The organism is Deltaproteobacteria bacterium (genome assembly GCA_022340465.1).
GTDB lineage: Bacteria > Desulfobacterota > Desulfobacteria > Desulfobacterales > B30-G6 > JAJDNW01.
In genome coordinates this window covers 1-57,671 of the sequence record JAJDNW010000130.1, presented here as the reverse complement: position 1 = coordinate 57,671, position 57,671 = coordinate 1, and the positions used below count along the sequence as shown (strand labels likewise).

Below are 57,671 nucleotides of genomic sequence, written 5' to 3'. Positions count from 1 at the left end.
AAAAAATCGCACGGGCGGCGCGGCATTACGAGACAGCCTCGCTGCTTGCCGACATCGACCTGCTGGAAGCGGCCAAAAAAAACATCCAGGCCAATGTCAACACGCGCTTGACGCTGGATGTCATGATGATGAATTTATCTCCAATCCGGTCTGCCGTTCGTTGAGTTTTCCGGCGGATCGGTTGTTAACTTTTTCAACGCATGCAGGATCCAATCCAATGAAGAAAATTGTTGGGATACGGTTCAAACCGGCGGGCAAAATCTATCATTTCGACAGCGGTGCTTTTGTGCTCAAACCGGGTGATTATGTCATCGTGGAAACCGAAAAGGGGCTCGGATTCGGCACTGTGGCCATTCCGCCGGAACCCATGGAAAATACGCCACGTGGCAAAACGTTCAAAAAGGTCCACCGCGTCGCCAGCGAAAACGATCACCACCGCCGGGAAAAAAATATCGCCCTGGAAGCACGCGCCTATAAGTTCTGCCAGAAGTGCATCAAAAAAAACGATCTGAAAATGAATCTCTTTTCGGTTGAAAGCACCTTCGATGCCAGCAGGCTTACTTTCTTTTTTACTGCCGACGGCCGGGTCGACTTTCGTGAACTCGTCAAGAAGCTGGTCAAAGAGTTCCGGGTCAGGATCGAAATGCGGCAGGTCGGAATTCGCAACCAGGCGAAAATGTGTGGCGGCATCGGCAGGTGCGGCCGTGAGATCTGCTGTTCGTCCTTCATTGAAAAATTCGATCCTGTATCCATCAAAATGGCCAAGCAGCAGGGTCTTTCCCTCAACCCTACAAAAATTTCCGGCCAGTGCGGCCGTCTGATGTGCTGCCTGACCTATGAAAACAAAACCTATGCCAAATTAAAGGAAGGCTTTCCTAAAATTGGTAAAAATATTCGCGTTCGAGACGGAAACGGCAAGGTAATCCGCCACAACATTCTCGGACGCCGTGTTTCGGTGCGACTGGAAAACGGTTCCGAGGTCGAACTGGACGTAAATGATATTAACGCACCGGATAAATAGGAGAACAGATGTCTACGCCATTTTACATTACCACCCCCATCTATTATGTTAACGCCAAACCCCATCTCGGGCATGCGTACACCACCCTTGTTGCCGACGTCGCCACCCGGTTCCATGACATGCTGGGGAGCGAAACCTTTTTTTTAACGGGCACCGACGAACACGGCGACAAAATCGTACAGGCAGCGGAAAAGGAGGGCCTGAAGCCAAGGGAGTATGTCGACAAAATCAGCAATTTGTTCAGGGCGCTCTGGCCGGAGCTCGACATCGAAAACAGCGATTTTATCCGCACCACGGACAGCGGTCACATAGCTGTCGTCAAACGCATTCTCCAGCAAATTTATGATGCCGGCGATATATATTTCAGCGAATACGAAGGCCTGTACTGTTTCGGCTGTGAACGTTTCTACACCGAAAGGGAACTGGTCGATGGCAAATGCCCGGATCACGAAACCGAACCGGAAGTGATCAAGGAATCCAATTATTTTTTCAAGATGAGCCGTTACCAGGATTGGTTGATAGATCACATTAAAAACAACCCCGGGTTCATCCGCCCGGAACGTTACCGGAACGAAGTGCTGGCGTTTCTCAGTGAACCCCTCGAAGATTTGTGTATTTCACGGCCGAAATCCCGCATCACCTGGGGCATTACCCTGCCCTTCGACGAACAGTACGTCACGTACGTGTGGTTCGACGCTTTGCTGAACTACATCTCGGCTCTGGGATATCCGGAGGGGGAGCGGTTCGAAAAATTCTGGCCCGTGGCCCAGCACATTGTCGCCAAAGACATTCTCAAACCCCACGGCATCTACTGGCCAATTATGCTCAAAGCCGCAGGGATTCCCATCTACCGGCACTTGAACGTTCACGGGTATTGGAATGTGGATCAGAGCAAGATGTCCAAATCCATCGGCAATGTGGTGGAACCCCTGCAGTTGAAGAATGTATACGGCCTGGATGCCTTCCGCTATTTCCTCATGCGCGAAATGGCATTCGGACTGGATTCGAACTTCAACGAAGAAGCCCTGGTCCAACGTATCAACGCAGACCTGGCCAACGATCTGGGAAACCTGGTCAGCCGTGTGACCTCCATGACCCTGCGCTATTTCAAAGGTGCTGTTCCGGGCTCTCACCCGGAAACAGAGGATAATGATGATGCCGATGTCAGGCGGCAGGCGGAAAAGGCGGTGGAAGCCTTCGAAACCCATATGTACGACTTCGCCTTTCACAAGGCCATCATGGCCGTGTGGGTTTTTGTCGGCTGCTTGAACAAATATATCGACCTGAAAGCGCCCTGGGTACTTGCCAAGGACGCCCAAAAAACAGCCGCACTGGAGACGGTAATCTACAACCTCCTGGAAGGGATCAGAATCGTCTCCGGACTGATCTACCCGATTATGCCCCAAACCGCGAAAGCCATTCAAACCCAGCTCGGCCTGGATCCGAATGACGGTCCTTTTTTCCGTTTGACGCATCTCGGGTCCTGGGGTAAAACGACTGCGGGAAATCAAGTCAAGAAAAGCCCCCCCCTGTTTCCAAGGGTTGAAATGGCGCCGGCTGCAAAACCGGAAAAAGGAACCGCCGGAATCGGCGACCTCAAACCACGCATTCCCTTTGAAGCGTTTGGAAAACTCGATCTGAGGGTGGGTACCGTCCTGAAGGCGAAACCCATCCCGAAGTCAAAAAAATTACTCGAGCTCGAAGTCGATCTCGGCGAGCTGCGCACCATCGTTGCGGGAATTTCCCAGAATTACGCCCCCCAAGACATCGTGGGCCGACAGGTGATCGTCGTGGCCAATCTCCAGCCGGCCAAATTGATGGGGATCGAATCAAACGGAATGGTGCTGGCGGCTGTGGACGAACAGGGGGCGAGCCTCGCAGCGCCGGGCAGAACGGTCGCTCCGGGAACAAAGGTCAGCTGAGGCTTAGGTCCTGTTTACTATAAGCCCATCATGTTTGCGAAAGATTTTGGTTTTCGATATTGGAATTTCCCGTTTACCCGGGTTGGGATCTTATAACCTGTAAAGAGTTGAAACGATCAGTTTAGGCAGGAAGTCTTGCATGTCTTATCCATTCACCAACCGGAACGGCGACGCAACCACTAGCTGTTGGAGAGAGTATCAGGCAAGGATACAAGCCGAGAAAAGGCGCCGGAAGAGAGCCAGGGCCGTCGCCAGGCTGATGATGCTCCTGGCTGCCGCCGGCCTGACTGCCGGTGGCCTGTTCCTGGCCATCAACGTCTTTGCCCTCTATGATTCTGATTCGGCTCCGTACACCACGCTGGCGGGAGGCAAGGAGAAAAGGGAAGCGACCCAATTAGACCCGTTGAAGGACAAGGAAAGGGCCCGCAGCATGATAGACCCGCGGCTGCTTGTCAATCTCCGGGAAGAGGGGTTTGCCATCGATGCCGACGGAAAGCACCTGTGGGTGCAAACCACCTTGGACGCCGGCCTGCAGCGCTACATGCTGAAAAAAATGGATCGCGTCAACTCGCGGTTCATCGGTATCGTCGCCGCCGATCCCGCCACCGGAAAAATCATACTGCTGAGCGGGTTCAACAAACAAGACCCCGGCCATGACCCCTGCCTGGACAATCAGTATCCGGCGGCGAGTATTTTCAAGATCGTCACCGCGGCGGCCGCCATTGAACAATGCGGCCTGACACCCGGTTCAAAAATGCGCTTCAACGGCAATGCCCACACCCTCTACAAACGGCAGCTCAAGGATACCGACAACAAGTACACCAATCACATTTCCCTGAAAGATTCATTCGCCCGGTCGGTCAATCCGGTATTCGGAAAAATCGGCTCCCTGTATCTCAACAAATCGCTGCTGGAGCAATACGCCGAGAGCTTCGGCTTCAACCAGGAGATCGACTTTGAGCTCGAACTGCCGCCCAGCCATTTGAGCATTGCTGATACGACCTACAACTGGGCGGAAATCGCCAGCGGCTTCAATCGCAGCACGACGCTTTCACCGCTGCACGGCGTACTCATGGCTTCAGCCGTCGTAAACAAGGGCGAAATGGTCGAACCCACTGTTATCGAAAGCATCCAGGACGCTACCGGCAAAAACGTATACAGGTGTGCGCCCCGAACCATGAAGAAGGCGATTTTACCTGACACATCACAGGTGCTTTATGATCTGATGAAAGCCACTGTCCGTTCCGGCACAGCCAGAAAAACATTCAGGGGATATAAACGGGACCGGGTGCTGTCAAAGCTCACCATCGGCGGAAAAACAGGCTCCATATTCAATCGTAAGCACGACCTCAGGTTCGACTGGTTCGTGGGCTTTGCGGAAGAACCCGACAGTGGGAAAAAGATGGCCGTAGCCGTGGTTGTGGCGCATGAAGAGTATATCGGAATCAGAGCCGGTCAGTATGCGCGTATGGCCATCAAAAAATATTTCCAGAACTACTTCAGTCAAAACGATGAAAAATCATCCCGCCATCAGCCCGGTTGAAAAAGCGACCTTTTCGTTTTACGATGTTCTCTGGCGCGCGGTGCTACCCTTCCTTCGCAAAAACCGGCGTCTCGCCGAAGGCTTCGAGAGCCGCGTTCTCGAAAAACCCTTGAAAGGCAATGCCGATCTCTGGATACAGGCGGCATCGGCGGGCGAAGCCTATCTTGCCGGGGAGATTATTAATACCCTCCCGCATCACCGCCGTCTCGATGCTGTTCTGACCACCAACACACGTCAAGGGAAAGAGATCCTGGATCGAGCCGTCACCGACCTTAAAAATCGCTTTGACCGTGTCGACGTCCAGGTCGCCTATTGCCCCTTTGACATGCCGTCCATAATGACCCGAACGGTTGGCAGAGTAAACCCGCGCCTCATGGTGCTCCTGGAGACGGAAATCTGGCCCGGGCTTCTGTTGGCTCTCAAACAGCAGGGGTGCCCGGCGGTCATCGTCAACGGCAGGCTGACGGAAAAAAGCCTGACGCGTTACATGATCTGGCCCTCTCTCTGGCGCACCCTACGGCCGGAAAGAATTTTAGCCATATCGAGACCGGACGCAGACCGCTTTGGCGCGCTGTTCGGCAAAAAGGGTGTGGCCACCATGCCCAATATAAAGTTCGACCGCCTCCAGGAGGTGCGGACCGACGACGATCCCGTGGAAAACATCAACGCCGTCATCGCTCCCGAAGCGGCGTTCGCCGTCCTCGGATCGGTGCGCAGAGAAGAAGAGAATGAGGTCGGCCATTTAATGCGCGATTTGCATACGCGCAGACCTCGGGCGGTTGTCGGCCTTTTCCCACGGCATCTGCACCGGGTCGATCATTGGCGCAAAACCCTCGACCGGCTCCGGCTCCCCTGGGAACTGCGCTCCGCCGTCACCGGGCCTGTTCAACCGGGAAGGGTTGTTTTGTGGGATGTCTTCGGTGAATTGGGCAGTGCCTACCGGAGGGCCTCCGCGGCCTTCGTGGGCGGCAGCCTCGCCCCCCTTGGCGGACAGAACTTCCTCGAACCGCTGGTTACCGGATTGACCCCGGTCATCGGGCCCCACTGGAAAAACTTTGCCTGGGTCGGGTCGCAAATTGTCGAACTGGGCCTTGTGCATCAGGCAGAATCATGGCAGGATGTATCGACATTTCTGGCCGCCTGCCTGGACCATCCACCGGAAAAACGGGTCGTAAAAAAACAGGCCGCCGACTACATCGGCAAACGGCAGGGAGGCACCAGGGCGGCATGCGAGCTGATCCTCGAGTACTTGTGAAAACCTAAACGCTGAGGTAACTTGAGTGATTTATGAATACACTGCCCAAATGCTACGGCATCATCCCCGCCCGCTATCGATCGGAGCGGTTTCCCGGAAAACCTCTGGCGGAAATCCAGGGCAAACCCATGTTCTGGCATGTCTACAAGCAGGCCGAAAAATGCCCCCATTTTTTCCACATCGTGCTGGCCACTGACGACGAACGCATTTTTTCCAAAGCGGAAGCACTGCAGATACCGGTCCTGATGACTGATGAAAACCATCCGAGCGGCACCGATCGCGTCCTGGAAGCGGCTCTGTGCCTGGGGGTTCCCGACGACGCCGTCGTCGCCAACATTCAAGGGGACGAACCCTTGCTCTCTCCCGACATGCTCAACCGCCTCATCGCTCCCTTTGCCTCCGCGGATACCGAGATTACGACCCTTGCCTATCCAATAGACACGGGGGAGGCCGACAACCCGAACCGTGTCAAGGTCGTCATCGCAAAAGATGGCCGTGCGCTATACTTCTCACGTGCCAAAATCCCTTTTCCCAGGCATAAGGCGTCGGCCGGATATCTCGGGCACATCGGCCTCTATGCCTTCAGGATGCGTGCATTGCGCACCTTCCATAAGCTCAAGCCGGGACGGCTGGAAGTGGCTGAATCACTGGAACAGCTGAGGCTTCTGGAAAACGGCATGGCCATCCACGTGGTGATCACGGATCACGGCAGCATCGGGGTAGACAGTCCCGACGATCTGAAAAAAGTGACTCAGATCCTGGAAGGGGAAAAAACAAACGAGACCTAAAAGGAGTACATCCTATGAAGCGTGTCAGCAAGTTGTGGGAAAAAATAGTACGCGCACTTGGAATGCCGGTCTTTATAGGCCGCAGCATGCATACCGTACCCGAAAATTCGATCGTCTTTTTCCCCTGCCGGCGGGCGACGTTCTATTGCGGACTGGCAGGCATCGTGGCCTTTAAATCGACCACCGTCTGTGCGGCTGGAACCACTCTCGACCACCTGGAAAAACAATTCGATCAACTGGTGGAAGGCAGCTTTGAACGCTGTGACAGGCAGGACCTGAACCTTGCTGACAATTACCTGAACGGCGTACAGAACCTGGACCGGTTTCTTCAGGGCATCAGGGCGCTGAAGCGCTCGCAGGCCTTTGTAGACCTCTTCATGGACGTGTCTCAACGCGGGCGGGTCACCGGCCTCTCCGAGCGTGTTGCAGCGCTGGTCGAAAAAGAAGAGCGTGTGCTTTCCGAGCGCATCGGCCATCTCGAGAGCGGGCCGGTAGAGATCGTCTCTTCGGCGATTGAAAAGATGAAGGATGCCCTCTGGTGCCTGACCCAGGAGATTCTGGCCAATCTCGACAGGACAGAGGCGCTAGTCTCCCATCCTCCAGCGGCGGCCAACCGGGAAACCGTTAAAATCTTCAAGGAAGTGAACACGGTGCTCAACAGCCTCGACCGCCTGGAAGTGAGGGGCCGTGATTCGGCCGGAATATCGCTGTTGTTCATTTTGGAGAATAATGTTTTCCAGGCCTACCGCCATGACCTTGAGGAAAACGACCTCCTGCCCGTTTTCGAGAAAAGGACATCGGGAAAGGTCCTGCTCAACAACGGCATTCGCCTGATTCCGCCATCACCTGCAGAACAGTCAGGGCCCGTCTCGATCGCTTTTACCTATAAAATAGCGGCCGAAATCGGCAGCCTGGGCGACAACATCGCCTTTATTCGCGATCAGATCAGGAATGACCTGCTCTTCCAGCGCCTGGTCACCCGGGACGTGATCCACTACACCATCTCATCCCACACCCGTTGGGCTTCCGTGGGTGAAATCAGCGAAGCGAACTGCCACCCGGTGGACAATATGCTGGATGGTGAAAACGTTTCAGTGACCGATACCATCCATGCCTGCCTCAACGGGGACATCGACAACTACCTCGACCTGAGGGCGGGGTTGGAAGATCGAGGTCTGCAACTTCCTCCGGAAATTTCCACGGACACCAAGGTGATCCCCCCCGTGATAGAACAGTATGTACGTGAAGGCTGCGACCTGCCGGAGGCTTTTCGCCGCGCGGTAAACAGTTTTCAGGGTTCCCACGCTATCAGCATGCACTGCGACCTTGCACCAGGTAAATTTTTCCTGGCCCAGAAAGGCAGCGGCCAGGCCATTTTCGTGGGACTTTCAGAAGACATGTACATGCCGGCGTCCGAGGTTTACGGGTTCGTGGAAGAAACATCCGCCTACCTGAAACTGGACGGCGAAAAAATCGTGCAGGGCGACCAGGGGGAGACCCAGGGTCAGATATTCATCCTGGACCAGTCCTCCGCAGGAGGACTCGACGGCATCACCGCCATGTATTACGACGGCACGCCTTTGCATCTGACGGAGAGTGACATCAAGCACACCGACATCACCTCACGCGACATCGACCGCCAGCACTTCCCCCACTATTTTCTGAAGGAAATTTCCGAATCGCCCCTGTCAGTCGAAAAAACGCTTTACAACCGCTGGAAGCTGGTTGACGGCCCTCCGGAACGCCTGACAACCACCCTCGACGAAAAAACACTGCCCGCATCGCTGGCACAAGCCATCGCCGACAAGACCATCCGGCGCATTTTCTTCGTCGGACAGGGGACCGCCGGCGTTGCGGCCAAGGCCTGCGCAGACATCCTGGACTACTACCTGAACGACCCCCTGCTGTATATCAACGCCCTGAAGGCCTCCGAGTTGAGCGGCTCCAAACTCAGCGAGACAGACGCCCCGGACAGCATGGCCGATGCACTCGTCGTCGCCATCAGCCAGTCGGGAACCACCACGGACACCAATCGCACTGTCGACATGGTGAAGGAGCGCGGCGCCGCGACGCTCGCCATCGTCAACCGCAGGGATTCCGACCTCACTTTCAAGGTCGACGGGGTCATGTACACCAGCACCGGCCGCGACCTCGAGATGTCGGTGGCTTCAACCAAGGCCTTTTATTCACAGATCGTCGCCGGGGCCCTTTTGGGGCTTCACATCGCCTATCTATCCGGCAAAAGAAGCGGGGAGTTCGTATCCCGGGAACTAGAGGAACTGCGCGGCCTTCCATCCCGGATGAACACCATTCTGGGAATGCAGGAAGCCATCGCGGCATCCGCCCGCAAGCTGGCCGGCACCAAAACCTACTGGGCGGCTGTGGGCAGCGGCCCGAACAAGGCTTCGGCCGACGAAATCCGCATCAAACTGAGCGAACTGTGCTACAAGACCATCTCTTCGGATTTCGTCGAGGACAAAAAGCACATCGACCTTTCCTCAGAACCCCTCATCATCGTCTGCGCTGCGGGCTCGAAAGGCACTGTCATCGGCGATATCATCAAGGACACGGCCATTTTCAAGGCCCACAAAGCCACACCGGTTGTCATTGCTGACGAGGGCGAGCAACGCTTCGATCCGTATGCTGAAGACGTTTTTCATGTGCCGGCAGTCAGCGAGCACCTGGCGCCGATCGTCAACACGCTGGTAGGCCATATCTGGGGATACTACGCGGCCCTGGCCATTAACGAAGGCTCTAAATTCCTCGACCAATTCCGGGCGGCAACCCAGGCAAGCATCGAAGAGCAGTCTCAAAAGGGATTGGACGTGTATGAAGTCATTCTGGAAAGATCATTCCAGGAACGGGTCGCCGTTTTTTACAAAACCTTCAGGGAGCGAAGGCAGCAGAAGCAGCACCCGCTTTCCATCGCCCGGGCCTCCGATCTGACCCTTCTGCTGAAGTACCTTTCCGGTCGACTGCCCGTTTCCGACTTCGAAATCGATTTCGGTGTCAAGGGAACCGCTTTAAACATGCTGAACACCCTGTTCGCCTGTCTGGGCGAATCCATCAACAGTATGTCCCGGCCCATCGATGCCATCAAGCACCAGGCGAAAACGGTGACGGTGGGAACCAGCCGCATCAGTGAAAAAATCAAGGGGCTTCTCTTCGATACGCTGGTGGAAAACGGCTTGAAAGCCTCCCAACTGACAAACAAAAACGTGCTCGTCATGAAAAACGTGCAGCGCATTATTTCCCACATCCAGGGCGCCATCCTTTACCGCATCGACAAATTGAACCTGCTGGGGGAACCCACTCAGGAAACGACCATAGAAATCGTGGAGAAAAAAGGCGTGCTCAAACCGATTCCTTCCCGGGTGGAAACGGACACGGCCCTGAAGGGAACCAAACGGATTATTGTCAGGGAGGGCAACGTCTACATCGGCAAGGGCAGAAAAGACGGCCGCAGCATCGTCGTGATCCCCGTTATGGCCTTTGGGGGAAGCATTATCGAAAACCTGCTGCTGCTCAATATCGTTTTCAAAGAAGATGTCTCTCTGGGCAGCAAAGTCAAGGCGCTGGGCGGCAAGTATGAACGCATAAAAAACATCGTTCAGGAAAACAGCGTGGAGTGGCAGGACGGCTTTCTCGACCTCATTGCCATCGACGATCTGTTCGGCATATCGGCCGAAAAAATCGGCGAGCGAATCGTCCAGAAGGTTGCGGCCTGAAACGCGGGCCGGAAAGGTCGTCCCAAAACTGTATACCTCACTAAATTGAGGTGCCGCAATGTTGCAACCTTGAAGCATTTGCAAATCGGCAAGCTGCAGGAGGCCGCAAAGTCTTGCTGGTATTCATTTTGCGGGCGGTTTTTCCACAAACCCCCTATATATGCACATTTTCCTATTGACTTTCACTTTTTATTGCTATACACCGCGATAAACTGATGCCCGTTCGTTCACCAATCAACACCAAACAAGGGGGGGAGAAGATGACAAAGGCAGAATTGATTGAACAAATGGCAAAGGATGCAAACATTTCAAAGGCCGCTGCCGGGGCCGCGCTGAATTCATTCTCCGCAAGCATTACCAAAGCCTTGAAGAAACGCAACGGCAAAGTCACCCTCGTCGGTTTCGGCACCTTCAAGAAGGTCTACCGCAAAACCCGCAAGGGTAGAAATCCTCAGACTGGTGAAGTCATCAAGATCAAAGGCAAAAACGTGGTTAAATTCTCCGCCGGCAAAAAGTTGCAGGACGCCATTTAGTCTTTATCAGTTTGCTCAATCATCCCAAAGGCCCTTTCCGCACAGGATAAAACGGACAGACAGGCAACAGCGGAAATCACCTGGGGGTAGTACCACAAGGATCTTCAATCACTTCGATGCAGCCCGGTCGATGCAACCATCGACCGGGCTGTTTCTTTAGCGCGTTTGTCAGAATAACGTTCCGTATGCCCTGAGCGGGTGGCGGGTTTATTTTTCAAATCGCCATATCAAACCAAGGCATACCCTGTGCCCGCCGGATTGTTGATGAAAAAATGCAGATTTTTAATAAAATCAGATAGTGGAACCATCATCAATCCGGCAGGGCACGACGACAACCGTGCAGAATATTGATGATGTGGTGCTTTGAAAAATAAGCCCGCCACCTGCCAATCCAATGTTGAAACGGAACCTATATATGGCAATTGCTCTATCTCTATATACCTCAACTTTGGGGTATAATAGCGGTTGTTTTTCACGTTCGCAGTCGCTATAAACGGCTTTATGGCCAAACATTCCCTCATGCAGAAAATCCTCAGGCACCCCCTGAGTATCAGGGTGCTCGCATCCCTGGGCAGCCTGCTTGCCTGGCTTTTAATGCATCTGCTGTTCTGCACCTGCCGTAAACGCATCTTCGGGCTCGAATCGCTGGATGCCATTCTCGAGGAAAATGGCAACAGGGTTCTGGGCCCCAATTGGCATCGCTGCATTTTTTTCAGCGTCTACTTTCATCGCAATCGCGGGGGCGCCATCATGTCCAGCCGCAGCCGCGACGGGGAAATGATCACCGCGCTCCTCAGGCGCTTCGGATATTATACCCCACGGGGAAGCAGCGGCAGAAAAAAGGGCGGCCATCTCGGTTTGAAAGCCCTCGTCGACCATGTCAATCGGGGCAATCCCGGCGGCATAGCCGTGGATGCCCCCAAAGGCCCTCCGCACGTCTCCAAACGCGGCATCGTCCTGGCCGCCGCCAAAACAGGGGCGCCGCTTTTGCCCCAGGTGTGGTATGCCCGCCCAAACTTTCGTTTCAAGAGTTGGGACGGCACCATCGTCCCCAAGCCCTTTTCCGAGATCGTCATGATCATCGACAATCAACCGATGCGCGTGCCGCCGGACACCACCCCCGAATCGATAGAACTGCACAGGAAAAAGCTCGATGCGCGCATGCTGTACCTGACCTATCAGGTGGACAACTGGTTCGAACTGCGCGATACCTATCCCGACCCCCGCGACATTCCCGTTCCAACCCCCATCCCAATGCCTTCGCTTGTAGAGTAGCGTGGTTTGCCAGAAAAAGGTTCCGAATAGCTTCAATGGCCGTTCCTGATATAGTGAATTTAGATTCATTTATTATCGGTAGAAGAGAACCCCCGTATTTATCTGCTGCGATTTTCATTCAATCTATCAAATAAATCTTTACATACTGTATTAATTGATTTTTTATGCGTAGAAATAATTTTTCCAGCCCCTCTATTTCCCTTGACAACCGGCGCATTAACCGCTAAAAGATGAATGAATGCTCATTCATTTATGTGCTATTTTACCAAACAGGAGGAACGCATGGATAGAAAAATTAGAAAGGCGGCCGTCATCGGATCGGGCGTCATGGGCGGCGGTATCGCTGCTTTACTGGCCAGCGCCGGTGTAAAAACCCTGTTGTTGGATATCGTTCCCTTCGACCTGAAGGCGGAAGAGAAGGATGACCGGCAGGCCAGAAGCAGAATAGCCAAAGCCGGTCTGGATGCGGTCATGTTGTCAAAACCGTCTTTGCTTATGCAGCCAAAGGACGCCGACCGGATCACCATCGGCAACCTGGAAGATGATTTCGAAAAATTGGCGGACTGCGACTGGATCGTGGAAGTGGTCGTAGAGAATCTGAAGATCAAACATGATCTGTTTCAACGCATCGAAAAAGTCAGATCGCCGGGCACCGTCGTTTCTTCCAACACGTCCGGCATCCCCCTTTCCGCCATGTCGAAAGGCCTGAGTTCTGAATTCAGGCAATACTTTTTGGGAACGCACTTTTTCAACCCGGTGCGCTACATGAAATTGCTTGAAATCATTCCCGGAGAGGAAACCCTTCCGGAGATACTCGATTTCATGGCCGACTTCGGCGAACGCATCCTCGGAAAAGGGATTGTGTGGGCCAAAGACACACCGAACTTTGTCGGCAACCGCATCGGGATTCACGGCATGGTCAAAGCCATGCAGATCATGCTCGAAGACGGTCTCACCATTCCGGAAGTCGACGCCCTTTTCGGACCTGTCATGGGGCGCCCCAAAACAGCGATGTTCAAAACCGCCGACCTGGTAGGGATAGATGTCCTCGGCCACGTTGCCGGGAACACCTATGATCTGGTCACCGACGACGAGGCAAGAGACAGCTTCGTCGTTCCCGAATACGTGTCGCAGATGATCGCCGACAATCTGCTCGGCAAAAAAACAAAGGCCGGTTTCTACAAAACCGATCTGACGCCAGACTGGAAAAAGATCCGCAAGGTGATCAATCCCGCCACGCTGGATTATGAAGAATATGGAAAGCCGCAATTCCCCTGCCTGGAAGCGGCCAAGAAACACAAGACCCTGCCCGAAAAGATGCAAGCCGTTCTTTACGGCGACGACAAGGGGTCCCGGTTCGCCTGGAAAGCCACGGCGGCCAATCTGATATACTCGGCCAATCGGATTCCCGAAATATCGGACACTATTGTTGAAATCGACAATGCCATGCGATGGGGCTTTAACTTCGAAATGGGCCCTTTTGAAACCTGGGACGCAATCGGCGTGGCCGCATCTGTGGAAAAAATGGAAAAAGACGGTCTTGCCGTTCCAGAACATGTAAAAACCATGCTTGATGCCGGCATCAGCGCCTTCTATAAAACAGAAAACGGCCAACGCTATTACTACGATTTTAAGGAAAAGACCCACAAGCCGGTCAGGGTGAGTGCCAACGTCATCTCCCTCTCCGGCCTCAAGGCCGACGGCAAGGTGATTCAAGGCAACGCCTCCGCCACGCTGGTGGATCTGGGAGACGGTGTGGCCTGTCTGGAGTTCCACACCAAAATGAACGCCTTGAATCAGGAAATCATCGAGGCCATCCACGAGGCCGTCGATTATGTGGATGCCCATGGCAAGGGTCTGGTGTTCGGCAACCAGGCCGGCGGCATGCCCGGCGCATTTTCGGCCGGCGCGGATCTCACGGCGGTGAGGGCGGCGGTTCGGGAAGGCCGGCTCGCGGAAATCGAAGCGATGATCAAAGGCCTCCAGTACGGTTTGGTGAAAGCCCGCTATGCGCCCTTTCCCGTGGTGGCCGCCCCTTTCGGCATGACACTGGCCGGCGGTTGTGAGATCTGCCTGGCATCGGATAAAATCGTTGCCCACTCCGAACTGTTCATGGGCCTGGTTGAATTCGGTGTCGGCCTGCTGCCGGCGGGCGGTGGATGCCTCGGGCTCTGGCGTAATTTCGTGGAAGCCATTCCCGAAGCCGCCGCCGATGCCGACCTGACCCGCTTCTTCATTCCGGCATTCATGTCCATCGGTATGGCCAAAGTGTCCATGTCCGCCGCAGAGGCCAGAGCCAACGGCTTCCTGCGTCCCTTCGACCGCATCGTTTTCAACCGGGACTACCTTCTCGGCGAAGCCAAGAAAGATGTTCTCAAAATGGTGGACGAGGGCTACGCGCCGCCGGTAAAAAGAAAAATCAAGGTCCTCGGCGAAGCCGCCCAGGGTATGGTCAATGCCCAGATTCTCGACATGCAGAAAGCGGGCTACATCAGCGAATACGACGTGTTCGTTCTCAAGAAAATCGCCTATGTCATGAGCGGCGGTGCGGTCCGCAGCAACAGCGCCATCGAGGAGGATGTGATTTTGACCCTGGAAAGAAAGGCTTTTCTCGACCTTCTCAAAGAGGAGAAAACCATTGCCAGAATCGATCACATGCTCAAGACAGGAAAACCTCTGAGGAATTGAGGCCTGCGGCCGGCCAAACGCCGGCCCCCTCCTATCTCCTTAGGAGCCATGATTGTAAAAAAAAGCGGCAGCGCCGCGTTTAACGGATTCGCCCGGCGAACCCGTTCGAGGAGGATTAAACCATGAGAGATGCCTATATCGTAACTTCCGTAAGGACACCGGGATGCCGGAGAAACAAGGGCGCCTTCAAAGACACGCGCCCCGAAGACCTCCTGTCCTTTATCCTGGGATCCGCCGTGGATCAAACCGAGAACCTGGAAAAAAAGGATGTGGATGATGTCATGATCGGCTGCTCCTTTCCGGAAGCGGAGCAGGGCCTGAATATCGGCCGGATCGCCAGCCAGATGGCGGGATTCCCCGTGGACGTCACCGGCGCCACCGTCAACCGCTTCTGCTCGTCGGGCCTCGAAGCCATCGCGCAGGCCTCCCTGCGCGTCATGGCCGGATGGTCGGAAGTCACCATCGGAGGCGGTGTGGAATCCATGACTTACGTTCCCATGGGCGGATCCATTCCCCGCCCCCACCCGGCGTATTCAAAATCCCAAGACAGCATGTACATTTCAATGGGCCTCACCGCGGAAAACGTGGCCAAGCGCTACGGAATCACGCGGGAGCAGCAGGACGAATTCGCCTACAACTCTCAGATGAAGGCCGCGGCCGCCAAGGCCGGGAAGAAATATACCGAAATCGTTCCCACACCGGCAACGCGCTTCCAAGAAAAGGAGGACGGCACTTTTGAAAAAGAAACCTTCCTTCAGGATTTCGACGACGGCATTCGCGAATCGACCACCGTGGAAGGCCTGGCCAAGCTGCGGCCGGCATTTTCCGCAACAGGCTCGGTCACGGCCGGGAACTCTTCGCAGATGACGGACGGGGCCGCCGTCACCATCATCGCCAGCGAGGGGAAAGTGAAGGAATTGGGACTCAAGCCCCTGGCCAAGTTGAAATGCTACACCACCGCGGGGTGCCGGCCGGATGAGATGGGAGTCGGGCCGCTCTACGCTATTCCCAAACTGCTCAAGCTGGCCGGCGTCAGTCTCGAGGATATCGATCTCTTCGAAATCAACGAAGCCTTCGCCTCCCAGGCGTTGTACTGCACGCGGGAACTGGGCATCGACCTCGCTAAAGTGAACCTAAACGGCGGGGCCATTGCCCTGGGACACCCCCTGGGGTGCACCGGAGCGAAATTGTGTGCAACCCTGATGACCAATATGCAGGCGACAGGGGCCCGCTACGGCGTCGAGTCCATGTGCATCGGCGGTGGGATGGGGGCCGCGGCCCTGTTCGAGCGCTGCTGATAAAAGGTGGTACCCACATTTTATGGAACGCGGCCTCGCCGCTGTCAAATATTATAAAACCGCCCGGCCGGATGGCCGGGCGGTTTTCGTTTTCCCCTACCCTGCAAAGCTGGAATTATGCCTGCTCTCAGAAATGCGTCCTGACCGGATAGTGCCATCCTACTCGAAATCGCTATCGAAATCGAGACGACCCAATTCCGATCGCGACTACTATTTCGATGCGCATGAAGCTTAACTGGAATTGGCCTCTGAAAGCGATTAAAGCGTCGGTTAGTGGTGGACGCCAACCCTGATGAATACCTCTGCGCCGCCCGGTACCGCTTCCGTTAATGCTTCTGGCGATATGGTTTCCCCCTCCAACGTCAACGACCGGATATGCCGTCGGATTTCTGGGGGCATTTTTTCGAAAAAGTCCTTTACCTGCTTCCCCGGAACCCAGACGCCCCTTTCGAGGAAACCGGGGCCCAGCTCCTTGAGCACCAGGTTGAACAGCTTGAGCGTCACCCATCCCTGCTTTTTTTCCGTGCCGCCTGCCTCCGCTTGGTATGAAATGCTCTTGCGCAGCTGACTGTAGCGCCCCCCCTTGCGGAAGGTCGCCCCCACCAGCCCCGGCATGGCCGCGGAGAGCGCCAAAACGCTCCCGTCATTGAGGGTGGCCGTCTCTACATCGTCCACCGGTTTGCTGTCGAGGAACAGCGTCTGGATCCTGTTTTCAAAATAGGCGGTTTGCACGCCGAGCTGGTCGCACACAAAACTTTTCAGGTCAACGCCTGCACGCACCTTTACCTTGAAGGAAGGGGACAGCAGTCCCAAAAGATCCGACACACGATCTTCGCCGATGGCGATGGTCAAGTCCATAATTCATTCCCAATAAAAAAGGATTTTAATCGACCGATATTATTTCGAACGTATAGCCCTGTTCGGCATAACAGACGCTTTGAACCGAGTTTTTTCACGGCCGGGGCGGTATTATTCCTCGCCAATCGTTGCGCCTTATTTTGGGTCGTAGACCCGATTTAAACAGGGGAAACCCGATAGGTTTCCCCTGCACTATTGATCGTATCCATGCATGCGGCGCAGCCGCATGCTCAACAAAAATCTGCCCGATCCAGTGGATCGGGCAGATTCCTGTTGCCTAGAAGTTGAACACCGTGTCCAGCTCTTCATCGCTGACCTGGAAGGTCACATTGTGCGGAGCGATGGGCTCCTTCTTGAAGTATTCCGGCAGGCGGTCGTCCTTGGCGGTGAATCCGGCTGCGGCATTGAAATCCCTCTCTGCCCTCAAAACCGACATACCCAGGTTGCTCACGTCATCGGCCGTCAAAGGCTGTCCGGTAAAACCGCTGATAACGTCAAGCAGGGCCTGGAACGTTTCCGGTTGATCCAGGATCGCAAAGGCGATGAAGAGGCACATGCCCGTCGAATCGATCGCGGCTGTGGCTATCTGGAGGTTTCTGGACAGTTCCACCTGGCCTTCCGGTTTGGTGCCGTCCACGTTGCCGCCCACACCCAGAATGTTGGCCGTAACCGAATAGCCGGCCGTGTGGTCGGCGCCCATGGTGGTGGTGGCATAGGTCACGCCCATGCCCTGAACGGCTCGCGGATCGTACGCCGGCATGGCCTGCCGTTTTACCACCGGCACCCGCTCGACGCCGAACACCTGGCCGGTGACGGCGGCGCCGTTGCCCAGAATACGCCCCAGGGGCGTCCCTTCGCCAACCTCCTTGAGAAGCTTGATGGCCGCCTGCGCGTCGCCGAATTCAGCGATACCGGCTTCCATGGCCACGCCGATGGTGGCGCCCATCTCGATGGTATCCAGACCGAAGTCGTCATCCATGCGGTCCATTTGGGCAACGGCGTCCAGATCGTCGATGCCGCAGTTCCCCCCGTGGGCCCACACGGTCTCATACTCGGGTTGCTTGGTCAAAAAGTTGCCGTTCTTGTCGTTGAAAGTGCCGGAGCACTGAATAACGCAGCCCCGATGACACCCGTGGGTCGCCAAACCGCCCCGGGCGGTTTCGGTTTCCGCCTGGGTTTCGCCGCTTATCTTGGAGGCCCCTTCGAACTGGCCCGCGGAAAAGTTTCTGGCGGGATATCCGCCGGCTTCGTTGACCACGTTGGTCAGTACATTGGTTCCGTAAGCCGGCAACCCCTCGCCGGTGACCGGATGTTTTTTCAACCCCTGCACAAACGCCTTGTTGGCTTCGCGGAATTTATCCGGATCGGCGGGTTCGCGCTTGGGCATCCCCTCGTCATCCAGCACGATCAGCTTGACCCCCTTGGATCCCATGACCGCCCCGACGCCGCCGCGGCCCGCATGGCGGGTGGGTCTCTGCTCCATGTCGGTGAAGGCGATGGAAGCGGCGGACATTTTCATTTCACCCGCCTGGCCGATGGAGATGGCGCAGACTTTCTCGCCATACGCCCCCTTCACCTTGTCGATAACCGCATAATTGCCCAGGCCCTTGAGGCTGTTATCCGCCGAGATTTCTACACCGTCCTTGTTGATGACCACCTTGTACAGGTTGTCGTCCGCCGGTTTGCCTTCGATAACGATGGCGGCATACCCCAGCCTTGCCATCACCTGCGACGGTTGTCCCCCTGAATTGGCTTCTTTGATGCCACCGGTCAAGGGGCTTTTGCAGCCCACGGAAATTCTGCCGGACATGGCCGCCAGGCTGCCGCTCAACAATCCCGGAGCGATGACCAGTTTGTTGTCCTCTCCCAAGGGGTGGCAAAGTGGCGGAACCTCCTTGGAAACAATCGTTGAGGTCATGGCACGTCCTCCGAGTCCCGCATAGTCGCCAAGGGACTCGACCACCGCCTTCGGGCCTCCCTTTTCCCCCATTTTCAAGCGTAGAATTTTATCCATCGTGATCCTCCTTTTCCCTTTGGTAAAGGGTAATTTCTTGCCGCCTGTGACAGACATTGCATGGGTTTGTTCGAAAGCGGACGTTTTTCGTTTGTTTACTTGTAACTATTGGTATTTTTTAGTCATGTCAAGAAAAACCGAAACGGACAATCATGGTTTTCCTAATGCATCGAACAGGGCATGACCGAATGGGGTGGCGAAAGACAGATCGACCGATGTCACATGAGGCTCTGAAGGTTGATCAGCCGGGTCGCCATGGTTTTCAAATTCCTTTGTGCTGTATTGACCAGCGCCCTGAGGGTTGCCATACTTTCGGGGTCAAAGGGGGTGGACACCCCCGCGAACTGAATGTCGAAGGGAACGCCCTTTACCTTGATTTGGCTTGCTTTCAAGGCTTTTGATACCCTTTCCAGGGCGATTTTCGAATTGGGCCCATTGGTCATGGGCTGCATCACAACGACCATTTTCATGCTCAACCGTCCGACGACGTCCGTCTCGCGGACTATCTTTACCAGTTCGCTCATGAATGCCTGGATGACGTCGTCCAGGGTAGACTCCGCGGGTGCCTCCCCTTTTCGAGGCTTGGCCCTGATGATGGAGAAGGACAAAACGGAGAAGGGGGTTTCATATCGGGCGGAACGCTTGATTTCATTTTCTATTACGAAGAGGATGCTTTGCCGGTTGAGGGTTCCGGGTGGGGCCTTTTTCGCTGGATCGGTCTTCTGCCGAGCCTCGCTTTCCGCCATCATTTCATCATAAATCCGATCGAAATGCCCGCTGTCGCCTCCTTTTTCCACCAGCGCACTTTTGACCTGCTCCAGAATCTCGTTGTACTCTCTTTCATCATCGGAATAGGACTGAAGCATTTTCAAGACAGCATCTTTGGTCAACTTTTTGGCATCCCCGCTGCTCACCCGCTTGAACAGCATTCTGGATTTAAGCTGTCGCAGACTGGTCTCCATGCGCTCCACAAGGCGTTTCTCGACGTCAGCCATCATGCTGGCGTCGAGCTTCTGTGTTCTCAGATTATCCACCAGCCCCGAACGGATTCGGCGGAACACCCGCCGGGCCTCTTCGCCGCCCAAACCGCCTTCGCTTTCCAGTTCACTGGCCGCAAGGCCTGTACCGATGCGTTCGACATACTCGACCAGCAGCTCAGACAGGATCTTTTCATCGTTGCCGGTCCTGCGAATTTCAGCCGCCAAACAGATCAGTTCGGCCGCCCTGTCCGGATGGGCCATGATTTCCTGCACCAGTTCCTCGCCGTCCAGCCCGATCTCGCCAGCACCTCTTTCCAGGGCGCGCGCGAGTTCGTCGCTCTGCAGCTCCTGCTTGAGTTCCTGCACCAGCTGTAAGAATTCGGACAGCGGCATCCCCGCCGAAACAAGCGTCTTTTTTACCTTGGGAAGAATCCTGCGCAAATCCTCCACCGACGGTACGAGGCGGATGATGATGCCGGCCAATCGCTTGACGGACACGGCACCCTTATTGTATTCTTCCTGGATCAACCGGACCAGCACATTGTCGGTGATTTCGTCGACCTCCCTTCGTATTCCGGCTTCATCCAAATAAACAACGCCCCTGGCCTTTTGTTTGTCGACCCCCTCGATCAACTTCTTTTTCAGCTCGAACACGTTCCTGGCCAGGTCGGCCATATTGAGATCCGATCGGGTGTTCATGGCCGTGTCCACCTCATGGCGGAACTGCTGCAGCCCCTGGAATAGAGACTCCCCGGGCGAAAGGTTCGGTTTTTCGGGACGATTCGCTGCCGCCAGGTCTGAGTCGATGAGCAGGGAACACAGCGCCGACGGTCCCTCCATCAATTTTGGAACCGTTAGGTTTTTTCCAAACTCGTCGGAAATGATATTGGACACCATGACGTCAAGAATGCCGCCCATGCTCGATTCCTGAACCCGATTTTCCCCCACGACATCAACGAACTTTCCATCCAACTGGTCGCGTCTGACCACCTCCTCGTCTTCGGACACTTTCCGGAAGATGACGTAATTGATCCTGACGCCGTCAACCCCCCTGGAATTCAATGCCCGTTTCATGGCATTGATGTTGCTGTATGTGTTCAGGTCGGTGATCACTTCGAGAAAATAGGTCAGGTCTTCCCGGCTCAGGTCCCTGTCAAAGGAAATGGACTCGATGCCGGCCTTCTTAAAATGGGCGGCCATGCGAAAGGTGTTGACGCGCTGATTCAGGGGCTCCTCTTCAACGAAGAACCGTTCCTTGCTCATGGAGATGGCGATGGAGGGTACCCGTTGCCACCCCTCTTGCAGGGACGCTAAAAAGCGGTCGATGGCCCCCGCCCCGGATTTATGGTGGACGTTGTACATGGCGACCTGGTTGAACACCATGTTGAAATTGCGGCCGATGTTTTCAGACAGTGCTTTTTTCAGGGTGTCCTTCTGCATAGATGTTTTGTTTCCTCCCACCATGCGTCCCCCGTCTTTACAGGGCGCTGGCTTTCAGGATCCGCATACGATCGCCCGGCTGCAACCGCTAGCCGGGGTAACGTCCTTCACGGTTTCAGATACCGGCCACGGTACCATTGCAACGCCTTGACAAAGGCGGCGCAGTCTTCGAAACGGTCGTTCCGGTCGTACGCCACCGCCTTGGCGACAATGCGGTCCATGGCCGGGTTCAGGGACGGATTGAGCTGGGACGGCGTTTTCAGAAAAATCCCCTGGGGGCTGTTCTGTTTCTGCTTCAAAAGGGAAACAAGGGAGTCATATCGTATCACGGGCAGATCGGGGACCATCATGCGAAAGAGGAGAATGCCGGCGGCATACACGTCCACGCGCCCGTCGATCTCCGATGTCGATATCTGTTCCGGTGCCATGAACAACGGTGTTCCCAGTATGACCGTCTGGTCCGGGTCATCCCCCCTCACCAGTTTGGCGGTGCCGAAATCGGATATCAGCGGTCGTTTGCTGCGCTTTTCGATTAATATATTGGCCGGCTTGATATCGCGGTGGATGACGCCGTTTTCATGGGCGTAGCCCAGGGCGTCCAATACCTGGATGATGATTTTAAGCGTTGCGGCCAGCGGCAGGATTCTCCTGGAGGGGACCACGTGCTTCCCGGCCTTTTCAAGATATACCGACAGATCGTTCCCCTGAACCATCTGCATGCTCATGAACAGGAATTCGTCCGCTTCACCGACTTCATAAATGGGGATGATGTTGGGGTGGGTCAGAATAGCCGCAGCCTCCGCCTCCGCTTGAAACCTCTCCGCGGCAGCAGAGGTCATCAGCGATTTCGGCAGGATCTTCAGTGCGATTTTCCGCTTCAGCGTGCGCTGGTAAGCTTCGAAAACCAACGCCATGCTGCCCCGCCCGATCTCCCTCAGGACCGTGGATGAACCGACATCCTTACCGACAAGATGGCTCATGTCAATGGTTCTGATGGTAACCATAAACCTATTTATAGCACGGCTAAAGGATGGAACTCAACATGTTTGCATGTTATGGGTTTACAACCATGGGAATTAAACGGTATATTTTTTTCGGAGCTATAACCAATAACAAGGTAAAAGCCGGCCGGCCGGGGCGGTATTATTCCTCGGCAACCGTTGTGCCTTATTCTGGGTTATCGGCCCGTTTTTTTTTCGAAAACGCAACCGGAGGTAAACCCGCATGAAAGATAAAATATACGTGACGGCCCAGGAACTGCTCGACGACGCTTTCGAGCTCGGCCTGCGCATCTTCAAAAGCGGCTTTCGACCCAGCTTCATCATCGGCGTGTGGCGGGGCGGCACGCCTGTCGGCATCGCCGTTCAGGAAATTTTGGACCACCTGGGGGTCGAGACAGACCACATCGCCATTCGAACCTCATCCTACTACGGCATCCATGCAAGAGAAAAACGGGTTCGGGTGCACGCGCTGGAGTATGTCGTCCGTCATACAAACCGGGAGGACGGCCTCCTCATCGTAGACGATGTGTTTGACAGCGGGAACAGTATCAGGACCATCATCCAAACCCTGAAGAAAAAAATGCGCCGCAACCTCCCTGAAGACATTCGGGTCGCCACCGCATGGTTTAAACCCGCCAAGAACATAACCGACATCATCCCGGACTACTACATCCATGAAACCGACCGTTGGCTGGTCTTTCCACATGAACTCGACGGGCTGACAAGGGAAGAAATTTTTGCCAACAAACCGGGGCTGAAGGCGCTTTTCGAGAAGGTGGGGCTGGGGTGAGCCGCAAATCGGCGACCTCCGGCAGACCCGGTGGCTTATGAAGGGAGTTAGGGAGTCCGGCGCGGTGCGGGCTGCACCCACCTGTTTTTCTCCCCATCGTAAAACCACTTGTCGGGAAATCCGGAACGCCTTGTAAAGGTCGGTTCCTCGGCCCAGGTCATCAGATCCTCGTACGCCTGATAGATCCTGCGGAATGCCCCCCCGCCCCCCCCGAAATCCGGGTGGTGTTTGCGCGCCTGTCGCCGGAATGCGGATTTGATAACCTTTTTCAATTCAGGCCTGTCAAGATCTGCTCTGCTCAGCTGCAAATGCACCAGCGATCTCCCGTTTCCCTTCAGCGTCGGTATGCGAATATCCTGCGGCTTCAGCGCTCCCGGGGCATCGTTTTTCCTGTCCGCTTTTTCCAGGACAAGCCTGGAAGCCAAGTAGGATCTCCGGGTACGCTTTTTTTCCTGCCACCACCGGTTCCCGAGAACATTGGACATCTGTGAGAAATCTTCGGACGGCTTTTTCCCGCTTTCTCTCGGGTACAGAAAGCTGAAGATCCCGGATTCGTTGTAAGGCAGGATGTCCAGCACCAGCAAGCTGTCGGTAAAATAGAAGGTCGCGTACCTTGTGTTGAGGGCCTTGAGAAGGCCGGTTCTAACGTTCAATTGGTACCGCAGCTGCTGCCGGCAGGTGACAGAGCAATATTTTCGTCGGCCCAATCCCTCGGTTTTGCCGCAGGACAGGCAGCCGCCGCTTTTATGGGGGTTGACCATAGGGTTAGGATCAATCATCTTTCGTTATCAGGCCTTTTTTATTGATGGGGCTGCCGTTACCGGTATTCGTTCACTGCTGCGGTTTGGGTGCCACAGCATACATGAGAAACCCCGCATGTACAATTTAAAAATCTCATTGAAAACACCACCGTTTTTTTTTATGGTGCATCCAAAGATAATTTCACCCAAGCTCAGTTTAGGTTGCAGGCGCCGCCGTATGGACAAGAGAGGATGCGACTATGGTACAAACGATTAAAAAGTATATCCTGTACGCCGTTGTGATCGGACTCGTATACATGTTGCTCGCCAATCACTTTATCTATGTGGGCGGAAAAGAGTTCAGGATGTTGAAGAAAGAACACCTCAACCTGAAATATACCTTTTTCAGCCTTCAAAGCAAACCGGCGGAATCGATCATAAAAATCGACGATCTGAGAGAGGCCGGTATCGGAGACATACTGTACGAAGAGGGTATCGTCACCAAGGAGCAGCAGTTAAAACTGGAAGATAAATACGAATACGAATAGCATGGATCCCAGGGACCGCACCGTCCCGGGAGCAACCCCTGACCCGCCCCTACAGCACAGCATAGCCCCGGGCATATTTGGCTATTTTGCTCAAGGCTTCGTTCATGCGGTCCAGCCGGCCGGCTAAAAGCTCTATCAGGTAGTTCTTGATGTTGTCACGCATGGAGGGTTCGATTTTGTCAAAAAAATCGTCGTCGATTTTCAGGGCCAGAATCTTTTCATCTGCAATCACGTTGCTCTGTCTGGCTCTGTGCGTCAGAAAGGATATCTCACCGAACACCGACCCCGGTTTCAGCTGTGCAATGGGACTTCCGTAGCCGGTCTTGGTCACCTGGGCGCTGCCCCTTATCAGGAGATAGAGCGATGTGTAGTGATCTCCCTCCCTGATGATAATGTCCCCCTTGTTGAACGCCAGAAGCGAATGATCCATCTGGGCAAACGTTTTCTTTTCTTCTTCGGAAAAGTTCTCAAAAAGCGGCATGGTTGCGATCATATCGTATAGCGCCATTTCTTATCCTTTCCATCGTGTCGATACGGAGATGAGATATGATAGGGATATAATAGATATGAGATAAGGAACGATATCACACTTTAGTGATCGTTTAAAGTGATTTTCCTCCATCGCGACCATTGCCAACCCCATAGTCGGCTTGCGGAAACAGCGTCCCCGGGGGGCCCTATTTTTAACCGCCGATTCCGGACATCTGATCCGCCACCCGGCATTCCTCGTGCCGGGCAAAGCGGTGGGCATCGTGCTTGTGGCGGACGGCGGATCTGAATATCTCGACGATCTGTTCATCACTGCACCCCGCGCGCATCGGGCCCTTGATATCCACCTGGCGGTCTGACAGGAGGCAGGGCCTCAGGTGTCCGTCCGCCGTCAACCGCAGGCGGTTGCAGGTCGAACAGAAATGACGGCTCATGGGCCGGATGAAACCGATTTCCCCGGGGGCGTCTTTGAAGCGGTACCTCTCGGCCGGCCCGTCCATCCGATTCTTGGTTATCGGCTCCAGGCTCCCTATGGTTTCGATCCGCCGCTTTATCTCCGGCGCCAGGATCGAATCCCCGGTCTTCACCCTCGAGTTTCCGATCGGCATGTACTCGATGAACCGGACGTGGAAGGGATACGTTAAGGAGAGCCTGGCCATGTCCACGAGTTCATCTTCGTTGTGTCCTTTGAGCGCCACGACATTCAGCTTTATGGGGGCAAGGCCTGACGCTTGTGCGTGCAAAATGCCTTGCCACACACGGTCGAAAACGTCATACCCCGTAATATAGGCGAACTTGTCCCTGTCAAGCGAGTCCAAGCTCACATTGATCCGCCGGATCCCCGCGGCCTTGATCATCTCCACATTGTTTTCCAGCAGGTATCCGTTCGTGGTTATGGATATGTCGGTCAGGCCGTCCACCGCCCCCAGTCTTTTCAGAAAGTCGCCGATGCCCTTGCGTACGAGCGGCTCTCCACCGGTCACCCGCACCTTGCGAATGCCCACGGCCACGCCGATGCGAACGATCCGCAACATCTCTTCATAACGCAGGATATCGTCATGGGGCATCTTGGGGACGATCCCTTTGGGGACACAGTAAATGCAGCGGAGGTTGCATCTGTCGGTAACCGATATCCGCAGGTAGGTCAGGTGCCGGTTAAACTTGTCTTTCAGCGGGTTATTTTCCATGGGTTGCTTTCTTTAAAAATTTGTCGGCGTAAGCCGGAATCTCGTGCATCGGGGGGCGTTCGAGTCCCCCCATTTCATAAACTGCCGCTTCGTACTCGTTCTCGACAAGATTGTATTGAATCATCTCGTCAAACATTTTTTCTCTAAGTTCGATCATCCCCATCTTGATCTTGCGGTTGATAAAGGTCTTCATGATCACGAACGCCATGCGACCGAGTGCCTGGGTGGACTGGTTCCGGTGAACCCTCCGGTCAAGGTCCGTCTGCCCCATGACGTCAAGCCCCCATTTCGTATAGATGTCCATGATCATGCTGGTTTCCACCCCGTAACCGATGGGAAAAGGAATTTTATCCAGAATATCCCTGTATCCGGCGTACTCACCTGAAAGCGGCTGGATGATCTGGGTCAATTCGGGGATAAACAGTGAAAATAGCGGGCGGATCACCAGTTCCGTCACCCGTCCGCCGCCGGTGGAACGCATCTTTTTTTGCCCCAGAGCGATGGGGCGGTCGTAAAAGGCCTTCACATACCGGATGTGATCGGTCAGCAGCAGAGGGCCCAGCAGGCCGTATGCAAACCGGTGGTGAATGTTCTTGATATCGGCATCCAGGTATATGATGATATCACCGCGGGTGATATAAAGCGCCTTCCACAGATTCTCACCCTTGCCTTTGAAGTGCGCCAGATCGGGAAGGATGTCACCCGCATAATAAAACCGGGCCCCATACGCCTCGGCCGCCTCCTGAGTGCGATCGGTCGACCCGGAGTCGACCACGACGATTTCGTCGATCAGAGGAAAGCGGATCATCAGTTCCGATTTCATGATCAGGATCTCTTTGGCGATCGTGCGTTCTTCATTGAGCGTCGGCAGGCACAGGGATATTTTCAGCCCTTTGCGCTGCTTGGCCGCCGCCAGGCGATCGAGATCGGAAAACTCGGAATGGTGAAACGTGTTGCTCTTGAGCCAGTCATAGGCCATCACACACCCCGTTGTCTATGGCGGAAATCACCCCCAGGATCTGGGCGATGCCCTTATACATGGGTTCGATTATCATGGTCGCACGTTCCAGGTGATAATCCCTGCCCCGCGTCACCCCCAGGGTGACGGCAGGAATTTTGTGGGACAGGAAAATGGACAACTCCGATTCGCTGGGCTCACTGACCGGTTTGAGCTCCAACCGGTTCATGACGGCTACGGCGCTCTTTACCAGGGGGTGGGAATACCCCATTCTCGACGCATGCAGGCTGCTGATGGTATTCAACTTCAAAGCCCCCTGATATTCATGCCCGGCTCCGTTGACGATGTCCGTTATGTCGTTGAATATGCTTCTCACCATATCATCGGCATCGCTCTGTATTTCCAGCCCCAAGGTCCCGTCATAAGCGATCAGGCCATGCTTGTGCCCGCCTGAAATCTTACCGATGATGACCCGCGCCAGCGGCCGTTGGGGCAGACGCATTTGCAGAATCTGATTGATAATCTCGTTCAGGATCAAAATGGCGTTGGGTTTGAACTGGGGTTCGAATCCTGACTCCGTCGAAATGTTGCATTCAATTTCCCCCCGAATCATGCCGTAGCTGTTGTAATTGAGACGTCCCAGCTCGCCCCCCTCGATACAGACAGCTCCCCTCACCGGGGTCGACCAGGTTTTTAAAAGATGCCGGATACCTCTCAGATTGCCCCGGCCGATGGACTGGATGACACCGGCCAGCACGATATCCGACTCGAATTGCAGGCCCAGCGACTTGAAGATGTACGGCAGGGACGCAAGCACCCCTACGCCCACGGAATTGTCCATGATGCCCGCGCCCATTATGGTTTCCTCGTTGACGAGAAAGTTGTGGTCCACATCCTTGCCAAAGGGTGTGTCCATATGCGCAACCACGAAGATGGGCGGTTTGTCCTTGACGGATCCCCGGACGATGCCGATGGGGTTCTGGTATCCATCGATGGTGCATTCATCCGCGCCAAGGTCGGAAAGTCGGTCGAGAAAAAGTTGGGATTTTGCCCTTTCTTTAAACGTCGGCGCCGGTTCCTGACCAAGAAGCACGATGTTGGTGATAATGGTCTCCTTCAATGCCCGGACGGCATGGGCATATTCGGTTAACCTGTCCAGGTATGATTGCATAAACCCTCCCCCGGCGAACACCTCCGTCAAGACGGCTTATAATGATCCACGATGGCCCCGTAGAGCCCCGGAATCGTATATTCCCGGGCAACGATATGAACATCGAATCCGAGCGCTTCGGCAGTTGCGGCCGTTATCGGTCCGATGCAGGCAATCGTCGTTTTTCCGACGAGTGCAGGGAATTTATCCGCCGGCAGCAGACGTTTGAAGTTCTTGACGGTCGAGGAGCTGGTGAACGTAATACAGTCGACGTTTCCTTTTTCCAGATTGTCAATCAGGGTCCCGCCGTTCCGATCCTCGACTTCGGTGACGTATGCGATGACTTCGTCCACCCGGGCCCCCATGCGGGTCAACGCCTCGGGCAGAACGGAACGCGCTTCCCTGGCCCGTGGAAGCAGGACGCTTTTATCCGCGATCGCCACCTTCTCGAAAGCGGCAGCCATCGACTCCGCCCGGTAGTTTTCAGGAATGATGTCGCATCGAATGCCGTAATCCATGAGGCGTTCCGCCGTGGCGGGGCCGATGGCCGCCACCTGGATGCCCTGCAGCGATCGGCTGTCCAATCCTGCGTTAAAAATCCGTTCGAAAAAAAATGTCACGCCGTTTACACTGGTAAAGACAAGCCAGTCATAGCCGGCGATCCGGTCGACAGCCCGATCCAGCGCCTGCCAGCTTTCAGGCGGCACTACTTTGATGGTCGGACACTCCAGGCAATCCGCACCGGCGTCTGTCAGCATCTGCAGGAATCCGCTGGCCTGTTTCCTGGCACGCGTAACCACGATGCGCCTGCCCAGCAGCGGACGCTTCTCGAACCACTTCATCCGTTCGCGCAAACGCACGACATCCCCGATGACGATCAACGCCGGTGGTTTCATACCGGCTTTGCCGGCCTCTTTTTCTATGGTTCCCAAGGTGCCGGTGACAGTGGTCTGCCGAGGCGTCGTTCCCCAGCCGATCAGGGCTGCCGGTCTTTCCGGCGTCAGGCCGTGCCGCATCAGCTGGTTGACGATATACTTGAGATTTTTGACCCCCATGAAAAAAACCAGGGTGCCGATTCCCGAGGCCAGTGCTTTCCAGTCGATGCCCGACGACGCCTTCCCGGGGTCCTCATGGCCGGTGACGAAGGCCACGGTGGAGGTGAATTTGCGATGGGTCAGGGGAATACCGGCATAGGCCGGTGCGGCTACCGCCGAGGTGACCCCCGGAACGACTTCAAAGGAAATGCCCGCTTCGATGAGCACTTCGACCTCTTCACCGCCCCTGCCGAAGATGAACGGATCGCCCCCTTTCAATCGGGTTACGACCAGCCCCTGGGAGGCTTTTTCCACCAGCAGGGCGTTGATCCTGGACTGGGAAAGGGTGTGATCCCCTCCCTTCTTCCCCACGTAGATGAGTTCGGCATCGCTTTTGGCATGCCGCAGTAGGGATTCGGCCGCCAGATAGTCGTAAACGACGACATCCGCCCGTTGGATGCACTGTCTGCCCTTAAGGGTAATCAGGCCCGGGTCACCAGGGCCGGCTCCCACCAGGTAAACGATTCCCCGCCTCTTGTTCATACCTGATCCTGCTGAAGTTGTTTTAGTATGCGCTCCGCACCCATCTCTACCAGGCGCTCGGCCAACGTGATGCCGATCCTCTCGGTTTCCGCCACAGGGCCCTCGCCCTCTTCCCGCAGGCACTCGGAACCGTCGATTTGCGCTACCAGTCCGGTCAGACAATAGCGGTCGCCGCTGATTTTGCCGTAAGCCGCAATGGGTACCTGGCAGCTGCCCCCCATCCGGTGCAGGAATGCCCTTTCACCGGTAACCGCCATGCGTGTCTCCCGGTGATCCAGTTCGGCTGCGATGCGTCCGATCATTTCATCGTCCTCCCGCGTCTCGATGCACAGGGCCCCCTGGCCGGCGGCGGGAAGCATGACCGACGCGTCCAGGTACTCCGAAATTTTTCCGGCCATCCCCATGCGTTTCATACCGGCGGCGGCCAGTACGATGGCATCCATTTCTCCGGCTTCCAGTTTTCTCAAGCGGGTATCCAGGTTGCCCCGCAAGGGCGTGATGCTCAAATCGGGTCGGGCAAACAGCAGCTGGGCGGCACGGCGAAGACTGCTGGTGCCGATGCGGCTCCCCTTTTTCAATTCGGAAAGCCGACGGCCGTCTTTCGCTATCAAGACATCGTGGGGCGTCTCCCGCGCGGGGATGGCCCCGACGCAGAGCCCCCCGGGCAGATCCGCGGGCATGTCCTTCATGCTGTGAACCGCCATATCGATTCTTCGGGCAAGCAACGCCTCTTCGATCTCCTTTACGAACAGGCCCTTTCCGCCGATCTTCGCCAGGGGCACGTCCAGTATCTTGTCCCCCCTGGTTTTGATGACCGTGATCTCTACCTCGAGGGAGGGATGGCCCGCTTCTATGGCTGACTTGACCCAGTTCGCCTGCCACAGCGCGAGTTTGCTGCCACGGGTACCGATTCTGACGCATGCCGGCATCAGGTCGTTCCACATCCCGCACAACTCGAAGCCGAGCAGCCGCCGCATGAGGACGCTCCCGCCGATGCACCGACAGTTTCACCGGAGCTCCCCTTGCTGACAAACCCGCAGGCGGATATCAACCGCCCGACATTTTCGCTGTTGCATGCGGAACAGGCGGGCTTTTCGCTGCCAAACACCAGCCGTTCGAAATCGTGTCCACACTCATTGCAGTGATATTCATAAATCGGCATTATCTTATCATTCTCCTTTCCCAACGCTAGCGCGGCCCTCCTGCCCTCCTTGGGACAGTGCCGCCCTGGCCGCCGCGATCCACTCCTCGGCGTCGTAGCCGAGATCCCGTGCCTTTTCAAACATGGTCAGCGCCCTTTGCGTCTTTTCCTGGTTCATCAGTACCTGCCCGAAGCGGCAGGCAAAAAGTCCGTTTTCCGGAGAAAGCTCCACACTTTTCTCACAGAAAATAAGCGGGATCTCCGGATTCTCTCCCATCTCGTCATACAACAGCCCCAGAGCCGATAACGCATCGGCATCATTCGGGTTGCGCCTTATAGCCGATTTATAGGCACGGACCGCTTCGTCCGTCAGGCCCATGCCACGGCTGCATTCACCCATCAGGTAGTGGGCCTTGCCGAAAGCGGGATTCAGCTTTACCGCCCTTTCCAGGTATGGCTTGGCCCTCTCCTGGTGTCCGGCTTCCACCAGGAGCTTTCCCGTGTGGAAGGCGATTTCAAAAATGCTGCCGTCCTGTGCGTCGGCGCGCATGAAATACGCCAGGGCACCTTCGGGGTCGTCCAACATGGCCTTGACGTATCCGGCGTTGTGCAGCGCCAGCACGCTATTGGGGTTAATGGCCAGGACAGTTTCAAAATATCCGAGCGCCCCGGCAAGGTCCCCCAGTTCCCCGTAGCAGACCCCCAGGCTGTTGTTGAGATTTTCGTCCCGGGGATCGATTCTCAGGCCGCGCTCGAACTCGTCGGCTGCGCCTTTGATATCCCCCGCCTGGTACAGGACATCCCCGCTGATATTCAAGCTGACGGCATCGAAGGCCACCGTGCTGCCGGGGCCGAGAAATGCGGCGTGGTTTAAGGCCTTATACGCATTTTCCACGATCTCGTCCCGGTTATAGTCGAGCATCGGATACCTGGCGGTACCGATGGATACGCTGCCGTTGTTGAGCGCGTGAACCCCCCGGATAATTTCTTCCGCTGTCTTCAGGCAGGCATCGTCATCGAAACCCGGCACGCAGCAGCCGAACATGCCGCTCTCCATCGCCCCCCAAACACCGTCCGCCCGGCGGCACACCGCCTCGACAACCCCGGCGATGTGGTCCGCCTGTGGCCCCGGATCTTCGTGGGCGGCGTTGCCGGTGTGTGCGGCCGCTTGATCCGCTCTCACCACCAGCACCCCGAACATGTCGGCTTCAGATGTCGCTTTATTGATTCCGTTGATGAATTCAAGGTCATCGTATCGGTTGGTTTCCAGTACCCGGCCATCCGCCGTGCCGGCACCGTTGAGTGCGGAATCAAAACCGTTCTTGAGCCTGCTCAACCGGCTGCGCAAAAATTCCCGCGCGCTGCTTTTTGTGGAAACAGCCTTCTCGTGGCGCTTGTTTTTCCCCACGTTCAACAATCCTTAACCATTATGAAAGCCTCCGACCCGTGCCGGACGCAGGTCATGCATCGCCCGTCCGCATGACGCTTTTCACCGCATTCACGATGATGGGAAATTCATCTTCCCGCACGGTGCGAACATCCAGAATAAAAAGATCCGCTTCGATCCGCCCGATGACCGCTGGCCGCCCGCCACGGAGAAGCCGCTCCAACCGGTTTACCGACATGCCTTTCGGTTCGACGCCCACACAGGTGGTCGGCAGATCCGCAAGCGGCATGGCTCCTCCTCCCGCGCGGGAGGTCCCTCCGATCGTCCTTACATCGAAATGTTCCCCGGCCGTCCGTTCAAGCATAGCGGCAAGCCGCCCGGCTTTCTCCTCCAGGATTTCCGGTGCTGCCGTCAGCATTTTCAATGTGGGAATTTCTTCAACGGCCTGTTTTTCATCCCTGTAAAGACGCAGGGTGCTCTCCAACGCGGCGAGGGTCAGTTTGTCGATGCGCAGGGCCCTCGTGAGCGGATTCTGTTTGATTCTGTCGAGAATCGCCTTCGATCCCGCAATGATGCCGGCCTGGGGTCCGCCCAGCAACTTGTCGCCGCTGAAGGTAACGACGTCCAGCCCGGCGGCGATCGATTCCTGCACGGTCGGTTCATTGATACCGCCGTATTTGGAAAAATCGACGAAGGTTCCGCTGCCGAGGTCCTCCATCACCGGCAACCGATGTTGTCTACCCATGGCCACCAGTTCTTTCAGGGACAGGCTCTTGGTAAAGCCCACCACACTGAAATTGCTCGTGTGCACCTTCAGCAGTAAAGCGGTTTCACTGTCGATCGCCGTTTCATAGTCCCTGGCGTGGGTGCGATTGGTGGCGCCCACCTCCGTGAGCAGGGCGCCGCTTTTGGCCATTACATCCGGAATCCGGAAAGAGCCTCCTATTTCCACGAGTTCGCCCCGTGAAACCACCACTTTTTTCCCCTTGGCAAGCGTATCCAGGCAGAGCAGCACGCCACCCGCGTTGTTGTTTACCGCCATGGCCGCCTCGGCACCACTGATTTCACAAATCAGGTCCTCGACGGCACTGTAGCGCGACCCCCTTTTTCCGGATGCAAGATCGAATTCAAGGTTTGAATACCCGGCTCCGATGGCCTCGAGGTTGCTGATGGCGGCTGCGGCCAGCCGTGAACGCCCGAGGTTCGTGTGCACAATAACCCCGGTGGCGTTGACCAGCGGGTGCAGATTGAGAGCCATACGCTTTTCGGCGATTCGGCAGGCCTTCTCCAGCGCACCTGCGTCCTGTACAAGGGACGCAGCGCTATCCGGGTCGCCCCGGAGGATGGACGCCCGTATCTCCTCGATCGCCTCCCTGGCGCCGGCCAGCCTGACCGAACGCGGGACACCGTCGAACCGCGGATCGGTCCGCATGCGTTCCAGCAGGTGATCGACTCCCGGCAGGTTTTTCAACAATTCCCGTTTGATGTCATCCTTGACCATGGGTCCCCTCACCCGTGCCATCCCGCCGCACACGGCGTTTGCCGGCCTCCATCGCGGACATTTTCCGAAGCGGGCCGCTATTAACTATCCGTAAACAATATATCTTATATCTGCACCGCTCGAATTTCAACTTTTTTTTCCAAGCGCAGCCTTTCCCTCACCGTTCTTTTTTCATTACAAAAGTTGAACCCGCCATGTAAAAATGATAGAACCCCGTTCAGCAAACGTCATGGAGGCAGCATGCAGAATCTTCTCGTAACCGGCGGCTGCGGCTTTATCGGCAGCAATTTCATCCATTACCTTTTCTCGAGAGACGACTTCAAGGGCCGCATCATCAACGTGGACAAACTGACCTATGCCGGCAACATGGAAAACCTTGCCGGCATCGCCGAGCAATATCCGGAACGCTACATTTTTTCCCAAACGGACATCTGCGACAAAGACGCCCTCGACCGTGTGTTTCAGGCCTACAATGTCGACGGCGTCTGCCATTTTGCCGCAGAATCCCATGTGGACAGGTCCATTCTGGGGCCCGACGATTTCATCAGAACCAACATCCTGGGCACTTTCAACCTGCTGGAAATTATCAGGGAAAGGACGGGCCAGGTTTCCCTGATGCACCATGTCAGCACCGATGAGGTCTACGGTTCTCTCGGCAAGACGGGACTGTTCACCGAAAAGACACCGTATGACCCCAGCAGTCCCTATTCGGCATCCAAGGCCTCTTCGGATCATCTGGTTAGAGCCTATTACCGGACCTATGGTCTACCGGTAACCCTTTCCAATTGTTCCAACAATTACGGCCCTTACCAGTTCCCGGAAAAGCTGATTCCCCTCATGATTTTAAATGCCCGCGAAGGCAGGCCCCTTCCCGTTTACGGTCAGGGGCTCAATGTCAGGGACTGGCTTTATGTCGAGGATCACTGTCGCGCCATCTGGGGCATCATGCAGCAGGGAAAAACAGGCGAAACCTACAACGTCGGCGGTCGGTGTGAAATGCAAAACATAGACGTGGTCCGGCTGATATGCAACCTCCTTGACGAAATGGAACCCCTCGAGGACCGGGATGCCGGAAAACCGTCGCGGGAGAGCCTGATCACCTTTGTGAAGGACCGCCCCGGCCACGACCTGCGCTACGCCATCGATTTCAACAAGATCAACAGCGAACTGGGATGGACGCCCCTGGAAACGTTCGAAAGCGGCATGAAAAAAACCATCGACTGGTACCTGAACAACCCGGAATGGACCAGCCGGGTACGCAGCGGCGCATACCGGAAATGGATCGACACCCAATACGAAACTCCCGGTTGAACCCGCGGCCCAACCGGAATTTTCGTATGTAGCGCGGCTGCGCCGCTTAGACACAGGGAAGCGTTATATGACCACGAAAGAACCCAGAGACTACCTCATTTTCCCGCTTGACCTGCCTTCGGCGGACGAGGCGCTGACCTACGTGAAAGCGCTGGCCCACCTGGTGGGAACCTTCAAAGTCGGGCTGGAGCTGTTTATCAAGACCGGCCCGGAAATCATCCACCGGATCAGACGCCACGCGCCGGATGCGAAAATTTTCCTGGACCTGAAGCTTCACGACATACCCGAGACCGTTCGGCGGGCCATGCGCCAGGTGGCCGCGTACGGTGTCGACCTGGCCACGGTTCACTGCGGCGATTCGGTCAGGATGCTCGAGGCCGCCGTCGAGGGAGCCGGTGAAAGCGTGCGGGTTCTCGGCGTCACGGTGCTGACCAGCCTGGGAAGCGATGACCTCAAAGAGGCGGGATACGAACGCACCTATGCCGACAATCTGCAGGCGCTGGTTCTGAAAAAGGCCCAGGCCGCCGCCAGATCCGGATGCGCCGGCGTTATCTGCTCCCCCCTGGAAGCCGGAACGGTTAAAAGCCGCTGCGGCAGCGATTTTCTGGCGGTGACCCCCGGCGTCCGCCCGGGGACAACAAACGGCGCTCACGACGACCAGGTCCGGGTGGCCACACCGGCCGGAGCCATCCAAAACGGATCGGATTACCTGGTCATCGGCCGCCCCATCAGGGATGCGGCCCATCCCGTTGCCGCCGCCAGGGCAATCCTGGCAGAAATCGAACAGGCAATTTCGTAATTATAACAAAATGTTCGAGAATTATGCCTTCGGCTAAATCCAAAGGCTTGGAGGTATAGGGCCAAGCAAAAAGCCAGCTTATAGGTCATAGCTGATAGCGGGCTATGAGCTACGTGCTATCAGCTATGAGCTTTTCCGTGGAATCCTCGAATCCTTTTTCCGTACGGAGCATTACGGCGTTGTAAAGAGATACCGCAACACCACGCCCGCCAGGATGACGGCGCCCACCAGAAGGACGAGCTTGAGCTGATCGGCATTGAAGCGTTTCAAGGGGCGGCTTACTCCGCGTCAAGGCCGAAGGCCGTGTGCAGAACGCGGACCGCCAGTTCGGTGTACTTCTCCTCGATGATGCAGGATATTCTGATCTCCGACGTGCTGATCATGATGATGTTGATATTTTCCCGGGCGAGCGCATTGAACATGATCGAGGCCACACCCGAATGGTTTTTCATGCCCACACCGATGGCGGACACCTTGGCGATATGTTCATCGCCGAAAACGTCCTCCGCACCTATCTCCGCAGCGACTTTTCGCTGAATGTCGAGGGTCTTCCTGAAATCCGACGTCGGCACCGTAAACGTCAGATCCGTCTGCCCCCCGACACGCGTATTTTGAATGATCATGTCGACGACGACGCCCGCTTCCGCCACAGGTGAAAATATCTTGGCGGCGATCCCCGGTTGATCCGGCACCTTTTTCAGGGTAATACGGGCTTGGTCCTTGTCGTGGGTTACCCCGGACACCATCAGCTGTTCCATTCCGAAATCCTCGTTTACCACCATTGTTCCTTCCTCCTCGGAAAATGACGACCGTACGTGCACGGGTATGTTGTATTTCTTGGCAAATCCCACCGACCTTATCTGCAGGACCTTTGCACCGAGGCTGGCCATGTTGAGCATCTCGTCATACGATATCATTTTAAGTTTTCTTGCCTTGTGGCAGACATTCGGGTCAGCGGTGTAGATTCCGTCCACGTCCGTATATATCTCGCACATGTCGGCCTTGAGCGCTGCGGCAATGGCCACGGCCGACGTGTCCGAACCGCCGCGGCCCAGAGTGGTTATGTTGCCTTGCAAATCGATTCCCTGGAACCCGGCTACCACGACGATGGTTCCTTTTTCCAACAGCTCCGTGATTCGTTTGGCGCCTATTTCGATGATGCGCGCATTCCCGAAATCGCAGTCGGTCACCACCTCCGCCTGGTGGCCCAGCAAAGACTGCGCCGGGTAATCCATGGATTTCAGCATCATGGCCAGCAAGGCCGCGGTGGTCTGCTCGCCGGTGGCCAGCAGGACGTCCAGTTCCCGTTTGTCCGGATCATCGCTCACACCGGTTGCCATGTTGATGAGCTTGTCGGTTACGCCGGCCATGGCCGACAGAATGACAACCACGTTGTTCCCCCGGTCATGGGTTTTGATTACCTTTTTTGCCACGTTCCGGATTCTATCCAGATCCGCCACTGAAGTTCCGCCGTATTTTTGTACGATCAACGCCATGATGGTTCCCTCAACCTTTTTTCGGTTTCCTTTAACAGATCGGAATGGCTCTGTCCAGTTCCGGATAGGTAAACCACACGGTAAGATTCACCGGCCGTCAGGATCCGCACCGACACATGTTCCTCGAGATCCTTCAGCTCGATCCGCTCGGCCCATTCTATGGCCACGACGCCCTCACCGCCGGCCAGGTCATCCAGCTCGAGGTCTTCTAAATCCGCACCCCCTTCGAGGCGGTAGAGGTCTGCGTGATAGAGGGGCAGCCGTCCCGGGTAGGCATTGATCAGTGTGTACGAAGGGCTGGTGACATAGTATTCGTCGGGAACCGACAGGCCGCGTGCCAGCCCCTGCACGAAGACGGTCTTGCCGCTTCCCAGGTCACCGGTCAGGGCAATCACCACCGGTGCCGTGATGGATCGCCCCATAGCTTCGCCCAGTTCTGCGGTCTCCTGCGCCGAGTTGGTGGTAAAAGCGAGTTCCATAACGACTCGATGTCAAGCATCAAATGAGTTTGTTGCCAGCAAACGGATCTCTTCCGGTATCCGGTTCATGACCTCCGTCGCCAAAAACCCGACGGGCCCCTTGGCAGCGGCAAGGGTATCGGCCGCACGGCCGTGCAGGTAGACGCCCAGGCGCGCAGCGGCGTCGACGCTATACCCCTGAACCGTGAATCCGGCAACCAGACCGGTGAGAATATCCCCCATCCCGCCTGACGCCATGCCGGGATTTCCCGTTTGATTGACGTGAACGTTTCCTTCCGGATGAGCGATGACGGTGGCCGCCCCCTTGAGCACGACGTGGACACCGTAGCGCGCGGCAACATCGCGTGCACATCCGACGCGGTCCTCCTGAACCTGCGCAGGGGTTGTGCCGAGAAGGCGCGCCATCTCACCAGGGTGCGGGGTGATGGTCACGGCGGCCCTCGCCTTCTTAAGCATGCCCGGATTCCCGGCCAGGAGGTTGATGCCGTCCGCATCGATCACCAGGGGGATGGGACTGCTTTCTATGAGTCCGGCCAGGAACCGCCCGGCCCCGTCTCCCGTACCGATTCCGGGGCCGAAGGCGACGCAGCGCTTGCCAGGAAGCATCGCTTTCACGATTCTCAATGCAGAACTGTCCAGCAAACCATCCACGGTCTCGGGCAGAGGGACGGTCATGGCTTCCGTGACCTGCGGTTCGACGATCCCGTTGAGCCCCGCCGGTACCCCAAGAGTTACCAGCCCGGCTCCGGCACGCATGGCCGCCATGGCACTCATGGATGCCGCACCGGTTTTGCCCGGCGACCCCGCAACCACCATGAGGTGGCCGGTCGTCCCTTTGTGAACGTCAGGAGCCCGCTGCCGCAATAACGGCCGCAGGCCGGCGGGCGTAATCCAGACCTGCCGTGGATTCACGGCCGCCGTAATGAAGGGGGGGATGCCGATATCGACAACTTCGAGCGCTCCGCAACATGCGGCGCCTGGAAAAACGGCACAGCCAAGCTTGGCAAAGGCGAACGTCACCGTCACCTTGGCCCGAATGCAGGTCCCGCAGATTTGTCCGGTGTCGGCATTCAGCCCCGACGGAACATCCACCGCCACTACCGGCTTGTCCGCCCGGTTGACGAAATCGATCGCTTCCCTGAAATGCCCCCGGACGTCTGCATTCAAACCGGTCCCCAAAAGCGCGTCGACCCAAACCTCCCGGCGGCGCATGGCCGGCTTTTTCTTGCGCAGGGCGGCAGGGTCCTCGATCTCGAAGACCGGGACGCCAAGGGGATCCAGTAATGCCAGATTCGCGCCGGCGTCTCCGACAACGCGCGACCTTTTCGACAGCAGAAAAACCGAGACGTCCACTCCCATGCAGGCAAGGCGGCGGGCGATGACAAACCCGTCGCCGCCATTGTTGCCGCGCCCTGCTAAAATTCCCACCCGCTGGGACGCGATACCGGGGAAATAAGCCCGCATGACGCGCACGGCACCGCGTCCGGCATTCTCCATCAGAATTCTTCCCGGCAAACCGAACGATTCGATGGTCCGCCGGTCCATCTCCCGCATCTCTGCCGCCGTCACCAGAAACATAACACCCCTTCCGTCCGGACAAACCGGAGCTTATAAATTCTAAATCCCAATATCTACGTCCTCTACCGTGCGTTAACGAAGTGGGCGAGAGATATACTCAATAGTTAGATGAATATCCCGTCAAAGCTGCCGAATCGCCGCCAGCACGTCCTCGCTTTTCCTCTCCATGCGGCGCGCTTCATGCTCGTCATTCTCATGGTCATAGCCCATCAGGTGCAGCACGCCGTGAACCAAAAGCTCAACAGCGCGGGATTCCATGTCGACACCGGCCGTCAGTCCTTCCCTTGCGGCCGTGTCTAATGATATGACCACATCCCCCAGAAGATCCGGTGTGATGCCGGCAAACTCGCCCTCCTGCATGGGAAAGGCGATGACGTTGGTCGGGCCTTCCCGGTTCAGGTAGGTAACATTGAGGTCGGCTATCTGGGGATCGTCGACAAGCAGGATGGAAAGTTCTTTTTCAGGACATCCCAAGGCGTCTAAGATGGCCTGTGCCTTCCGTTCGATTTTGTCCAGCTTTATCGGATGTGTTGCCTGGCGGTTGTCTATCAGCACTCCCATTGGCTTCTTTTCCGTTCTGTTTGGAGACGGATTCGTTGTACTCGATGCGATGATGATGGATTCCGGTCAAAATCTTGTAATAGCTTCTGGCTATTTTATGCAGGTCCTTCAAGGTAAGTTCGCAGTTGTCCAGCTGCCCGTCCGAAAATATTTTGTTGAACAGATCCTGGGTCAGCTTTTGAATCCTGGAGGCGGTCGGGTTGTCAAGCGTTCTTGAGGCCGCCTCGACGACATCGGCCAGCATGACCAGCCCGGCCTCACGGGTCTGCGGCCTGGGTCCGGGATACCTGAACGCATCTATTTTCACGGCATCGTCCCCTTTTTTCTGCCGCGCCTTCTCATAAAAATAACTGATCAGGCTCGTCCCGTGATGCTGCTGGATCGTGTCGATAATACCCTGCCCCAGTTTGTTCTGCCTGGCGATCTCCACGCCGTTCTTGACATGGGCGATCAGAATCAGACTGGACATGGAAGGTGCCAGTTTGTCGTGCCGGTTGACCCCGTCGGTCTGGTTTTCGATGAAGTAGAGCGGTTTCCTGATTTTGCCAATGTCATGGTAGTAGCCGCAAACCTTGGCCAGGAGTGGATTGGCGCCTATTTCCGCCGCGGCGGCTTCCACCATGCTTCCCACGACCATGGAATGGTGGTAGGTGCCGGGCGCCTCGATCATGAGTTTTCTCAGAATGGGGCGGTCCAGGTTGGCCAGTTCCAGCAAGGTGATATCGGTCGTATAACCAAAAATCATTTCCATCAGGGGGGCCAGGCCAAGGGTCGTGACGCCCGTACCGATGCCGCCCGCAAAGGCAAAGGCGCCCCCCCAGGCAAGCACCCTGCCCGACAGATTGCCGGCATACACCTCCGATGCGATGGCCAGAACGATATTCAAGGCTCCCAGTTTGAGACCGGCGGAGATGAAAACCTTGCGCTCCCGGCAGTTTTGAACCCAGTACGCCGCCAGCGTGCCGTTGAGGAGAAAATAGATAAATGTATCAAACCGTCCGTGGTATATCGTCGCGGCGCAAAAAGCCGTGACAATGGCAAAGGGAATGGCGATCTCCAACCCCATGAAGAGGCAGATGGTCATGCCGCCCGCAGCAAGGGGTACACCGTAAAAAATGGCCCTGGCGGGAATGGAAAAGGGGGTCCCGGCGGCGATGGATTCGGCGAGAGAAGCTGAAAACTTGGCCGCGAGCACCACAAGCAGCAGCGTGGTGCCGATGAAAAGGAGGTTTTTGTTGATCCCTCCGGGAACCTTGAGAAGCCTGCTCTGGTGAATAATGAACAATCCCACCAGCAGGCATACAATGATGATCGCCGCACCGACACTTTTGGCCACTACCGCCTGGGTCTTGGTCTGGCGTTCGAAGGCCTTGAGTTTTAACAACTGGGTCTCGGATACCCTGTCGCCTTCGCGCAAAAGCATTTCTCCGGCCTTGATCTTGTAGAAAATCGGCTGGACCTCCTCGGCGGCCCTTTGCTTGCGCTCTTCAGTGGCGCTGCGGTTGAGGGTGATGTTGGGATTCATCAGGCGCTGCACCACGTCCACCACCAGGTTCCTGAGATTGTAGTCGACATCCGCAAGAATAGGCTGCCCCACAATGCGGACCATGACTTTGGACTGGTCCAAACCGTAGAACTGCTTCAGATTGACGACGGTGCGCTCGGTTTTCCCGTCAATGCTTCTCAGGGTGATCCCTTTTTCGGCTTCCTGAAGCAGCAGTTCTTTGTTGGCCACCACGCCGTTTTCGAGAATTTCCGACAGAATTCTGGTTATGCGGTCGGAAATATCGGTAGAAAAGCCTTCCTTTTCCAGAATCGCAAAGGCCCCCTGGCTGAAGGCAATCCCGATATTTTTTTCAAAAGCCGGCTTCTGGGCCATCAGCAGATCGTGCAGGTTCTGCTTTTCGTGCGGGCGGTTATCGACATTTTCGCCCGCCGCATCTTCGCTTGCCCCGTTGCCTGTTTCACCTTTTTCCACCGTGTCTTTTGGCGGCGAATCTACCGCTGCGATTACGGCGCGCATGGCCGCGAAGGATGTTTCCACCCGCTGAACGAGCTCGGGAGCCAGCGCCGTGTTGTGGTCGTACACGGTGAGAACCTTTTCCACCGCCGAAGCTCTTTGCAGCTGGGTGGCCTGCTTGTCTTCGAACAGGAAATCCTTGGTGGCCTTTATGTCCCGCAGCACCACATCTCCGGATACATATCCCCGGGGGCTGATGATCAGGCTAGGAAAGAGAACCACAATAATTGCCCCGGTCACCACGGCCAGGAGGAGCCACCTGAAATATGCCTCCAGTCCAAAAAAATGTTCGATGCGCTTTTTCTTTTTGCTGTTTCTCATCGGTTCAGATACCGCCCGTTCCCGGCTGACTGTCATCAGCCTTGCCGTGCGCGGCCTGTTTTTTCTCTTCCAGTTCTTCATAAGCCTTGATGATGTCCCGGACCAGCCTGTGCCTGACCACATCCGTCTTGGAAAAAAAGACGAACCTGATCCCTTCGATTTTCTGGAGAATGTTCTTGGACTCGACAAGCCCCGACGCCTTGCTGGCGGGCAGGTCGATCTGCGTGATGTCTCCGGTGATGACCGCCTTGGAATTGAAACCGATGCGGGTAAGAAACATCTTCATCTGTTCGGAGGTCGTGTTCTGGGCCTCATCCAGGATGATGAAAGAGTCGTTCAGGGTCCTGCCGCGCATGAAGGCGATGGGGGCGACCTCGATGATGCCGCGCTGGAGCAGACTGGAAACTTTTTCGAAACGCATCATATCGTGCAAGGCGTCATACAATGGTCGCAGATAGGGGTCGACCTTTTCCGTGAGATCTCCCGGCAGGAAGCCGAGCGCCTCCCCCGCTTCCACTGCCGGACGCGTGAGGATAATGCGGCTCACGATCCCTTTGGACAGTGCGGCCACGGCCATGGCCATGGCCAGATAGGTCTTGCCGGTCCCCGCAGGCCCGATCCCGAAAACGATGTCAAAAGACCGGATGGCGTCTATGTAAGCTTTTTGGGCGCGGCTTTTAGGGGTGATCGAACGTTTTTTGGACGTGACATATACCGTGTCCAAAAAGATGTCCTTGAGTCTGGCCTTGTGATCCCGGGAAAGCACGCGAATGGCGTAATCCACGTCGTTCTCGTATACCGGATACCCTTCTTTCAACAGGCCGTAAAGCTGCTTGAGCGTGTTTCCGGCGAGGTCTGCGGCAATCTTTTCCCCGTGGATGGTCACATCGGTTCCTCTGGCGTTGATGCTGACATCCAGGGCTTCGGCCACCAGCTGTAGGTGGCGGTTGTGCTCGCCGAAAAGCTGCCGGGCAAGCTCCATGCCAGCAAAGCTGTATTTTTGGGTGCCATCGGCACCGGCTTGATTGTCCAATTCGTCCAAAAGCTGCTCCCTTGCTGCAGAATATAGCCTTATTCGAAAGGCTCGACCCAGGTATGGAACTGTTCCTACCACACCCTTTTTCAACTTTGCAAATGCCAATTAGCGCCCCTTGTCTGAAAAGAAAACCTCTTGACGCAATATACACCCTCTGGTAATTTTATATTTTGGCCCATTTTTCCGATCGGAGCGGGCTGCGGAGAGCCGGCACAAGGAAGCCGCCACGCGCTCAGAAAGGGAACATTACGCGATAACTATATAAAATAATTTCTAACCAATAAATTCCCCGCGTAAAAACGCGAGCCTATAGCGGACGATATAATTGCCATGACGGTACTCGATGTTTCAATGATCGTGATTGTTGGTTTTTGCCTGACCAGGGGCATATTCAGAGGCTTGGTAAAGGAAATATCCTCGATCATCGGGGTTCTGGCCGGATATTATGCAGCCTACACCTATTACGGCCTTTTGGCGAAAGTCATTTCCAAATGGCTTTCCAACGTGGCCTATGCTAATATTTTGAGTTTTTTCATTATCTTCTGTCTTGTTTTTTTCATCATCAGCATCCTCGGCGTGATTACCAAGTATCTGTTGAGCATTTCCCATCTGGGCTGGATCGACCGTGTCTGTGGCGCGGGGTTTGGCCTGATCAAAGGCATCCTCATCGCCGCGATTTTGATGGTTGTCCTCACCGCCTTTCTGCCCAAAGGCCCCCCCGTGGTCAAACAATCTTTCCTGGCGCCCCATGTGGCCCATGTATCGGAAGCCATGGCCAAAGTGGTTCCGGACCAGATGAAGCAACAATTCATATTTAAACTCAAGGAATTGCAGTCGACTTGGAAAAGCAAATAGATTCGGAAGCCCCCCCTTTCGGCAAACTGATCCATCTAATCGAAAAACTGAGGGGTGAGGGCGGATGCCCGTGGGACCGCAAACAGACACCGCAATCCCTGGCCGTCTACCTGATCGAGGAGGCTCACGAACTCGTGGAAGCCATCCGTTCGGAAGATGCAGAGGCGGTCTGCGAGGAACTTGGTGACGTCATGTTTCTTCTGTTTTTCCTGGCAGCGATCTACAAGGAAAACGGAGAATTCGATGTTCTGAAGGCTGTCTCGAAAAATGTCGTGAAAATGCGCAATCGGCACCCCCACGTATTCGGAAATGCAACCGTCGATTCTGCCGAAGATGTGAGCCGGAACTGGAGCCGGATAAAAGCGGCCGAAAAGCCTGACCGCGGCGATGGCTCGCTGCTAGACGCCATCCCCAAAACCCTGCCCGCCCTCATGCGGGCCTACCGTGTTTCCTCGAGGGCCGCACGCACAGGCTTCGATTGGAATGACCTCGAGGGGGTCATGTCACAGGCGGAGGAAGAATGGCGGGAGCTCAAGGCTGAACTGGAAAAGGATGCCGATGGGTTTAACCGCGAAAATGTCGCCCTGGAATTCGGCGACGTTCTGTTTACCCTCACCAATGTCGCCCGCTTTGCCGGCATCCACCCGGATACGGCCCTGGACGCGTCCATCCGCAAGTTCGAAAGGCGCTTTCACCACATGGAACGCCACGCCTTCAAAATGGAACAAAAATTCGAAGATCTCGAATATGACGACATGCACGAGCTGTGGGAACGGGCCAAGCGGGTTAAAACATAAAAGAATATTGCCCTCGCTGCAGAACCCCCCGTCCCAAGACTGTCTATGCCTTTACGCCTCTGGACATTGATTATTCTTTATTCGTTATTGAATATTTTTTTTACTTAGTCGTCAAAATCGCCCTTCGGCCCCTTGTCGCTGTCAATCACGGCGGCCTTGGCCCTGATTTTTTCAACGGTCCACTCGGACTTGTCCTCCATAACGGCGGCCTTGAGACCCGGGTCATGACTCCCGGCCTTCAGAATTTCCTCCAGGGCGATGTCGGCTGTATCGGCGGCATTGAACACATTCACCAGCATGTCGTAAACGAAGTCCTCGACGCGCTTGACCATCCGCCCTCTTACAGGCTGCGGCTGACCCAGGAGCTTGTTTTCAAAAGGCAGGTTCAGCTTCTTGAAGTTTCCGCCGGACAAGCCCTTGTCCCGGGCATATGCGACCATGGCCGCCCACATCTCCTCGGTGACGCCTTCGCCCTTCACCTTGATGAAACTGCCGTCCTGGTCCAGGATGGCATTGCCGTAATCATTGACTTCCAGCCCCCAGGATATCATCTGCAGGGCGGTGGCGACATTGGCCTTTGTCGTTCTTGTTTGTGCCGCGATCTCCCTGAGCCTGTCCGAGTTGTTCCCCGACGTCCCGTGCTGGGCTCCGGAAACGTTATAGGGTGACAGTGCGTTGTGGATCTCGGCGGTCAAACCGACCTGGATCCCCTGGCCGCTGGCTTCGATGCCGTGGGTTGTCCCGTTGTTCAAGGCGATCCAGTCGGGAAAAATGCCGTGCGCATTCAACCCCTGGATGAGAAACAGGGCTTCCCCGGCGGTGGAAAGGCCCTCTTTCCCTTTTATTTCACCGACTTCTGTTTCCAAGCCCGCCCAGGTGGGGATGAAGGGGTTGAGCTGCAAATTGGCCAGAAGATTCTCATCGTCGGGGAGATGGGAGGCGTCCACGGCAATGGACGTCATGCCGGCTTCGAAAAGGGTCGGTATCTCGACCTTGGCCGCTTCCACATCGGCTGTCTTCTTGATGCCGTAATGATCGGCGTGGATGGCTACCGGTACCGTTATGCCAAGTTCATTGCAGACCGCGTCCACCTGGCGGGCGATATTCCAGTAATTGACCGCACAATAGGCCTCCGCACCGCCCTCCGACCGCGCAATTTCGATGATCAGACACGCGTTCGCCCGCTGCGCCGCCTGCAGGGCGCCCCGAATCACCAGATGGTTCCTGCCGTTGGCGGCCATGGCAATGGCTTTTCCCTTGGCCAGCATTGCCCGGTCGATATATTTTCCACTCACGATCAGTGCGCGCGAATTGGGAAAAAGTTTCACAACGGTAGGCGGCCGCCCGATTTCCAACGCCCTTTCGAAATTCCGTGATGCAGAAACATTGTTCGTCGTCATGCGCAGACCTCCTTTACCATTAATTTTTTCGGCTTATCACCCACAGCCATACGGCAATTTTCCTGAAACCTTCACCTTGGGTGAAAATCTTTCTATCATGATTTGGCGACGAAAGCGACCATGAAAATCGGACCTATAACCAAATAACAAGGTAAAAGCCTGACGGCCGGGGCGGTATTATTCCTCGGCAATCGTTGTGCCTCATTTTGGTTTATAGACCCGATGAAAATTTATGAGATTCATTTGACAATTTCACCATCTGATGACAATTTATCTCATTCTTGAGGTTTTTTTGCTTCGCATGCATGCCGAACCCGGCATGCAATTTTGATAAATTTTGTGCGCCCTGCGATATTGCCATGAAGCTGAAATCATTAGTTAACATTCATTTTTTCGTCCTATTTTCCCTTTTATCCCTCATTATCTGGGGCTGCGCAAAGCCATCCGTACCGCCGGTCATCCTCACCCCCACCCAGCCGCCGGGAGCCGAACTGCTCTCCGGCGAAGCGGTTTTCTCGCAGGCGGAAGAGCTCTTCCTGAAAAAATCGTTCGACGAGGCCATGGAAAAGTACAGGGCCTATCTGGAATGGTATCCCGAAGGCCCCCTGGCAGATGCCGCCCTCTACAAAATCGGATCGATTCAAACATACAGGGAAGATCTCGATGGGGCCCTCGCCACCTACCAAACGCTGGTGGAATCCTACCCGGAAAGCCCGCTGACGCGGGAAGCGATGATCGAAGTGCTCGATATCTACAACCGGCAGGGAAGATACACCGACGCCATCGACTTTGCCTTTAAGATTGCCGAAAACGACCTCTCCGAGAGCCAGCTTCTCAGAAAATACGTTCTGCTCGGCGATGCCCACATGGGAGTCGGCACCCCGGAAGATGCCTTTTATTTTTACAGTGCCGCTTATCGCCTGGCCGGCGATTTCGAAAAGGAACGGCTGCTGGAAAAAGTTAAAGCTGCGGTGGCCGGACTCCGCGAAGTCCATCTCGTGAACCTGCTCGCAAGGGTAAAAACCCCCCTGCTGCGGGGGCACCTCCTGTACCGTTTCGGCTTAATCTGCATCGAAAAAGGCAAAACCGACGACGCCCTGGAAGCCTTGACGCAACTCACCAAAACCATGCCCGAGCATGAAATGGCGCAGCCTGCACAGGAATTGATCGATGAAATCATCAGCAAATCCATCAGCAGTCCTTATACCGTGGGCTGCCTCCTGCCTCTGAGCGGCCGCTACCGAACCTATGGGCAAAGAGCCCTGCAGGGCATAGAACTGGCCTACCAGCGACACGTCCAGGCAGGCGGCCGGCCGGGTATCCGGCTGGTCGTGAAAGACACGCAGGCCGATCCGTTCAAAACGACCGCGGCTGTGCGGGAACTGGACGCTGAAAATGCCGCCGTCATCCTGGGCCCCATGATCATGTCGGAACCGGCGGCCCTCGAGGCACAGGCGCGCGGTATTCCGATCCTGACGTTCACCCAGCGAGAAGGCATCACGGCAACCGGCAATTTCGTATTCAGAAACTTCATCACCCCTAAAATGCAGGCCCGCACACTGGCCGACTATGCCACCGAAACACTGAATGTTAAACGCTTCGCGATTCTCTACCCGCGCGAGCACTACGGAACGACATACATGAACCTTTTCTGGGACGAAATCGATGCCCGGGGGGGGACGATATCGGCCATAGATTCCTACGATCCCGAACTGAATGACTTTGCCGTACCCATAAAAAAGATGGTGGGACTGTATTTCCCGGTTCCCGACGATCTCAAAATCGATTTTGAAATGCTGCCGGAAGAGGATACGCCATGGTGGCTGGATCACTTCAATCCACGCACGGTGGTGCCCTTTTTCCCCCGCGAGTTGAAATCGATCGCTGTCCTGTACAAAACCGTACCGGACACGGTGCTGGGACCGGTGGCCACGGATGAGGAACGCAGCAGAAACGAAGAAGCCGAACCGGTGGTCGACTTTCAGGCGGTGTTCATACCCGACGCACCCGGCAAGGCCGGGTTGATCATCCCCCAGCTGGCCTACCACGATGTGAACGACGTGTACCTTCTGGGCACCAACCTGTGGCACTCCACCGAGCTCCTCGAAATGGCCCGCCGGTACGTGCAGGGTGCCGTCATGACCGAGGGATTTTCACCGAACAGCGGCCTTGTACAGGTCAAGCGTTTTGTGCAAGCCTTCGAAGATGCCTTTGGCAAGTCGCCCGGATTTATCGAAGCCGTCACCTATGATTCCGCCGACATGGTTTTCCAGATCCTCGGGACGCCCGGCATCCGGTTCAAAAACCACGTCAAAGACGAACTCCTCAACCTTGTCAATTTCCCGGGAGTCACCGGCAGGACACACTTCGACTACAGCGGCGATGCCGTCAAGGCCCTGTTTCTCCTCGAGGTGACGGGAGACAGCTTCGTGGAAGCCCGGCAACCCTGAAAGGCAGAAACCAGAAGTCGGAGGCCGGAAGTCAGTGGTCTCAAGTCAGGGGTGAAGTCTCACGTTTCAGGTCTAACGTCTCACGCCTCACGCTTCACCACCTAAATCCGTAAAGCTTAAATCCCCGCAGAGAATTTTCAGAGGCGGGCTAGTCGTTCTTGAGCCTCCCCTGCCCCGTGGCCTCCAGAACGCTGCTCCACAGTTTGCCGCGGGGGGCCACCTGTTTGCGTTTGCCTGCGGAGAGGATCATGGGAAGATGAACGTAGGTGTTGTTCCAAAAACCGATGAGCACACCGGTCTTGCCGGCCATGCCCGCGTGCACGGCGTCACGCCCTAAAAAGCTGCAGAAGACATGGTCATTGGCATTGGCGGGAAGGCTGCGGATGATATAGCTGGGGTCAATATATTTGAGGCTTATATCGATCCTTTTTTCAGAAAAATAAGCCGCTATCCGGTTCTTCAAAAAAATGCCGATATCCTTCAGCCGGATATTCCCGGACTCGTCCCGCTCGCGCGCATTATTTTCGAAAAACTTCTGCCCGGCGCCTTCCGCCACCACGATGACGGCATGGGATCTGGCGGCAATCCTTTCTTCGATGGCCGCCAGCAGCCCCCCGGGGCCCTCGATGTCAAAATCGACTTCCGGAATCAGGGTAAAATTGACATCTTGTTGAGCGAGCGTCGCCGTTGCGGCGATAAAGCCGGAATGACGCCCCATCAGCTTGATAAGGCCGACACCGTTGGGATAGCCGATGGACTCGTTGTGAGCACCCTTGATCGCCTCTGTAGCCACGTCCACGGCCGTCTCGAATCCAAACGAACGGGCCACCAGGTAGATATCGTTGTCGATGGTTTTGGGAATGCCCACCACGCTGATTTTAAGCTCCCTTTCCGTGATGCTGTCCACAATGCGGGTAGCGGCCTTGAGGGTGCCATCCCCGCCGACCATGAATAGAATGCCGACATTCATCCTCTCCAGGCTGTCGACGATTTCATCGATATCCTGGGGTCCCCTGGACGACCCCAGAATCGAACCGCCCAGCTCGAGGATATTGGCGACAGACGCCGGAGACAACTCCACGATTTCGTGATTGTATTTGGGAATGAAACCCTGCAGCCCGTAACGGATGCCGTAGATGTTCCTGACTCCGTACCCGAAAAAAAGTTCCAGCACCACCGAGCGGATGATGTCGTTCAGTCCCGGGCATAGGCCTCCGCAGGTCACGATGGCACACCTGAGCTTGCTGGAATCGAAATAGATCTTCTCCCTGGGGCCGGCCACCTCCAGGCAGGGACTCACGGAGCCGCTTTCCAGCACTTTCCGCATATTCTTCAAGGTCGCGTCGATCATTACCCCATCTTCGTCCGATACAAAATTCTCGTCCCGGCTGAGAGGAGACGGTATTTTTGCATGGCCCAGCGCTTTAACCCGGGTGTCTTCCACATCGTGAATCATAAATGCCTGCCCAGTTTTTTAGGTTCGAATCTAAAGTCGCCTTTTCCCAAAATGTCGTGGAGATGCAGGATCCCGCAAACGGTTCCGTCCTCCCCGGTGATGGGCAGTACGGTGATCTCATGCTTTTCCATAATTTCCAGTGCGTCGTACGCCGGCGTTTCCGGACCGATCTGTTTGGGGTTTGCGGTCATCACCTTGCCCACCGGCAGTGACCATAGATCCCTGCGCTGTGCGAGAGATCGCCTGATGTCACCGTCGGTTATGATGCCCACCAGCCTCTTGGCGTCATCGCATACAAGGGTTGCCCCGAGCCCCATGCTATTGATCGTTTCGATAGCCTGTTCCATGGTTGCCGTAATCGTTATCCGGGGGATGGCTTCTCCTATCAGCATCATGTCGACGACCCGGCTCGCGAGGCGCTGCCCCAGGGCGCCACCCGGATGAAACCGTCTGAAATCGCTCGGAGTAAACGCTTTCATGTTGATCAACGTGACGGCCAGGGCATCCCCCATGGCCAGAAGCGCCGTCGAACTGGCCGTTGGCGCCAACCCCAACGGGCAGGCCTCCTTTTCGACGCCCACGTCGATCACGATATCGCTGTTCTGCGCCAGGGTGGACGCCTTGTTTCCCGTGAAGGCGATTACCGTGCAGCCTATCCCCCGTATGCTGGCGACCAATGCATTCAGCTCGTCGGTCTCCCCGCTGGTTGAAAGGGCCAGAAATATATCATCAGGGCCCACCATTCCCAGATCACCGTGCATGGCCTCGACGGGATGCAGGAAGAAGGAACGCGTACCGGTGCTGTTCAGCGTAGCCGCGATCTTTCTGCCGACAATGCCTGACTTGCCGATCCCGCCTACCACCACCCGCCCGCTGGTACTGTAAATAGATTGCACCATGGCCGTGAAATTGTCGTCCAGTTTGTCGACCAACTGCATGAGGCCCTCGGCCTCGATGCGCAAGACTTCCTTCGCTTCCTCTATGATCAATGGCCCGCTCCTGTATCTGTGATTACCGCTAGACCTCAAGCCTCAAAACCTCGGGCTTTTGCAGCGCGGAAAAAAATTCGTTTTGGCTCATCATGCCATGACAATATTCAGTAAAAAAATCAAGCAGTTTTTACGGAAAACCCCAATCACCGCCTGTCGTCACGCGCGGGAGTTGTGGTGAAAGTACGCTTGTCACCAAATTAATCCTTGACAATTTAGCTTTCATTAGTTAATATCTAACGTTTAATGATGTCGATGGAAAAGGCATGGCCGGGATCGATATTTCCGGCCATTTTTTTATCAATGCAACCTACCAAAATTTAGGGGGTGATTCCAATGGAATGTACAACGGTTAGAAAAGGAAATGAATGCCCTTTCATGACCAAACAAGGGTGTTCCTACAACGGCGGGATTTGTCATCAGACCATAGAGAATTGTGACGGCTGCAACCGCAAAATGGAAAACGGTTCGGGATGGTACTGTTCGGCGTGCCCGGATCCGGCGCTCAAGTGGAAAAACGGAAACTGCAACATGGCGTCGCATGTCTCAACCGTTTCCACCCAGAAAAAGCAGAAAATCAATCCGCTCAAAGCATCCAAGCGCGCAAGCCGCTAATGCAATCCTCTGCAATGACAAACCCTGCTTGCACGGCGAGCAGGGTTTTTTATTGCATGACACCCGGCCCTGCCGGCGCGGGATGCCTCTCGGCACCGCCGGTGCGGTGAACCCGGAAATCCCGCAGGGTTTCAAATTTTACGAATGCAACTAGATAGAATCCGTTAAAAACATGTTTATTTTTATCATTCGTAAAATGTGAAACCCTCAACTTAGGTCTTGACATTCTTCGGCTTCTACCGGTAAGCGTGACCGAAACAGATTGATGACAAGCTTGCCGGATGGCCAAGGAGGTAGACAGGATGAATCCCATCGCCCGGGAATTGAATGAGATTATCGAAGCGGGGAATCCGCACCTGATCGAAATGCTTTCCGGCATCGGCAAGGCGCTTTTCTTTCCCAAGGGCATCCTCAGCCAGAGTGCAGAAGCAAAAGAAAAGGCACACAAGCTGAACGCCACCATTGGCATTGCCAAAGAGGGCGGCCACACCATGCACCTCGAGTCCGTCATGGAGGCCATCAGAGAGATCCGGGCCAGCGAATCCCTGACCTACGCCCCCTCTTTCGGTATCCCGGGACTGCGCAAGATCTGGCAATCATCCCTCTACAAAAAAAACAGTTCACTTGCCGGGAAAGCCATCAGCCTGCCCGTGGTCACGTGCGGCGTCACGCACGGCATCAGCATGTTCGCCGACCTCTGGCTCGATCCCGGCGACGTGGTCATACTGCCCGACATGATGTGGGGCAACTACAACATGGTCTTCAACGTGAAAAAGGGAGCCCGTATCCGCACCTATCCGATGTTTACGGATCAGGGCACCTTCGATACCGAGGCCTTCCAAGCGGCGGTAAGGGACGAAGCGGCACACCATAGCAAAATCACCGTACTGCTCAACTTTCCCCACAATCCGACCGGTTACACTGCCACCAAGGTGGAGGGGGACCGGATTGCGGAAATTCTCATCGATACGGCAAGGGAAGGCACCCATGTCGTCGCTGTCACCGACGACGCCTATTTCGGCCTTTTCTATGAACAAGACACCCTGCAGGAGTCGTTGTTTGCCAAGCTGTGCGGCAGCGATCCGCGCCTTCTGGCCGTAAAGTTGGACGGCTGCACAAAGGAAAATTTCGTGTGGGGTCTCAGGGTGGGATTCATCACCTATGGCGCGGCAGCGGGCGGCAACGAGGAATCCGTTTACACGGCCCTGGAAAAGAAAACCGCCGGGTGCATCCGGGGCAATATCTCCAACGCGTCCCACCTGGGCCAGTCCATCGTTCTCAAATCGATGCAGAATGAAAAGTTCCCTGCTGAGAAGCGGGCAAAATTCGAGGTGTTGAAGGCGCGTGCCCTCAAGGTAAAAAGCGTGCTTCAAGACCCGAAATACAAGAATGCGTGGGACCTATACCCCTTCAACTCCGGATACTTCATGTGCCTCCGCCTCAAACGTGTCAATGCCGAGAAATTGCGGGTGCACCTGCTCGAAAAATACGGGGTCGGCTTGATCGCCATAGGAGAAAACAACATCAGGGTGGCTTTTTCCTGCATCGAAGAAGGAGACATAGCGACGCTGTTCGACACCATGTTGCAGGGTGTCGACGATATTGACAATTCGCCCTAATTTTATGCGGAATGACTCGATTATAAAAATGTGGATCAACCGGCTGGCGGGGCAGGACAGAAATTTCAACATCGCCCACGCCGGCAAGTGGATGTTCTATTTCGTGGCCATCGGCCTGATCGCCGGATTGGGGTCCGTCCTTTTTCACTATCTCTGCCAACTCGGCATTCACTATTTCATGGATATGGCGGCCGGTTACCGGCCGCCAGCGCCTGCCGGGGAGCATCACCTGATGCCACCGACTGCCACGCCCTTCAACCGTTGGATTCTGCTGCTGCTACCGGCCGCCGGCGGTCTGCTCAGCGGGTGGATCGTCTATACCTACGCCCCCGAAGCCGAAGGGCATGGAACCGATGCCGCTATCGATGCCTATCACCGGGCCGGCGGGCTCATCCGCAGCCGGGTGCCCATTATCAAAACCATCGCTTCCGCCATCACATTGGCCACGGGCGGATCCGGCGGGCGTGAAGGCCCCATTGCCCAGATCGGCGCCGGATTCGGGTCCTTTCTGGCGACCAAACTCAAATTGTCCGAACGTGAACGCAGGATCATGATGGCGGCCGGCATCGGTGCCGGGGTGGGCAGCATCTTTCGCGCCCCTCTGGCCGGCGCCCTGTTTGCCGCCGAAGTGCTCTACCGCGACCCGGAATTCGAGTCCGAAGTCATCATTCCGGCGGGGATTTCAAGCGTGGTGGCCTACTGTGTTTTCTGCCTGGTGTTCGGATGGGGCTCTCTTTTCGATTCCGCGGATTTCAGGTTCAGCAACCCAATGGAACTGGGCCCCTACATCGTTCTCGCTTTCATTCTCGTGGGGCTCGCCGTATTGTACGTCAAGTCGTTCTACGGCATTATGGACCTTTTCAGGGCGATAAAAATCCCCAACCACGTCAAACCGGCCATCGGGGGTCTGGCGACCGGTATCATCGGCTTTTTTTTGCCGCAAACCCTCGCTTTCGGCTACGGATTCGCGCAGATGGCCCTGGACAACCAACTGACCATCCCCTTTCTGCTCTTTCTGGCCATTGGAAAAATTTTCACCACGTCATTTTCCATCGGATCCGGCGGCAGTGGCGGCGTCTTCGGTCCGTCCGTCGTCATCGGGGGCGCCATGGGCGGCGCGGTGGGAAAAGTCTTTCACGGGCTTTTGCCCAACGTCGTCACCGAACCGGGGGCTTTTGTCGTCGTGGGCATGGCCGGTTTTTTCACGGCGGTATCCAACACGCCGATCTCCACGATCATCTTCGTGAGTGAAATGACCAATTCCTACCACCTACTGCTGCCAAGCCTTCTGGTCTGCTCCCTTACCTTCATGGCTTCAAAAAAATGGAGCATTTATCACGAACAGGTGAAAAGCAAAATAGACTCCCCGGCCCACGCCGGCGATTTTTTTGTGGACATCCTTCAGGCCATCCGCGTCAAGGATCTCATGGATCATGTGAAAAAGGTGACCCTCATCCCCCAGGACATGGCTTTCGGCGAATTCAAGACATTTTTTTCCAACACCAAACAGCACTATTTCCCGGTCATGGACGGCAATGAAAAGCTTATCGCCATTTTTTCCATCAACGACGTGAGGGGCGTGCTGTTTTCCAGTGAAATAGAGGACCTGGTGAGAATGCAGGATATCGGCACCTCCGACATCATCGTCACCACGCCTTCGGACGATCTGAATTCGGTTCTGCAAAAATTCACCGAAAAGAACATCGACAGCCTTCCGGTGGTCGCCGACGAGGACCACGGAGAATTGATCGGCATGCTGAACCGCCGGGAAGTCATTGCCTTCTACAACGAAAAAATCGGGAAAATGAAGCAGAACGGTCAGCGTTGAGTTGGTGTTTGGTGTTTAACGTCCACTGCCTCACCATCCAACAACCAGACACAAAGCACCAAATACAAAACCCTAATAAACCACTTTTACTAGATACAACCCCTGCGGCGGAGCCGTCGCCCCGGCTTGTGCCCGGTCCCGGGATTCGAGAACGGTTTTAAAATCCTCCGGGCGCATCCTGGAACGGCCGACATCCACGAGCGTGCCGACGATGTTGCGCACCATGTACCTCAAGAACCCATCGGCCTCGATGGTGAAACGGATGTTGCCGGAGAGATCTCTGGCCAGTTCGGCCCTCGTCACCCTGCGGACCGTGGTCGACCGCGGACTCCCGGCCCCCTCGAACGCCCTGAAGTCGTGTTCGCCGATTGTCAAAGCAGCGGCCTTCTGCATGGCATAAAAATCCAGTTCACTGCGAATATGCCAGACATACCGCCGCTCGATGGCTGTAGGAAGGCTGTCGTTCCAAATACGGTACCGATAGACTTTTCCCCTGGCATCATACCGGGCATGAAAGGCGTCCGCCACCGTCCGGCAGTCCCTGATGACGATGTCCCCATTCAACAGGCTGTTGAGCCCCATCCTGAAGGCTTGCGGAGACAGTCCGGCACCGCTCTTGAAATTCGCCGTCTGCGCCAGGGCATGCACACCGGCGTCCGTCCTTCCGGAGCCATTCACGACAATCGTTTCACGGGTCATTACCGCCAGTGCGCGCTCGATCTCGGCCTGCACCGTCGCATCGTTTTTCTGGCGCTGCCACCCGTGATAGGCGGTTCCGTCGTACTCGATGGTGATGAGATAGTTCTTCACAGCAGAAGCCCCATTGTCAGCGAAAAAAACGACAGCACCGTCGACAGCACGACCGCCGCGGAAGCGAGTTCCGTATCGCTCTTCAGCTGTGCGGAAAGAACGTAGATGGACGCCGAAGCCGGCAGGGTGAAATAGATCATCCCCACCTTGAAGGGAATTCCCGACACGCCGAACCATCTGAGCATACCATATCCGATCCCTGGCAGAATCAATAGTTTGATCACCGCGGCGACCACCGACAGCAGTGCGTTCCCCCGCATGCTCTTAAGGGTCAGCGCACCGCCGATGGAAAGCAACGCCAGGGGCAGGGCCACGGCGGTGGACAGGCGGAGGGCGTTGTCCAGAAAAGTCGGAAAGGTGTTGATCGTACGCGCATACAAAAGGCCTGCCAGGCAGCCGATGATCAGCGGGTTGGTGACGATCTCCCGCAGGGTTATCCGTATTCGGCTCTCAAGCGCCATGCGCTCACCCGAATGCCAGATCAGCGTCGAAACAGCCAGGACGTTGATGAACGGTATGACGAAACCCACCATGATCCCGAAGTGCTTGACCCCTTCGTCCCCCAGGGCGTTGTAAACGACGGCCATGCCGATGTAAGTGTTGAATCGGTAGCAGCTCTGCGAAAAGGTACCCGCCTTGAAATGGGAGACCCTGAAGATTTTCAAAGCCGTCGCACTGACCAGGTAGACGGCGGCAATGGCGGCCAGTCCTGCCAGGCACAGATTCCAGGCGACACCACCGCCGGTGTCCGCACCGCCGATTTTCCAGAACAACAGCACCGGAAAGAAAATGAAGTAGATCAACCGGTCGGAAGTCTTCAGGAAGTCATCATCGGTCAGACCGAACCGTTTGGCCAGGTTGCCCAGCAAAAGAAGGGCGAACACCGGAAATAAGCTTGAAAAAACCATAAATAAATGAAATCGTGTACCACGCTTTTATAAGCGGTCACAGCGTACATCCCCCACCTGCCGCTCAAAATCCTCATCCATGTGTTCCAGGGCTTCTTTGAGGCTGTATTCGGCGCCGCACGACCTGCAGCGCAGCACAATCTCGCGTCACGAGCGTTGGATGCCGAGATCGCCCTCACAGACCCTGCATATTAATCCAGCGTTATTCACGATAACATCCTCCTCTATTAATTAAATCGAAAACTTTTCAATAAAAGAACAATCACGAAAACACGAAAGAATGAAAACACGAATTTTTTCTTCTCGTCGTGTTTCCATTCTTTCGTGTTTTCGTGATGAATCCTATCCCCGCTTTATCTCTGCATATCTCTCGAAGCATAAACCCCAGCGTTGCAAAAGCCTGAGGGCTTCAGCGTCAAGGCGTCTGAGGGTGAAGTCGTAGTGTTTTACTTCGAACCCTCAGCAACGCGGAATCTGAAGTCCTCAGGCTTTCCCGCAGGGTAAACAACATGGTAAAATAGACACAATCCT

Annotated in this window: 47 protein-coding genes (1 of these 47 running past the window's edge); 21 read left to right on the top strand and 26 right to left on the bottom strand. The window is 55.6% G+C overall.

What is annotated here, in order from left to right:
- From holB to LJE94_17465, 8 genes are all read left to right on the top strand, one after another.
- Nucleotides 1–164 carry the final stretch of a DNA polymerase III subunit delta' gene (holB, locus tag LJE94_17500; protein MCG6911898.1) on the top strand. It extends 880 nt beyond the left edge of the window, so the window shows 164 of its 1,044 coding nt (coding positions 881–1,044); its start codon lies beyond the left edge, outside the window; its stop codon occupies nt 162–164.
- Between the two features lie 53 nt (nt 165–217).
- On the top strand, nt 218–1,021 hold the full coding sequence (locus LJE94_17495) for a stage 0 sporulation family protein (GenBank protein ID MCG6911897.1): 804 nt from the start codon (nt 218–220) through the stop codon (nt 1,019–1,021).
- Between the two features lie 8 nt (nt 1,022–1,029).
- The gene (gene metG / locus LJE94_17490) at nt 1,030–2,943 is read left to right on the top strand and encodes a methionine--tRNA ligase (protein MCG6911896.1); all 1,914 of its coding nucleotides are present in this window, start codon (nt 1,030–1,032) and stop codon (nt 2,941–2,943) included.
- A gap of 139 nt (nt 2,944–3,082) precedes the next feature.
- Nucleotides 3,083–4,486, top strand: coding sequence for a PbpA (locus tag LJE94_17485; protein MCG6911895.1), 1,404 nt, complete (start codon nt 3,083–3,085; stop codon nt 4,484–4,486).
- Complete coding sequence (locus tag LJE94_17480; GenBank protein MCG6911894.1) at nt 4,455–5,741, top strand: 3-deoxy-D-manno-octulosonic acid transferase; 1,287 nt, start codon at nt 4,455–4,457, stop codon at nt 5,739–5,741. Before LJE94_17485 ends, LJE94_17480 begins: the two co-directional genes overlap by 32 nt.
- A 32-nt stretch (nt 5,742–5,773) precedes the next feature.
- Nucleotides 5,774–6,529, top strand: coding sequence for a 3-deoxy-manno-octulosonate cytidylyltransferase (kdsB, locus tag LJE94_17475; GenBank protein MCG6911893.1), 756 nt, complete (start codon nt 5,774–5,776; stop codon nt 6,527–6,529).
- Between the two features lie 14 nt (nt 6,530–6,543).
- Nucleotides 6,544–10,257, top strand: coding sequence for an SIS domain-containing protein (locus LJE94_17470; GenBank protein ID MCG6911892.1), 3,714 nt, complete (start codon nt 6,544–6,546; stop codon nt 10,255–10,257).
- A 260-nt stretch (nt 10,258–10,517) separates the two neighbouring features.
- The gene (locus tag LJE94_17465) at nt 10,518–10,790 is read left to right on the top strand and encodes an HU family DNA-binding protein (GenBank protein MCG6911891.1); all 273 of its coding nucleotides are present in this window, start codon (nt 10,518–10,520) and stop codon (nt 10,788–10,790) included.
- A gap of 227 nt (nt 10,791–11,017) precedes the next feature.
- On the opposite strand, the gene LJE94_17460 is transcribed toward LJE94_17465, so the two are convergent.
- Nucleotides 11,018–11,299, bottom strand: coding sequence for a hypothetical protein (locus LJE94_17460; protein ID MCG6911890.1), 282 nt, complete (start codon nt 11,297–11,299; stop codon nt 11,018–11,020).
- On the opposite strand from LJE94_17460, the gene LJE94_17455 reads away from it, so the two are divergent.
- The 3 genes from LJE94_17455 to LJE94_17445 all read left to right on the top strand — a co-directional run bounded on the left by LJE94_17455 (nt 11,292) and on the right by LJE94_17445 (nt 16,051).
- Entirely contained in the window at nt 11,292–12,065 is a 774-nt protein-coding gene (locus tag LJE94_17455; protein MCG6911889.1) for a lysophospholipid acyltransferase family protein, read from the top strand. The two genes, LJE94_17460 and LJE94_17455, sit on opposite strands and share 8 nt — an antisense overlap.
- Before the next feature lie 282 nt (nt 12,066–12,347).
- Complete coding sequence (locus LJE94_17450) at nt 12,348–14,753, top strand: enoyl-CoA hydratase/isomerase family protein (protein ID MCG6911888.1); 2,406 nt, start codon at nt 12,348–12,350, stop codon at nt 14,751–14,753.
- 122 nt (nt 14,754–14,875) lie between these two features.
- On the top strand, nt 14,876–16,051 hold the full coding sequence (locus LJE94_17445; protein MCG6911887.1) for a thiolase family protein: 1,176 nt from the start codon (nt 14,876–14,878) through the stop codon (nt 16,049–16,051).
- Between the two features lie 270 nt (nt 16,052–16,321).
- Here LJE94_17445 and LJE94_17440 read toward each other — a convergent pair whose 3' ends face one another.
- From LJE94_17440 to LJE94_17425, 4 genes are all read right to left on the bottom strand, one after another.
- The gene (locus LJE94_17440; GenBank protein ID MCG6911886.1) at nt 16,322–16,909 is read right to left on the bottom strand and encodes a hypothetical protein; all 588 of its coding nucleotides are present in this window, start codon (nt 16,907–16,909) and stop codon (nt 16,322–16,324) included.
- Nucleotides 16,910–17,186: 277 nt separating this feature from the next.
- Entirely contained in the window at nt 17,187–18,923 is a 1,737-nt protein-coding gene (locus tag LJE94_17435; GenBank protein MCG6911885.1) for an aldehyde ferredoxin oxidoreductase, read from the bottom strand.
- A gap of 218 nt (nt 18,924–19,141) precedes the next feature.
- Nucleotides 19,142–21,343, bottom strand: coding sequence for a GGDEF domain-containing protein (locus LJE94_17430; GenBank protein MCG6911884.1), 2,202 nt, complete (start codon nt 21,341–21,343; stop codon nt 19,142–19,144).
- Nucleotides 21,344–21,450: 107 nt separating this feature from the next.
- The gene (locus LJE94_17425; protein ID MCG6911883.1) at nt 21,451–22,347 is read right to left on the bottom strand and encodes a serine/threonine protein kinase; all 897 of its coding nucleotides are present in this window, start codon (nt 22,345–22,347) and stop codon (nt 21,451–21,453) included.
- A gap of 220 nt (nt 22,348–22,567) precedes the next feature.
- Here LJE94_17425 and LJE94_17420 point away from each other — a divergent pair, with 220 nt between their 5' ends.
- Entirely contained in the window at nt 22,568–23,134 is a 567-nt protein-coding gene (locus LJE94_17420; protein ID MCG6911882.1) for a hypoxanthine phosphoribosyltransferase, read from the top strand.
- A 47-nt stretch (nt 23,135–23,181) separates the two neighbouring features.
- Here the strand turns inward: LJE94_17420 and LJE94_17415 are convergent, their stop codons facing one another.
- Nucleotides 23,182–23,913: a J domain-containing protein gene (locus tag LJE94_17415; protein MCG6911881.1), complete on the bottom strand. Its 732-nt coding sequence runs from the start codon at nt 23,911–23,913 to the stop codon at nt 23,182–23,184.
- Nucleotides 23,914–24,134: 221 nt separating this feature from the next.
- On the opposite strand from LJE94_17415, the gene LJE94_17410 reads away from it, so the two are divergent.
- A complete protein-coding gene (locus tag LJE94_17410; GenBank protein MCG6911880.1) occupies nt 24,135–24,422 on the top strand; it encodes a hypothetical protein in 288 nt (95 codons plus the stop codon).
- 49 nt (nt 24,423–24,471) lie between these two features.
- Here LJE94_17410 and LJE94_17405 read toward each other — a convergent pair whose 3' ends face one another.
- From LJE94_17405 to selA, 9 genes are all read right to left on the bottom strand, one after another.
- Nucleotides 24,472–24,930: a cyclic nucleotide-binding domain-containing protein gene (locus LJE94_17405; GenBank protein MCG6911879.1), complete on the bottom strand. Its 459-nt coding sequence runs from the start codon at nt 24,928–24,930 to the stop codon at nt 24,472–24,474.
- 175 nt (nt 24,931–25,105) lie between these two features.
- Nucleotides 25,106–26,098 (bottom strand): GTP 3',8-cyclase MoaA, encoded by a 993-nt coding sequence (gene moaA, locus LJE94_17400; protein ID MCG6911878.1) that lies wholly within the window; start codon nt 26,096–26,098, stop codon nt 25,106–25,108.
- On the bottom strand, nt 26,088–27,077 hold the full coding sequence (locus LJE94_17395) for a glucosyl-3-phosphoglycerate synthase (GenBank protein ID MCG6911877.1): 990 nt from the start codon (nt 27,075–27,077) through the stop codon (nt 26,088–26,090). The genes moaA and LJE94_17395 overlap by 11 nt, the downstream gene beginning before the upstream one ends.
- Nucleotides 27,067–28,227: a hypothetical protein gene (locus LJE94_17390; GenBank protein ID MCG6911876.1), complete on the bottom strand. Its 1,161-nt coding sequence runs from the start codon at nt 28,225–28,227 to the stop codon at nt 27,067–27,069. Before LJE94_17390 ends, LJE94_17395 begins: the two co-directional genes overlap by 11 nt.
- Before the next feature lie 26 nt (nt 28,228–28,253).
- Nucleotides 28,254–29,783 (bottom strand): uroporphyrinogen-III C-methyltransferase, encoded by a 1,530-nt coding sequence (cobA, locus tag LJE94_17385; protein MCG6911875.1) that lies wholly within the window; start codon nt 29,781–29,783, stop codon nt 28,254–28,256.
- Nucleotides 29,780–30,715, bottom strand: coding sequence for a hydroxymethylbilane synthase (gene hemC, locus LJE94_17380; GenBank protein MCG6911874.1), 936 nt, complete (start codon nt 30,713–30,715; stop codon nt 29,780–29,782). The genes cobA and hemC overlap by 4 nt, the downstream gene beginning before the upstream one ends.
- On the bottom strand, nt 30,712–30,945 hold the full coding sequence (locus LJE94_17375; GenBank protein MCG6911873.1) for a zinc ribbon domain-containing protein: 234 nt from the start codon (nt 30,943–30,945) through the stop codon (nt 30,712–30,714). The genes hemC and LJE94_17375 overlap by 4 nt, the downstream gene beginning before the upstream one ends.
- A 7-nt stretch (nt 30,946–30,952) precedes the next feature.
- Nucleotides 30,953–32,332: a tetratricopeptide repeat protein gene (locus LJE94_17370; protein MCG6911872.1), complete on the bottom strand. Its 1,380-nt coding sequence runs from the start codon at nt 32,330–32,332 to the stop codon at nt 30,953–30,955.
- 52 nt (nt 32,333–32,384) lie between these two features.
- Nucleotides 32,385–33,812: an L-seryl-tRNA(Sec) selenium transferase gene (gene selA / locus LJE94_17365; GenBank protein MCG6911871.1), complete on the bottom strand. Its 1,428-nt coding sequence runs from the start codon at nt 33,810–33,812 to the stop codon at nt 32,385–32,387.
- Between the two features lie 240 nt (nt 33,813–34,052).
- On the opposite strand from selA, the gene rfbB reads away from it, so the two are divergent.
- On the top strand, nt 34,053–35,123 hold the full coding sequence (rfbB, locus tag LJE94_17360) for a dTDP-glucose 4,6-dehydratase (GenBank protein ID MCG6911870.1): 1,071 nt from the start codon (nt 34,053–34,055) through the stop codon (nt 35,121–35,123).
- A gap of 67 nt (nt 35,124–35,190) precedes the next feature.
- Nucleotides 35,191–35,922 carry an orotidine-5'-phosphate decarboxylase gene (gene pyrF, locus LJE94_17355; GenBank protein ID MCG6911869.1) on the top strand — a complete coding sequence of 244 codons (732 nt, stop codon included), beginning with the start codon at nt 35,191–35,193 and terminating at the stop codon, nt 35,920–35,922.
- Between the two features lie 278 nt (nt 35,923–36,200).
- On the opposite strand, the gene LJE94_17350 is transcribed toward pyrF, so the two are convergent.
- The 6 genes from LJE94_17350 to LJE94_17325 all read right to left on the bottom strand — a co-directional run bounded on the left by LJE94_17350 (nt 36,201) and on the right by LJE94_17325 (nt 43,359).
- Nucleotides 36,201–37,418, bottom strand: coding sequence for an aspartate kinase (locus tag LJE94_17350; GenBank protein ID MCG6911868.1), 1,218 nt, complete (start codon nt 37,416–37,418; stop codon nt 36,201–36,203).
- Nucleotides 37,409–37,897, bottom strand: a complete 489-nt coding sequence (gene tsaE / locus LJE94_17345) for a tRNA (adenosine(37)-N6)-threonylcarbamoyltransferase complex ATPase subunit type 1 TsaE (protein MCG6911867.1) — start codon at nt 37,895–37,897, stop codon at nt 37,409–37,411. Before tsaE ends, LJE94_17350 begins: the two co-directional genes overlap by 10 nt.
- Before the next feature lie 12 nt (nt 37,898–37,909).
- Nucleotides 37,910–39,475: an NAD(P)H-hydrate dehydratase gene (locus tag LJE94_17340; GenBank protein ID MCG6911866.1), complete on the bottom strand. Its 1,566-nt coding sequence runs from the start codon at nt 39,473–39,475 to the stop codon at nt 37,910–37,912.
- Between the two features lie 120 nt (nt 39,476–39,595).
- On the bottom strand, nt 39,596–40,036 hold the full coding sequence (gene ybeY, locus LJE94_17335; GenBank protein ID MCG6911865.1) for an rRNA maturation RNase YbeY: 441 nt from the start codon (nt 40,034–40,036) through the stop codon (nt 39,596–39,598).
- Nucleotides 39,936–42,377: an HDIG domain-containing protein gene (locus LJE94_17330; GenBank protein ID MCG6911864.1), complete on the bottom strand. Its 2,442-nt coding sequence runs from the start codon at nt 42,375–42,377 to the stop codon at nt 39,936–39,938. Before LJE94_17330 ends, ybeY begins: the two co-directional genes overlap by 101 nt.
- 4 nt (nt 42,378–42,381) lie before the next feature.
- Nucleotides 42,382–43,359: a PhoH family protein gene (locus tag LJE94_17325; GenBank protein ID MCG6911863.1), complete on the bottom strand. Its 978-nt coding sequence runs from the start codon at nt 43,357–43,359 to the stop codon at nt 42,382–42,384.
- A 384-nt stretch (nt 43,360–43,743) separates the two neighbouring features.
- Between LJE94_17325 and LJE94_17320 the strand changes: the two genes are divergently transcribed.
- On the top strand, nt 43,744–44,268 hold the full coding sequence (locus LJE94_17320) for a CvpA family protein (protein ID MCG6911862.1): 525 nt from the start codon (nt 43,744–43,746) through the stop codon (nt 44,266–44,268).
- Nucleotides 44,253–45,065 (top strand): nucleoside triphosphate pyrophosphohydrolase, encoded by an 813-nt coding sequence (gene mazG / locus LJE94_17315; GenBank protein MCG6911861.1) that lies wholly within the window; start codon nt 44,253–44,255, stop codon nt 45,063–45,065. Before LJE94_17320 ends, mazG begins: the two co-directional genes overlap by 16 nt.
- A 104-nt stretch (nt 45,066–45,169) precedes the next feature.
- Here the strand turns inward: mazG and LJE94_17310 are convergent, their stop codons facing one another.
- A complete protein-coding gene (locus tag LJE94_17310; GenBank protein ID MCG6911860.1) occupies nt 45,170–46,465 on the bottom strand; it encodes a class II fructose-bisphosphate aldolase in 1,296 nt (431 codons plus the stop codon).
- 359 nt (nt 46,466–46,824) lie between these two features.
- Here LJE94_17310 and LJE94_17305 point away from each other — a divergent pair, with 359 nt between their 5' ends.
- A complete protein-coding gene (locus tag LJE94_17305; protein MCG6911859.1) occupies nt 46,825–48,915 on the top strand; it encodes a penicillin-binding protein activator in 2,091 nt (696 codons plus the stop codon).
- 148 nt (nt 48,916–49,063) lie between these two features.
- Here LJE94_17305 and LJE94_17300 read toward each other — a convergent pair whose 3' ends face one another.
- A complete protein-coding gene (locus LJE94_17300; protein MCG6911858.1) occupies nt 49,064–50,371 on the bottom strand; it encodes an ATP-dependent 6-phosphofructokinase in 1,308 nt (435 codons plus the stop codon).
- On the bottom strand, nt 50,368–51,360 hold the full coding sequence (locus LJE94_17295; GenBank protein ID MCG6911857.1) for a KpsF/GutQ family sugar-phosphate isomerase: 993 nt from the start codon (nt 51,358–51,360) through the stop codon (nt 50,368–50,370). Before LJE94_17295 ends, LJE94_17300 begins: the two co-directional genes overlap by 4 nt.
- 336 nt (nt 51,361–51,696) lie before the next feature.
- Between LJE94_17295 and LJE94_17290 the strand changes: the two genes are divergently transcribed.
- From LJE94_17290 to LJE94_17280, 3 genes are all read left to right on the top strand, one after another.
- The gene (locus LJE94_17290; protein ID MCG6911856.1) at nt 51,697–51,975 is read left to right on the top strand and encodes a PxxKW family cysteine-rich protein; all 279 of its coding nucleotides are present in this window, start codon (nt 51,697–51,699) and stop codon (nt 51,973–51,975) included.
- 302 nt (nt 51,976–52,277) lie between these two features.
- A complete protein-coding gene (locus LJE94_17285; GenBank protein MCG6911855.1) occupies nt 52,278–53,594 on the top strand; it encodes an aminotransferase class I/II-fold pyridoxal phosphate-dependent enzyme in 1,317 nt (438 codons plus the stop codon).
- A gap of 28 nt (nt 53,595–53,622) precedes the next feature.
- Nucleotides 53,623–55,422 (top strand): chloride channel protein, encoded by a 1,800-nt coding sequence (locus LJE94_17280; protein MCG6911854.1) that lies wholly within the window; start codon nt 53,623–53,625, stop codon nt 55,420–55,422.
- Nucleotides 55,423–55,494: 72 nt separating this feature from the next.
- On the opposite strand, the gene truA is transcribed toward LJE94_17280, so the two are convergent.
- On the bottom strand, nt 55,495–56,232 hold the full coding sequence (truA, locus tag LJE94_17275) for a tRNA pseudouridine(38-40) synthase TruA (protein ID MCG6911853.1): 738 nt from the start codon (nt 56,230–56,232) through the stop codon (nt 55,495–55,497).
- Complete coding sequence (locus LJE94_17270) at nt 56,229–57,140, bottom strand: AEC family transporter (protein ID MCG6911852.1); 912 nt, start codon at nt 57,138–57,140, stop codon at nt 56,229–56,231. Before LJE94_17270 ends, truA begins: the two co-directional genes overlap by 4 nt.
- Nucleotides 57,141–57,671: the final 531 nt, after the last annotated feature.

Coding starts and splice junctions, on each gene's coding strand:
- LJE94_17305 (MCG6911859.1), top strand. CDS start 46,825: ATGAAGCTGAAATCATTAGTTAACATTCATTTTTTCGTCCTATTTTCC.
- LJE94_17405 (MCG6911879.1), bottom strand. CDS start 24,930: ATGGCGCTATACGATATGATCGCAACCATGCCGCTTTTTGAGAACTTT.
- LJE94_17290 (MCG6911856.1), top strand. CDS start 51,697: ATGGAATGTACAACGGTTAGAAAAGGAAATGAATGCCCTTTCATGACC.
- LJE94_17310 (MCG6911860.1), bottom strand. CDS start 46,465: ATGACGACGAACAATGTTTCTGCATCACGGAATTTCGAAAGGGCGTTG.
- LJE94_17375 (MCG6911873.1), bottom strand. CDS start 30,945: ATGCCGATTTATGAATATCACTGCAATGAGTGTGGACACGATTTCGAA.
- LJE94_17410 (MCG6911880.1), top strand. CDS start 24,135: ATGGTACAAACGATTAAAAAGTATATCCTGTACGCCGTTGTGATCGGA.
- LJE94_17440 (MCG6911886.1), bottom strand. CDS start 16,909: ATGGACTTGACCATCGCCATCGGCGAAGATCGTGTGTCGGATCTTTTG.
- LJE94_17300 (MCG6911858.1), bottom strand. CDS start 50,371: ATGATTCACGATGTGGAAGACACCCGGGTTAAAGCGCTGGGCCATGCA.
- LJE94_17495 (MCG6911897.1), top strand. CDS start 218: ATGAAGAAAATTGTTGGGATACGGTTCAAACCGGCGGGCAAAATCTAT.
- LJE94_17270 (MCG6911852.1), bottom strand. CDS start 57,140: ATGGTTTTTTCAAGCTTATTTCCGGTGTTCGCCCTTCTTTTGCTGGGC.
- LJE94_17465 (MCG6911891.1), top strand. CDS start 10,518: ATGACAAAGGCAGAATTGATTGAACAAATGGCAAAGGATGCAAACATT.
- LJE94_17450 (MCG6911888.1), top strand. CDS start 12,348: ATGGATAGAAAAATTAGAAAGGCGGCCGTCATCGGATCGGGCGTCATG.
- LJE94_17395 (MCG6911877.1), bottom strand. CDS start 27,077: ATGGCCTATGACTGGCTCAAGAGCAACACGTTTCACCATTCCGAGTTT.
- LJE94_17330 (MCG6911864.1), bottom strand. CDS start 42,377: ATGAGAAACAGCAAAAAGAAAAAGCGCATCGAACATTTTTTTGGACTG.
- LJE94_17415 (MCG6911881.1), bottom strand. CDS start 23,913: ATGATTGATCCTAACCCTATGGTCAACCCCCATAAAAGCGGCGGCTGC.
- LJE94_17340 (MCG6911866.1), bottom strand. CDS start 39,475: ATGTTTCTGGTGACGGCGGCAGAGATGCGGGAGATGGACCGGCGGACC.
- LJE94_17325 (MCG6911863.1), bottom strand. CDS start 43,359: ATGGAGCTTGCCCGGCAGCTTTTCGGCGAGCACAACCGCCACCTACAG.
- tsaE (MCG6911867.1), bottom strand. CDS start 37,897: ATGGAACTCGCTTTTACCACCAACTCGGCGCAGGAGACCGCAGAACTG.
- LJE94_17280 (MCG6911854.1), top strand. CDS start 53,623: ATGTGGATCAACCGGCTGGCGGGGCAGGACAGAAATTTCAACATCGCC.
- LJE94_17480 (MCG6911894.1), top strand. CDS start 4,455: ATGAAAAATCATCCCGCCATCAGCCCGGTTGAAAAAGCGACCTTTTCG.
- LJE94_17445 (MCG6911887.1), top strand. CDS start 14,876: ATGAGAGATGCCTATATCGTAACTTCCGTAAGGACACCGGGATGCCGG.
- LJE94_17485 (MCG6911895.1), top strand. CDS start 3,083: ATGTCTTATCCATTCACCAACCGGAACGGCGACGCAACCACTAGCTGT.
- LJE94_17435 (MCG6911885.1), bottom strand. CDS start 18,923: ATGGATAAAATTCTACGCTTGAAAATGGGGGAAAAGGGAGGCCCGAAG.
- LJE94_17390 (MCG6911876.1), bottom strand. CDS start 28,227: ATGCAATCATACCTGGACAGGTTAACCGAATATGCCCATGCCGTCCGG.
- LJE94_17455 (MCG6911889.1), top strand. CDS start 11,292: ATGGCCAAACATTCCCTCATGCAGAAAATCCTCAGGCACCCCCTGAGT.
- cobA (MCG6911875.1), bottom strand. CDS start 29,783: ATGAACAAGAGGCGGGGAATCGTTTACCTGGTGGGAGCCGGCCCTGGT.
- LJE94_17320 (MCG6911862.1), top strand. CDS start 43,744: ATGACGGTACTCGATGTTTCAATGATCGTGATTGTTGGTTTTTGCCTG.
- LJE94_17285 (MCG6911855.1), top strand. CDS start 52,278: ATGAATCCCATCGCCCGGGAATTGAATGAGATTATCGAAGCGGGGAAT.
- selA (MCG6911871.1), bottom strand. CDS start 33,812: ATGGTCAAGGATGACATCAAACGGGAATTGTTGAAAAACCTGCCGGGA.
- metG (MCG6911896.1), top strand. CDS start 1,030: ATGTCTACGCCATTTTACATTACCACCCCCATCTATTATGTTAACGCC.
- pyrF (MCG6911869.1), top strand. CDS start 35,191: ATGACCACGAAAGAACCCAGAGACTACCTCATTTTCCCGCTTGACCTG.
- LJE94_17350 (MCG6911868.1), bottom strand. CDS start 37,418: ATGGCGTTGATCGTACAAAAATACGGCGGAACTTCAGTGGCGGATCTG.
- ybeY (MCG6911865.1), bottom strand. CDS start 40,036: ATGGGAGTGCTGATAGACAACCGCCAGGCAACACATCCGATAAAGCTG.
- rfbB (MCG6911870.1), top strand. CDS start 34,053: ATGCAGAATCTTCTCGTAACCGGCGGCTGCGGCTTTATCGGCAGCAAT.
- kdsB (MCG6911893.1), top strand. CDS start 5,774: ATGAATACACTGCCCAAATGCTACGGCATCATCCCCGCCCGCTATCGA.
- moaA (MCG6911878.1), bottom strand. CDS start 26,098: ATGGAAAATAACCCGCTGAAAGACAAGTTTAACCGGCACCTGACCTAC.
- LJE94_17425 (MCG6911883.1), bottom strand. CDS start 22,347: ATGGTTACCATCAGAACCATTGACATGAGCCATCTTGTCGGTAAGGAT.
- LJE94_17420 (MCG6911882.1), top strand. CDS start 22,568: ATGAAAGATAAAATATACGTGACGGCCCAGGAACTGCTCGACGACGCT.
- LJE94_17470 (MCG6911892.1), top strand. CDS start 6,544: ATGAAGCGTGTCAGCAAGTTGTGGGAAAAAATAGTACGCGCACTTGGA.
- LJE94_17430 (MCG6911884.1), bottom strand. CDS start 21,343: ATGCAGAAGGACACCCTGAAAAAAGCACTGTCTGAAAACATCGGCCGC.